This window comes from Kitasatospora sp. NPDC058046 (genome assembly GCF_042885595.1).
Lineage (GTDB): Bacteria > Actinomycetota > Actinomycetes > Streptomycetales > Streptomycetaceae > Kitasatospora.
This window is the reverse complement of sequence record NZ_JBHVRS010000004.1, coordinates 278,669-335,269: the sequence shown is the minus strand read 5'-3', so window position 1 is coordinate 335,269 and position 56,601 is coordinate 278,669. Positions and strand designations below refer to the sequence as shown.

At 73.9% G+C, this 56,601-nt stretch carries 47 protein-coding genes and 1 pseudogene (1 of these 48 running past the window's edge); 18 read left to right on the top strand and 30 right to left on the bottom strand.

The window, feature by feature from the left end:
• Positions 1-189 precede the first annotated feature (189 nt).
• A complete protein-coding gene (locus ACFVU7_RS11335) occupies positions 190-366 on the top strand; it encodes a hypothetical protein (RefSeq protein WP_158077680.1) in 177 nt (58 codons plus the stop codon).
• Between the two features lie 96 nt (positions 367-462).
• On the opposite strand, the gene ACFVU7_RS11330 is transcribed toward ACFVU7_RS11335, so the two are convergent.
• From ACFVU7_RS11330 to ACFVU7_RS11305, 6 genes are all read right to left on the bottom strand, one after another.
• On the bottom strand, positions 463-1,671 hold the full coding sequence (locus ACFVU7_RS11330; RefSeq protein WP_380781437.1) for a sensor histidine kinase: 1,209 nt from the start codon (positions 1,669-1,671) through the stop codon (positions 463-465).
• Complete coding sequence (locus ACFVU7_RS11325) at positions 1,668-2,459, bottom strand: response regulator (RefSeq protein WP_380781435.1); 792 nt, start codon at positions 2,457-2,459, stop codon at positions 1,668-1,670. Before ACFVU7_RS11325 ends, ACFVU7_RS11330 begins: the two co-directional genes overlap by 4 nt.
• The gene (locus ACFVU7_RS11320) at positions 2,456-3,340 is read right to left on the bottom strand and encodes a hypothetical protein (protein ID WP_380781433.1); all 885 of its coding nucleotides are present in this window, start codon (positions 3,338-3,340) and stop codon (positions 2,456-2,458) included. The genes ACFVU7_RS11325 and ACFVU7_RS11320 overlap by 4 nt, the downstream gene beginning before the upstream one ends.
• Before the next feature lie 156 nt (positions 3,341-3,496).
• On the bottom strand, positions 3,497-4,225 hold the full coding sequence (locus ACFVU7_RS11315; RefSeq protein WP_388044923.1) for a class F sortase: 729 nt from the start codon (positions 4,223-4,225) through the stop codon (positions 3,497-3,499).
• An 82-nt stretch (positions 4,226-4,307) separates the two neighbouring features.
• A complete protein-coding gene (locus ACFVU7_RS11310; RefSeq protein ID WP_388044922.1) occupies positions 4,308-4,754 on the bottom strand; it encodes a sortase-dependent protein in 447 nt (148 codons plus the stop codon).
• Between the two features lie 316 nt (positions 4,755-5,070).
• Positions 5,071-5,880 (bottom strand): hypothetical protein, encoded by an 810-nt coding sequence (locus ACFVU7_RS11305; protein WP_388044921.1) that lies wholly within the window; start codon positions 5,878-5,880, stop codon positions 5,071-5,073.
• A 214-nt stretch (positions 5,881-6,094) separates the two neighbouring features.
• Between ACFVU7_RS11305 and ACFVU7_RS11300 the strand changes: the two genes are divergently transcribed.
• From ACFVU7_RS11300 to ACFVU7_RS11290, 3 genes are all read left to right on the top strand, one after another.
• Positions 6,095-7,381 carry an MFS transporter gene (locus tag ACFVU7_RS11300; RefSeq protein ID WP_388044920.1) on the top strand — a complete coding sequence of 429 codons (1,287 nt, stop codon included), beginning with the start codon at positions 6,095-6,097 and terminating at the stop codon, positions 7,379-7,381.
• Positions 7,382-7,549: 168 nt separating this feature from the next.
• The gene (locus ACFVU7_RS11295; protein ID WP_049661653.1) at positions 7,550-7,783 is read left to right on the top strand and encodes a hypothetical protein; all 234 of its coding nucleotides are present in this window, start codon (positions 7,550-7,552) and stop codon (positions 7,781-7,783) included.
• Between the two features lie 218 nt (positions 7,784-8,001).
• Positions 8,002-8,550: a methylated-DNA--[protein]-cysteine S-methyltransferase gene (locus ACFVU7_RS11290; RefSeq protein WP_388044919.1), complete on the top strand. Its 549-nt coding sequence runs from the start codon at positions 8,002-8,004 to the stop codon at positions 8,548-8,550.
• A 12-nt stretch (positions 8,551-8,562) separates the two neighbouring features.
• Here the strand turns inward: ACFVU7_RS11290 and ACFVU7_RS11285 are convergent, their stop codons facing one another.
• Complete coding sequence (locus ACFVU7_RS11285) at positions 8,563-9,636, bottom strand: ATP-grasp domain-containing protein (protein ID WP_049657134.1); 1,074 nt, start codon at positions 9,634-9,636, stop codon at positions 8,563-8,565.
• A gap of 329 nt (positions 9,637-9,965) precedes the next feature.
• Between ACFVU7_RS11285 and ACFVU7_RS11280 the strand changes: the two genes are divergently transcribed.
• A complete protein-coding gene (locus ACFVU7_RS11280; RefSeq protein ID WP_074001715.1) occupies positions 9,966-11,384 on the top strand; it encodes a family 2B encapsulin nanocompartment shell protein in 1,419 nt (472 codons plus the stop codon).
• 211 nt (positions 11,385-11,595) lie between these two features.
• Entirely contained in the window at positions 11,596-12,645 is a 1,050-nt protein-coding gene (locus tag ACFVU7_RS11275) for a family 2 encapsulin nanocompartment cargo protein polyprenyl transferase (protein ID WP_049657139.1), read from the top strand.
• 119 nt (positions 12,646-12,764) lie between these two features.
• Here the strand turns inward: ACFVU7_RS11275 and ACFVU7_RS11270 are convergent, their stop codons facing one another.
• Positions 12,765-13,805: an NAD-dependent epimerase/dehydratase family protein gene (locus tag ACFVU7_RS11270; RefSeq protein WP_388044918.1), complete on the bottom strand. Its 1,041-nt coding sequence runs from the start codon at positions 13,803-13,805 to the stop codon at positions 12,765-12,767.
• A 293-nt stretch (positions 13,806-14,098) separates the two neighbouring features.
• Here ACFVU7_RS11270 and ACFVU7_RS11265 point away from each other — a divergent pair, with 293 nt between their 5' ends.
• Positions 14,099-15,433 (top strand): DUF1254 domain-containing protein, encoded by a 1,335-nt coding sequence (locus ACFVU7_RS11265; protein ID WP_117488356.1) that lies wholly within the window; start codon positions 14,099-14,101, stop codon positions 15,431-15,433.
• A gap of 543 nt (positions 15,434-15,976) precedes the next feature.
• On the opposite strand, the gene ACFVU7_RS11260 is transcribed toward ACFVU7_RS11265, so the two are convergent.
• Entirely contained in the window at positions 15,977-17,821 is a 1,845-nt protein-coding gene (locus tag ACFVU7_RS11260; protein WP_388044917.1) for a sigma-70 family RNA polymerase sigma factor, read from the bottom strand.
• A gap of 298 nt (positions 17,822-18,119) precedes the next feature.
• On the opposite strand from ACFVU7_RS11260, the gene radA reads away from it, so the two are divergent.
• Both radA and disA read left to right on the top strand, forming a co-directional pair.
• The gene (gene radA, locus ACFVU7_RS11255; RefSeq protein ID WP_387967216.1) at positions 18,120-19,643 is read left to right on the top strand and encodes a DNA repair protein RadA; all 1,524 of its coding nucleotides are present in this window, start codon (positions 18,120-18,122) and stop codon (positions 19,641-19,643) included.
• A 200-nt stretch (positions 19,644-19,843) separates the two neighbouring features.
• Positions 19,844-20,902 (top strand): DNA integrity scanning diadenylate cyclase DisA, encoded by a 1,059-nt coding sequence (gene disA / locus ACFVU7_RS11250; protein ID WP_049659060.1) that lies wholly within the window; start codon positions 19,844-19,846, stop codon positions 20,900-20,902.
• Positions 20,903-21,104: 202 nt separating this feature from the next.
• On the opposite strand, the gene ACFVU7_RS11245 is transcribed toward disA, so the two are convergent.
• Complete coding sequence (locus tag ACFVU7_RS11245) at positions 21,105-21,968, bottom strand: hypothetical protein (RefSeq protein WP_074001711.1); 864 nt, start codon at positions 21,966-21,968, stop codon at positions 21,105-21,107.
• A gap of 181 nt (positions 21,969-22,149) precedes the next feature.
• On the opposite strand from ACFVU7_RS11245, the gene ACFVU7_RS11240 reads away from it, so the two are divergent.
• The gene (locus ACFVU7_RS11240; protein WP_049652529.1) at positions 22,150-23,076 is read left to right on the top strand and encodes an A/G-specific adenine glycosylase; all 927 of its coding nucleotides are present in this window, start codon (positions 22,150-22,152) and stop codon (positions 23,074-23,076) included.
• 65 nt (positions 23,077-23,141) lie between these two features.
• Here the strand turns inward: ACFVU7_RS11240 and ACFVU7_RS11235 are convergent, their stop codons facing one another.
• Positions 23,142-24,734 (bottom strand): MDR family MFS transporter, encoded by a 1,593-nt coding sequence (locus ACFVU7_RS11235; RefSeq protein WP_074001710.1) that lies wholly within the window; start codon positions 24,732-24,734, stop codon positions 23,142-23,144.
• Positions 24,735-24,956: 222 nt separating this feature from the next.
• On the opposite strand from ACFVU7_RS11235, the gene ACFVU7_RS11230 reads away from it, so the two are divergent.
• Positions 24,957-25,589 (top strand): TetR/AcrR family transcriptional regulator, encoded by a 633-nt coding sequence (locus ACFVU7_RS11230; RefSeq protein WP_053112112.1) that lies wholly within the window; start codon positions 24,957-24,959, stop codon positions 25,587-25,589.
• Positions 25,590-25,626: 37 nt separating this feature from the next.
• Here ACFVU7_RS11230 and ACFVU7_RS11225 read toward each other — a convergent pair whose 3' ends face one another.
• Entirely contained in the window at positions 25,627-26,559 is a 933-nt protein-coding gene (locus tag ACFVU7_RS11225) for a M23 family metallopeptidase (RefSeq protein WP_074001709.1), read from the bottom strand.
• Between the two features lie 354 nt (positions 26,560-26,913).
• On the opposite strand from ACFVU7_RS11225, the gene ACFVU7_RS11220 reads away from it, so the two are divergent.
• Positions 26,914-28,155: a threonine aldolase family protein gene (locus ACFVU7_RS11220; protein WP_388044916.1), complete on the top strand. Its 1,242-nt coding sequence runs from the start codon at positions 26,914-26,916 to the stop codon at positions 28,153-28,155.
• Positions 28,156-28,255: 100 nt separating this feature from the next.
• On the opposite strand, the gene ACFVU7_RS11215 is transcribed toward ACFVU7_RS11220, so the two are convergent.
• The 7 genes from ACFVU7_RS11215 to ACFVU7_RS11185 form a co-directional block, all read right to left on the bottom strand.
• Positions 28,256-30,604 carry an immune inhibitor A domain-containing protein gene (locus ACFVU7_RS11215; RefSeq protein ID WP_388045001.1) on the bottom strand — a complete coding sequence of 783 codons (2,349 nt, stop codon included), beginning with the start codon at positions 30,602-30,604 and terminating at the stop codon, positions 28,256-28,258.
• Positions 30,605-30,948: 344 nt separating this feature from the next.
• On the bottom strand, positions 30,949-33,468 hold the full coding sequence (locus ACFVU7_RS11210) for an ATP-dependent Clp protease ATP-binding subunit (protein WP_049652522.1): 2,520 nt from the start codon (positions 33,466-33,468) through the stop codon (positions 30,949-30,951).
• A 653-nt stretch (positions 33,469-34,121) separates the two neighbouring features.
• A complete protein-coding gene (locus ACFVU7_RS11205) occupies positions 34,122-34,475 on the bottom strand; it encodes an Lsr2 family protein (protein WP_049652521.1) in 354 nt (117 codons plus the stop codon).
• A 91-nt stretch (positions 34,476-34,566) separates the two neighbouring features.
• Positions 34,567-35,103: an amino-acid N-acetyltransferase gene (locus ACFVU7_RS11200; RefSeq protein ID WP_049652520.1), complete on the bottom strand. Its 537-nt coding sequence runs from the start codon at positions 35,101-35,103 to the stop codon at positions 34,567-34,569.
• Between the two features lie 10 nt (positions 35,104-35,113).
• The gene (locus ACFVU7_RS11195) at positions 35,114-35,551 is read right to left on the bottom strand and encodes a BlaI/MecI/CopY family transcriptional regulator (RefSeq protein ID WP_074001706.1); all 438 of its coding nucleotides are present in this window, start codon (positions 35,549-35,551) and stop codon (positions 35,114-35,116) included.
• Positions 35,552-35,794: 243 nt separating this feature from the next.
• A complete protein-coding gene (gene lysX, locus ACFVU7_RS11190; RefSeq protein ID WP_074001705.1) occupies positions 35,795-37,351 on the bottom strand; it encodes a bifunctional lysylphosphatidylglycerol synthetase/lysine--tRNA ligase LysX in 1,557 nt (518 codons plus the stop codon).
• A 95-nt stretch (positions 37,352-37,446) separates the two neighbouring features.
• Positions 37,447-38,187 (bottom strand): hypothetical protein, encoded by a 741-nt coding sequence (locus ACFVU7_RS11185; RefSeq protein ID WP_074001704.1) that lies wholly within the window; start codon positions 38,185-38,187, stop codon positions 37,447-37,449.
• Between the two features lie 162 nt (positions 38,188-38,349).
• On the opposite strand from ACFVU7_RS11185, the gene ACFVU7_RS11180 reads away from it, so the two are divergent.
• Positions 38,350-38,904, top strand: a complete 555-nt coding sequence (locus ACFVU7_RS11180; protein WP_388044915.1) for a SigE family RNA polymerase sigma factor — start codon at positions 38,350-38,352, stop codon at positions 38,902-38,904.
• 50 nt (positions 38,905-38,954) lie between these two features.
• A complete protein-coding gene (locus ACFVU7_RS11175) occupies positions 38,955-39,878 on the top strand; it encodes a hypothetical protein (protein WP_388044914.1) in 924 nt (307 codons plus the stop codon).
• A gap of 7 nt (positions 39,879-39,885) precedes the next feature.
• Here the strand turns inward: ACFVU7_RS11175 and ACFVU7_RS11170 are convergent, their stop codons facing one another.
• From ACFVU7_RS11170 to ACFVU7_RS11135, 8 genes are all read right to left on the bottom strand, one after another.
• The gene (locus ACFVU7_RS11170) at positions 39,886-40,674 is read right to left on the bottom strand and encodes a type III pantothenate kinase (protein WP_074001702.1); all 789 of its coding nucleotides are present in this window, start codon (positions 40,672-40,674) and stop codon (positions 39,886-39,888) included.
• 47 nt (positions 40,675-40,721) lie between these two features.
• Complete coding sequence (gene nadC, locus ACFVU7_RS11165) at positions 40,722-41,690, bottom strand: carboxylating nicotinate-nucleotide diphosphorylase (protein WP_049660205.1); 969 nt, start codon at positions 41,688-41,690, stop codon at positions 40,722-40,724.
• 4 nt (positions 41,691-41,694) lie between these two features.
• Complete coding sequence (locus tag ACFVU7_RS11160) at positions 41,695-43,365, bottom strand: L-aspartate oxidase (RefSeq protein ID WP_074001701.1); 1,671 nt, start codon at positions 43,363-43,365, stop codon at positions 41,695-41,697.
• Between the two features lie 15 nt (positions 43,366-43,380).
• Positions 43,381-43,830, bottom strand: a complete 450-nt coding sequence (panD, locus tag ACFVU7_RS11155) for an aspartate 1-decarboxylase (protein ID WP_049659849.1) — start codon at positions 43,828-43,830, stop codon at positions 43,381-43,383.
• 53 nt (positions 43,831-43,883) lie between these two features.
• On the bottom strand, positions 43,884-44,789 hold the full coding sequence (gene panC / locus ACFVU7_RS11150; protein ID WP_074001699.1) for a pantoate--beta-alanine ligase: 906 nt from the start codon (positions 44,787-44,789) through the stop codon (positions 43,884-43,886).
• Positions 44,776-45,720 carry a Rossmann-like and DUF2520 domain-containing protein gene (locus ACFVU7_RS11145; RefSeq protein ID WP_074002121.1) on the bottom strand — a complete coding sequence of 315 codons (945 nt, stop codon included), beginning with the start codon at positions 45,718-45,720 and terminating at the stop codon, positions 44,776-44,778. The genes panC and ACFVU7_RS11145 overlap by 14 nt, the downstream gene beginning before the upstream one ends.
• 103 nt (positions 45,721-45,823) lie before the next feature.
• Positions 45,824-46,513, bottom strand: a complete 690-nt coding sequence (locus ACFVU7_RS11140; protein ID WP_074001698.1) for a response regulator transcription factor — start codon at positions 46,511-46,513, stop codon at positions 45,824-45,826.
• A gap of 38 nt (positions 46,514-46,551) precedes the next feature.
• Positions 46,552-47,784: a sensor histidine kinase gene (locus tag ACFVU7_RS11135; RefSeq protein ID WP_375877317.1), complete on the bottom strand. Its 1,233-nt coding sequence runs from the start codon at positions 47,782-47,784 to the stop codon at positions 46,552-46,554.
• A gap of 129 nt (positions 47,785-47,913) precedes the next feature.
• Between ACFVU7_RS11135 and ACFVU7_RS11130 the strand changes: the two genes are divergently transcribed.
• Together ACFVU7_RS11130 and ACFVU7_RS11125 are read left to right on the top strand one after the other, a co-directional pair.
• Positions 47,914-48,930, top strand: a complete 1,017-nt coding sequence (locus ACFVU7_RS11130) for an SAM-dependent methyltransferase (RefSeq protein WP_074001696.1) — start codon at positions 47,914-47,916, stop codon at positions 48,928-48,930.
• Complete coding sequence (locus ACFVU7_RS11125; protein ID WP_049660332.1) at positions 48,927-50,096, top strand: NADH-quinone oxidoreductase subunit D; 1,170 nt, start codon at positions 48,927-48,929, stop codon at positions 50,094-50,096. Before ACFVU7_RS11130 ends, ACFVU7_RS11125 begins: the two co-directional genes overlap by 4 nt.
• A 65-nt stretch (positions 50,097-50,161) precedes the next feature.
• On the opposite strand, the gene ACFVU7_RS11120 is transcribed toward ACFVU7_RS11125, so the two are convergent.
• Entirely contained in the window at positions 50,162-51,058 is an 897-nt protein-coding gene (locus tag ACFVU7_RS11120; protein ID WP_074001694.1) for a hypothetical protein, read from the bottom strand.
• Positions 51,059-51,310: 252 nt separating this feature from the next.
• Between ACFVU7_RS11120 and ACFVU7_RS11115 the strand changes: the two genes are divergently transcribed.
• Positions 51,311-51,766 carry a hypothetical protein gene (locus ACFVU7_RS11115; protein ID WP_049660809.1) on the top strand — a complete coding sequence of 152 codons (456 nt, stop codon included), beginning with the start codon at positions 51,311-51,313 and terminating at the stop codon, positions 51,764-51,766.
• 38 nt (positions 51,767-51,804) lie between these two features.
• Positions 51,805-54,621, top strand: coding sequence for a toxin glutamine deamidase domain-containing protein (locus ACFVU7_RS11110; RefSeq protein WP_388044913.1), 2,817 nt, complete (start codon positions 51,805-51,807; stop codon positions 54,619-54,621).
• Between the two features lie 174 nt (positions 54,622-54,795).
• Here ACFVU7_RS11110 and ACFVU7_RS11105 read toward each other — a convergent pair whose 3' ends face one another.
• Positions 54,796-56,058: an IS256 family transposase gene (locus ACFVU7_RS11105; RefSeq protein ID WP_388045000.1), complete on the bottom strand. Its 1,263-nt coding sequence runs from the start codon at positions 56,056-56,058 to the stop codon at positions 54,796-54,798.
• Positions 56,059-56,289: 231 nt separating this feature from the next.
• Positions 56,290-56,601: pseudogene (locus tag ACFVU7_RS11100) on the bottom strand (IS1182 family transposase); its annotated part runs 1,185 nt beyond the window's last position; the annotation flags it as partial.

Genomic DNA, 56,601 nt, shown 5'->3' with positions numbered 1-56,601 from the left:
CCTGGAGAACCCGGGTGCGGCGAAGCTGCCCGATCGAGGAGGGAACCACCCGCTCAGCCCGAAGTGTGCCGGCGGCGCTCGGCACTGTCGACCTTGGCCCGGCCGGGACATCCGCCGAAACAGCGCCGCCGCCCGGTGTACAGCCGTAGGCTTCGCACAAACTTCGTGATCATCCTCAGGGGGGCCTGCATGAGTGACTACGTTGACCACGCCAACGCTGCCCGCGCGTACCTGGACCGGCTGCCAAAGCATGTGTCGCCCGATGCTCTCGTCGGAGCCGCGAAGATCGAGGCGTACCTCGCGTTCGCCGCCATCCTCGCGCGCCATCTTGAAGCCCCGGCCGACAGGTCCCGTCCGGCCCAGTAGCGGGGGTCGTCGGTTCGAACCCGGCAGGGGGCTCCGCGCAGAACGGGAAGGGCCGGTCCGACGGGTGTCGGGCCGGCCCTTCCGTCGTGTCCGGGGTCAGTTCGGGGGGAGGGTGAGGGTGGCGAGGGCGCCGCCGGCGGGGTGGTTGGCGAAGGTCAGGGTGGCGCCGATGACGCGGGCGTGGCCGGTGGCGATGGTGAGGCCGAGGCCGTGGCCGCGGCCGCGTTCGGGGGCGTTGGTGCGGAAGCGCTGCGGGCCGTGGCGGAGGAGGTCCTCGGGGTAGCCGGGGCCGTGGTCGCGGACGGTGATCCGCGGGCCGTCGACGTGCAGGTGGACCGGGCCGGTGCCGTGGCGGTGGGCGTTGAGGATGAGGTTGCCGAGGATGCGGTCCAGTCGGCGCAGGTCGGTGCGGACCTGCCGGTCGGCGGTGATCTCGACGGTGACGTCCAGGCCGGTGAGGGTGACGGTGCGGCGGGCCGCGCGTTCGAGGGGGACGGCGGAGAGGTCGGGGGACTCGGCGTCGGCGTCCAGGCGGGAAACCTCCAGCAGGTCCTCGACCAGGCCGCGCAGTGCCTGGACCCGGTTCTGCACGAGTTGGGTGGGGCGGCCGGGCGGCAGGAGTTCGGCGGCGGTGACGAGGCCGGTGAGCGGGGTGCGCAGTTCGTGGGCGACGTCCGCGGTGAAGCGCTGCTCGTCCTCCAGCCGGCGGTGCAGGGTGCGGGACATCAGGTCGACGGCGGCGGCGAGGTCGGCGACCTCGTCCTTGCCGTCGACGAGTTCGCCGATCCGGGTGTCCGTCCCGCCGGCCGCGATGCCGCGGGCGGCGGTGGCCGCGGTGCGCAGCCGGCGGCTGATCCGGTCGGCGACGAGCACGCCGGCCAGCACGGTGGTGAAGACCGCGGCGACGACGGTGAGCAGGATGATCCGGTCCAGGTCGGCGATGGCCTGGCGGTCCTGGGTGAAGTCCACCCGGACGGACACCACCCCGTCCGGCACCGGGCCGGCCGCCCACATCGACTCGCCGGTGCCGTCGGCGACGAGCAGCGAGCCGTGCCGGTCGTCGGCGGTGAGGGCGCGCAGCCGCTCGGGCAGCGCCGGGTCGTTCAGGACGGCGCCCCGGCCGATCGCCTTCCCGCCGCCGCGCTCGTAGTCGTTCAAGGCGGAGTCGAGGGTGGCGAGCGAGGAGGAGCGGGCCTGGTCGACGTGCTGGCGGATCATCGCCTGGTGGACCAGCAGGCCGACGGCCACCGCGACCAGGACGGCGATGGCGGCGACGGCGGCGGCGATCTGGCGGCGCAGGGTCATGCCGGGCGCCGCAGCTTGTAGCCGAAGCCGCGGACGGTCTCGATCCGGCCGGAGCCGATCTTGGCGCGCAGCCGCTGCACGTGGACGTCCACGACCCGGGTGTCGGCGCCCCACTCGTAGTCCCAGACGCGTTCGAGCAGGGTGGAGCGCTCCAGCACGATCCCGGGCGCGGCGCTGAACTCCAGCAGCAGCCGCAGTTCGGTGGGAGTGAGCGGGACGAGGCGGTCGTCCACCCGGACCTCCATGCTGTCGGTGTCCACCCGGAGGCCGTCGAAGCTGCGGACGGACGGAAGGGTGGGCGGGGACGGCGGAGCGGGCGACGGGGCGGGCGGGGACGGCGAGGACTGCGGGGGCGGAGCGAACGGGGCCGGCGGGGCGTCGGCCGCCGGGGCGACCGGGACGCGGCGCAGCACCGTACGGATCCGGGCGACCAGGACGGCGCTCTCGAAGGGCTTGACCACGTAGTCGTCCGCCCCGGCCTCCAGCCCGGAGACCACGTCCACCGGGTCGGTCCGGGCGGACATCATCAGGATCGGCAGCTGGCTCTCCTCCCGGATCCGGCGGCAGAGGCCGACCCCGTCGAGCAGCGGCAGCATGACGTCCAGCAGGAGCAGGTCGGGCCGGACGGCGTGGAAGGCCTCCAGGCCCTCCAGGCCGTCGGCGGCGGTGGTGACCGGGAAGCCGTAGCGCTCCAGGGCCATCCGGGTGGCCTCGCGGATCACCTCGTCGTCCTCGACCAGGAGGATGTGCGGGTGGGCGGGGGCGGCGGCGGGGGCTGCGGGGGTCATCGCTTCGCTTCCGGGAGCACGGCGGGGACGGAGGGCGCGACGGGCGCGCCGGGCACGGAGGGGGCGGAGGGCACGGAGGACGGCCGGGCGCCGCGTGGCGACGGGACGGCGGCCTCGGGGGCCGCCTGCTTCGGCGCGTACGGGGCGGGGCGGGGCGCCGGTCCGGGGTCGGGGACGGCGGTGGCCGGCCGGCCGACGTCCGGGCCGGTGGACGGGAGCGGTATGACGCCCTCGTCCCTGCGTTCGTTCAGGGTGAGCCTCTTGCCGTCCCACGCGTAGTGGCTGGTGGTCCGGGCGTCGACGCTGGTCGGCTCGATCAGCCACAGGTCGGTGCCGATGGTCGAGGCGTTGAACGCCGGCTGGACCCGCACCCGGAGGACGGGCAGCAGCCGGTCCTCGGCGAGGGCGTAGACGTGCAGCACGGCCCGCCCGGGGGTGGTGACGACGGTGATCAGCTCGGGCTGCCCGTCGCCGGTGAGGTCGCGGAACTCCGGGGCGCGGACCTCGCAGCCGGCGCAGGAGCCGAGTGCCTGGCGCTCCTCCTGGTCGACGTCCGGGTCCTTGGCGAGGACGGTGCGGACGTCGACCGCGGTGATGTCGCGCCCGGGGACGGTCACGTCCGGTACGGGCTGCGGCGGTTCCTGGGTGGTGTCGGTCGCGGACGCGGCCGGCGGCGGGGAGGTGGGCAGGTCCGGCCAGAGCGGCTGGGACACCGCCGGCGGCCTGACGGCCCGGGCCGGGCCCTGGTCGCGCAGCTCGCCGGGGGTGGCCCGGCCGAAGGCCAGGGCGGCGAGGGCGAGGACGACGACCAGGCCGGCCAGGGCGGCCACCGGGACGGCGCCGGGACGGCGGCGGGGTGGTGGGGGTGCTGTTGCTGCCACGGTCGGTGCTCGTCCTCCTGCCGGGCCCGCGCTGTCCGCGCTGCCTGCTCTGCCTGCGTCCACGGCGACGGTCCGGCTCGTCGCCTCCCGTCGCCGCCCCGGTGGTAGGTCGTGCGGGCGGTGGCCGGCGGTTCCCCGACGGCGGTTCGTGCACCGTCAGGCCAGGTCCGCCAGCACGATGATGTTGTCCGTCCAGTGGCCGTCCGAGCCGATCCGGCCACCGCAGGTGATCAGCCGGAGCGCGGGCGCGGGCGTGTCGCCGTACACCTGCTCGGTCGGGAAGCGGTCCTTGGCGGCCTGGAGCAGCTCGCGGACCTTGAAGTCCACGGTGCCGCCGTCCGCGCGCCGGATCCGGATGAGGTCGCCGGGGCGCAGTTTCGGCAGCTGCTTGAAGACCGCCGGGCCGTGCACGGTGTCGTAGTGCCCGATGAGCACGGCGGGGCCGGCTTCGCCGGGGGTGGGGCCGTTGCGGTACCAGCCGACCTCCTCGCCCCGGTCGGCCGGCGGCACCTCGACCGTGCCGTCGGGGTTGAGGCCGAGGTCGGTCACCGGTGCGTCCACTCCGACGGAGGGCACCAGCAGGCGGGTCGGCGGCGAGGAGGCGTACGGCTTCGGGGCGGCGGGTGCGGTGCCGGTCGTGGCCGGGGCGCCCGGGGTGCCCGGGGCCGCCGCCGGGGTGTCGGCGCCGGTGCCGTGCCCGGAGGTCTCGACCCGCACCACCGGGGTCTCCCGGCCGGACAGCGCGAGCGAGGTGCCGAGCACCAGGCAGAGCAGGCCCGCGGTGCCGAAGGCGGTACGGCGCAGCGGGCCGGGGCCGGGCCGGGCGGCGCGTCGGCGCCCCCGCCGGTGGCCCGGGGCGCGTCGGTGGCTGTCGGTCCCCGCCACCGGGGCGGCCCCGGCGCCGCTTCCCCGACTGGCCGGGTACGGGGAAGCGGCGCCGGGGTGCCCGGCGGACTCGGGACCGGTGTCAGCCGCGCGCACCGGAGCGGCGGCGCAGGAGGGCGAAGCCCAGGCCCGCGGCGCCGACGGCCGCGACGGTGCCGCCACCGGCGAGCATCAGGCCGGAACCGTCGGAGGCGGTGGAGCCGTCACCGGCCTGCGCGGCGCCCTTGGGCACCTCGCGGACCTGCGGCTGGGTGCCGCCGGGGGCAGCCGGGGCCGGGGCGGCGCCCTTCGGGGCGGCCACGGCCGGCGAGGCCTCGGGCTTCGGGGCGGCGGAGGGCGCGGCGGGTGCGGGCGGGGCGGTCCGCACCGCGGCGTCGCCGGCCGGGGCGGCGGAGGGCGCGGCCGGCTTCGGCGCGCCGTCGGCCCAGGCCTGCCCGCCGGTGACGGTGGCCAGCAGCGCGGCGCCGGTCAGGGCGCAGGCGGCCAGGACGCGGCGGGTGGGGGAGTGGTGGGTACGGCTCCTGCTCATACGGGGTGTCTCCATCGTGCGTCGGTCGGTGGGTGGTGGCCGCCGGTCCGCGGTGCGGTCCGCGGTGCGGTTCGCGGGCCCCGGCGGGCCGGTGTCGCGGGACGTCCGTCGTCGGCGCCGGACGCGTACGTCCTCGTCGCGGACGCCCTCCGGCCGCTTCACCCGGTTCGACGGGTTCGGCCGGTGGCGTCGGGGATGACGCTAGGAGGGCCGTGTCGCGGTCCTCGGCCGGTCGTGTCACGGCCGCCCATCGGCTGCGTAACGGCGCGGACGGGGCCTCCGGAAAGCCCGACGCTGCCGCCACCCCCGCCCTGCCCTACCGCCCCGATCGCAGGCGGCGGAGCGTCCAGCCCGGGCCGAGCGGCCGGGTGTGGGCGGTGAAGAGTTCGGCGGCGCGGCGGTAGGAGAGACGGGCGTGGCCGGTGTACGGGCAGCGGTCGCGGTCGGGGGTGCCGGCGGGGGCGCGGCGGTCGGTGAGGAAGAGCGGGCCGGTGGCGCGGCCGGCGACCAGGAGGGGGAGCAGCCGGGCGGTGCCGGACTGCCAGTACACCGGGGTGCCGGGCGGGCGGGTGCGTCGGCGGGGCGGGTCGAGGTGGTCGGTGTCCAGGGCGAGGACGGTCTCGATCGCGGCGCCGGACTCGTGCAGCAGGTGCCAGAGCGCCTGCTCGCGCAGCGGCGCGCGGAGGGCGAACAGGGCGCGCAGTTCCTCGGGGCTCAACGGGCCGGTGGCCGTGGCGGGTTCGGGCAGTGGGCGGGGGAGCAGGCCGGTGGTCGGGTCGCCGTCGAGCCAGCCGCGGGCCCGCCACCAGGCCACGGCCGCGCGCAGGGTGGAGAGCTCCCGGTTGAGGGTGCGCGGGTCGGTGTCGGCGCCGCGCCGGGCGGCCGCGGCGCGGAGCCGCTCGGCGGCGTCGGGGTGGTCGAGCAGGGCGAGCGGCAGGACGGGCGGCCGGGCCCGTCGCCGTTCGGGGCCGGTGGGGGCGGGCCGGTCGGCGAGTGCCCAGGCCCAGGTGTCCAGTGCGATCCGGTAGATCCGCCGGGAGCCGTCGGCGAGCCCGGAGGCGGCCAGGTAGCGCTCGACGGCGACGGCGTATTCGACCGGTGGGAGTGCTGTCGCGGTTCCTGTCACGATCGCCTTCTTCCGAAATCCAAGTGCCGCAGTAAATCACTGTTCCGGGACATCTGAACCATAGTCGCTGGGCGCAGTAAACGGCAGGTAGAGAGCCATAGAGTGTGAATTTACTGCGGTAGATCGAATCCTCGTCGAATTGATTCCCAAAGGCTCAATTTTTTTCCCGCAATCCCTTGAATCCGCCCTCCGTCGACGCGCAGACTTTCTGCACATGGCAGTGCAGACCGAACGGATCCCGGCCCGCCGAAGGCGCCTGGGAGACCGGCTCGCCGTGTTCGGCGAGCGCGAGTTCACGTGGTTCTTCCTGGGGTACACGACCTCCCTGATCGGCTCCTCGATGGCGCCGGTCGCGGTCGCCTTCGCGGTGCTCGACGGCGGTGGTGGTGGAAACGGCAACGGCGGGGGCGGCACCGCCCTGGGGTGGGTGATGGCGGCCCGGATCCTCCCCGTGGTGCTGGTGCTGCTGGCCGGCGGGGCGATCGCGGACCGGCTCGGCAGCCGCCGGGTGATGCTGGGCTCGGACCTGTTGCGCGGCGTGGTCCAGGCGCTGTTCGCCGGGCTGCTGGCGACCGGGCACGCCCCGGTCTGGGCGATGGTCGCGCTGGTGGCGGTCTGGGGGGTCGGCGAGGGGCTCTTCATGCCGGCCTTCGGCGCGATCGTGCCCGACCTGGTGCGCCGTACGGGACTGGTGGCGGACGCCAACGCCCTGCTGGGGCTGGCCCGTTCGGTGTCCACCGTGGTCGGTCCCGCCACCGCCGGCCTGGTCACCGCAGCCTGGGGCCCGGCGACGGTGCTGCTGGCCGACGCGGTGACGTACGGTGTCGGCGCCTTCGCGCTGGCCAGGCTGCGGCTGCCGGTGCGGGCGGCGGCCGGCGAGGGGTCGATGGTCCGGGACCTGCGGGCCGGCTGGTCGGAGTTCGCCTCCCGCCCGTGGCTGTGGATCACCACCGTGCAGATGGGCCTGTTCAACCTGCTGGTCTGGGCCCCCTTCCTGGTGCTCGGCCCGCTGCTCGCGCAGCGGGACCTCGGCGGCGCCCGCGCCTGGGGCCTGGTGATGGGCGTCTACGGCGTCGGCGCGGTGCTGGGCGGCCTGCTGGTGCTCGGCCGGTCGCCGGCCCGCCCGCTCGCGGTGGCGTCCCTGGCGGCGCTGGCCTGGGCGCTGCCCTCCGCGGCGCTCGCGGCCGGGGCGGGGCTGCCCTGGGTGGCCGCCGGCGCGCTCGTGGCCGGGGTCGGCTCGGCGGTCTGCGGGACGCTCTACGGCACCACCACCCAGAAGTGGGTTCCGGTGGAACTGCTCGGCCGGGTGACGGCCTTCGGCGTGCTGGGCTCCTTCGCCCTCGGCCCGCTCGGGCTGGCGGCGGCCGGTCCGCTGGCGGGCCGGTTCGGCGCGGACACCGTGCTGCTGATCGGAGCGGTCTGGCAACTGGCGGCCGGGGCCGTAGTGTTGGCCGTACCGGCGGTACGTGACCGTCGCTGGGAGGAGGGCCCGGACAGCTGACCAACCCCTCGGACGGCTCCGGGGCGCACCCCCGGCCCACCGCGCACCGCGCCCGGCCGGCCCCGGAGCGCAACCGGCTGCCCCACCCGCGCACGTACGCCTCCGCGGCGGGCGGGGCGGCCGACCCGGTCGTACGGTGGAGGACGGGGGTGACGGAGGAGGTCGATCATGCCCGGCTCGCTCACCATCAGCCATCACGGGTCCGCGGTCACCCTGGACCACGCGGACGCGGAGCGGCTCGCCACCGTACTGGCGGACCTGGCGTACCTGCTGGAGATCCCGGGGCCGAACCGGATCAACGACGAACAGCTCGCCGTGCTGTGCGAGGGCCGCGCCCCGGACCGCGCCGAGCTGGTGCACTGGTGCGCGTCGAACGCGCGCGGGCTGAAGGGGCAGTTCTGACCGGAGCCGCCCGGGCCCGGGCCGCGGACCGTCCGCACCCGGGCCGGCCGCCGGAGCCCGTTGTCCGCCCGCCGGAGCCCGCTGCCGGCCCGCCCGAGCCCGTGGATCGCGCGCCGTGGCCTGTCGGCCGCCCGCCGTACGATGGCGCGCGGGGCGGGGACGCCCCCCGGACGCCGGGGTGGCCGGCGGCCGGTCCGGCGGAGGGTGGGGGCCCGAACGTGCCGCAGTCCTGGTCGATGTCCTGGCTGACCGTGCCCACGCCGCTGCCCAGCGGGCCGATGCACATCGCGGTGACCCCGCTCGGTGTGGTGTCGGCCGGCTACCGGGGGCCGCGCGAGGGCGAGGCGCCGCCGTGCAGCGACGAGTCGAAGATCGCCGCCGTCACCGAGCGGATCAGCGCCTACCTGGCGGGCCGCACCCGCGACTTGGGCCTGCCGATTGACTGGAGCCTGAGCTCCGGCCCGCACCGCGCGGTGCTGCAGGCGCTCTGGCGCGAGGTGCCGTACGGCCGGACCATCACCTACGGCGAACTGGCCGCCCGCAGCGGGGTGTTCGAGGACGTGGCGGAGCCCGGCCTGGCCGCCCGCACGGTCGGGCAGATGATGGCCGCCAACCCCGTCCCCCTGCTGGTGCCCTGCCACCGGGTGGTGGCGGCGGACGGGATCGGCGGCTTCGGCGGCGGCCGGGTCGGGATCGAGGTGAAGCGCTGGCTGCTCACCCTGGAGGGCGTGCTGGAGCCGACCCTCGACTGGAACGGCCCGCTCTAGGGGCGCGGTCGTTCACCGGTGCAGCGCCCGGACCAGTGACACCCGTCCCGGCGCCCGGCGTTGAAGCACCGGCCGGATGCCGGACACCAGCGTGTACTCGATGCCGCGCACGTCCGGTTCCGCCCCCGGGTACTCCGGCCGCTCCCCGAGTGCCAGCCGCACCGCGTCCCACGGCAGGTTGAGGCCGCACAGCCGCAGCTGGTGGAGCCCGGCGGCGGGGCGGGTGTTGACGTCGATGACCACCGGCCGGCCGTCGAAGCGGCGGAACTGCACGTTGGACAGGTACGCCATGCCGGTCGCCCGGACCAGCCGCCGGACCGGGTCCAGGTAGCACTCCTCGGTGGTGAAGCCGCGGCGGCGGCCCTCCTTGGTGCGCCCGACCGCGGTGAGCGGGCCGCCGTCCCGGTCTGCGAGGCAGTCCACCGAGACCTCCGGTCCGTCCAGGTACGGCATCACCAGCAGGTCCACCGGCTCGCCGTCCGGACCGCCCTCGGCCAGTGCCGCGGCCACCTGATCGACCTGCACCCGGTGGTCCCAGCCGGTCAGCCGCCGCGCTCCGTACGGTTCCCGGGTGAGCACCCGGAAGCCGGCGCCGCCCGCACCGGCGGTGGGCTTGAGGCAGGCGGTGTGCCCGGCGCCCTCGATCCGCTCGACGGCGTCCCACAGCTCGCCGGGGGTGCGCACCCGCCACCAGGGCGGGGTGGGCAGGCCGGCCCCGGCGATCACCGCGTAGCCGTCGGCCTTGCTGGTGAAGGCCGCTATCGCGGTGGCCGGCGGGCAGAGCAGCGCGGTGCCGATCGCCTCGAACTCCGGCCGGGCGAGGGCGATGGCGAGCTGGTGCAGCTGCGGGACGAAGACGTCGACGGCGTGCCGGGCGCAGTAGTCCAGCGCGTAGCCGACGTAGCCGTCCGCCGGCAGGTCGGCCGGCTCGGCGCTGCCGTGGTCGGCGGCGGCGAGCACGGGGGAGTCCGGGTCGCCGTGGGTCGCGTGGACCACCACCGGGCGCGGGGCGGCGCGCAGTTGTTCGATGAAGAAGACGTTCTCGGCGTAGGTGCGGTTCAGCCAGACACGTACGGGTGCACTCATGTGACCCTCTCGGGAAGAGAGTTGACGAAGGGTCAGGGCACCCTAGCGGCCTGTTCGAACGGTCCGGACGGCGGGGGCGCCGCCTGTGGATCGTGGCGCGGGGTGGCGCGGTTCGGGGCGCGGATGGGGGAGGATGGGGCGCCGCGCTCCGAGCTGTTCGAATGGACGGTCGAACAGATATCGATCGGGTGATCTATTCGTACTATTTGTTTAGGCATTCCGAACCACTCGAACGAGTGATTGCGGGGCACCCTCGGCAGGGCCCACCATGAAGCTGCAACACGCATGTGCAAGGCGACACTTCATCGGGATATGCGAAGGGCTCCCCCATGTCGACCGAAACCAATGCCGGAATTCCCGCGCCCAGTGCGCAGTCGGAGATCCGGCAGCAGCAGAGTCTGAGCACGGCCGGCGCGCGGAACCTCGCGACGACCACCAAGTCCGCGCCCCAGATGCAGGGCATCAGCCCGCGCTGGCTGCTCAGGAAGCTGCCCTGGGTGCAGGTGTCCGGCGGCACCTACCGGGTGAACCGCCGCCTGCGCCACTCGGTCGGCCGCGGCCGGGTGGGTTTCGTCAAGACCGGTGCCGAGGTGCGGATCGTCGCGCCCACGCTGGCCGAGGTGCCGGTGCTGCGCGGGTTCCAGGACGAGGCCGTGCTGGAGGAGCTGGCCTCGCGCTTCGTGCAGCGGGAGTTCGCCCCGGGCGACGTGCTGGTCCAGGCCGGCGCCCCGATCACCGAGGTGTTCCTGATCGCGCACGGCAAGCTCGACCGGCTGGGCACTGGCAAGTACGGCGAGGAGACGGTCGTCGGCACCCTCGCCGACGGCGACCACCTCGGCGACGAGGCGGTCCGGCAGGACGGCGGTGCCTGGCCGTACACCGTCCGCGCCGCGACGGCCGGCACCGTGATGACGCTGTCCTGGCCCGCCTTCCAGGAGCTGCACGACCGCTCCGAGGCGCTCCAGCTCCAGATCATCGAATACCTGAACGGCTTCCAGCAGGCGCAGAACAAGCACGGCGAGGCCGCGATCGACCTCTCCGCCGGCCACCAGGGCGAGTACGAGCTGCCCGGCGCCTTCGTGGACTACGAGCTCAAGCCGCGCGAGTACGAGCTCAGCGTCGCGCAGACCATCCTCAAGGTGCACAGCCGGGTCGCCGACCTCTACAACCAGCCGATGAACCAGACCGAGCACCAGCTGCGGCTGACCATCGAGGCCCTGCGCGAGCGCCAGGAGCACGAGCTCGTCAACAACCCCGACTTCGGGCTGCTCGGCAACGCCGCGTACGACCAGCGCTTCCAGACCCACTCCGGCCCGCCCACCCCGGACGACATGGACGAGCTGCTCAGCCGCCGCCGCGGCACCAAGCTGTTCCTGGCCCACCCCAGGGCCATCGCCGCCTTCGGCCGGGAGCTCAACAAGCGCGGCCTCTACCCGGACACGGTCGAGGTCGACGGCAAGCAGATCCAGTCCTGGCGCGGCGTCCCGGTCTTCCCGTGCAACAAGATCCCGATCGTCGGGAGCACCAGCTCGATCCTCGCGATGCGAATCGGCGAGGACAACCAGGGCGTCATCGGCCTCCACCAGACCGGAATTCCGGACGAATACCAGCCGAGCCTTTCGGTGCGGTTCATGGGAATCGACGACAAGGCCATCATTTCCTACCTGGTGAGCGCCTACTACTCCGCCGCGATCCTGGTGCCGGACGCGGTCGGCGTCCTGGAGAACGTGGACATCGCGCAGTACTGACGGTTCGCACGGCCGGTCGCGGCGCCGCGCCGTCGTGCCGTCCGCCGGGGCCGCCCATCCGGCCCCGACGGACGGCGGCCCCGGCGCGTACCGACCCCGCCGGCACGGGCCCGGCCGGGGCGAGGCGCGACCGCGCCCGGCACCGCAGCGCAACTCCGGTCCGCCGTCGGCGGGCCGTCCCACGACAGGCGCCCGACAGGGGGAGAGACCCATGACGAGTCCCACGCTGGAGCGGGACCACAAAGAGGGGCACGAGGCGGCGGACATCCTCGCCCGGACCCGCGCCCTGGTCGACCCGGTCCTGCGGGCCGCCGTCGACTCGCTGCCCGGCACCATGCGCAAGGTGTCCGGCTACCACTTCGGCTGGTGGGAGGCGGACGGCACCCCCGCCGAGGCCCCCGCCGGCAAGGCGATCCGGCCGGCCATGGTCCTCGCCGCCACCCAGGCCCTGGGCGGCAGGCCCAACGAGGCCGTCGCCGCGGCCGCCGCGGTGGAGCTGGTGCACAACTTCACCCTGCTCCACGACGACGTCATCGACCGGGACGACACCCGGCGCCACCGGCCCACCGCCTGGCGGGTGTTCGGCACCACCGAGGCCATCCTGGCCGGGGACGCCATGCACTCCCTCGCGCTGCGCCTGCTCGCCGAGGACACCCACCCGGCCGCCCAGGGCTCGATCCGCCGGCTCGCCGACTGCGTGGTCGAGCTCTGCGAGGGCCAGCAGATCGACTGCGCCTTCGAGCGGCGCGACGACGTCTCGCTGCCCGAGTGCCTGGCGATGGCGGAGGCCAAGACCGGCGCGCTGCTCGGCGCGGCCTGCTCGATGGGCGCCCTGTACGGGGGCGCCTCCGAGGAGGCGGCGCAGGCGCTGGACGGCTTCGGCCGGGAGATCGGCCTGGCCTTCCAGCTGATCGACGACCTGATCGGCATCTGGGGGGATCCGGCGGTCACCGGCAAGCCGGTCGGCGCGGACCTGGTCGCCCGGAAGAAGTCGCTGCCGGTGGTCGCGGCGCTGGGGTCCGGCACCGTGGACGGCAAGCGGCTGGCCGAGCTGTACGCGATCGAACGCCCGCTGAGCCCCGAGGAGTTGGCGCAGTGCGCGGCGGCCGTCGAGGCGGCCGGCGGGCGTGGCTGGGCGCAGGGCGAGTCCTGCGAGCGGATGGCCACGGCGATGGCGCAGCTGGCCGCCGCGGTCCCGGAGCCGGCCGCGGCCGACGAGCTGCTGGCGCTCGCCGAGCTGGTCACCCGCCGCACGCACTGAGCGGGCCGCCCGGGCCGGACGCGTCCCCGGGCCTTTCCCCGGTGTCTCCCCGGGGGTGGGAGGCCGGCCCGGCCGGCTTCCCACCCCCGGCCGCTTCCACGGCCCGGCCGACCTCGCCGTCAGCCGAAGGCGGCCAACAGCCGCCGCTCCTTGGCGGGTTCGATGCCGTGCCGCACCGCCGCCCCCGGCCGCCCCTTGCGCCCCTCGGCGTCGGTGTCCTCGGCCGGCCCGCGCGTCCGCAGCCACTCCCAGGTGTCCCGCGCCGTCTCGGCGAACGGCCGGCAGCGCAGCCCGGCCGCCTCCGCCCGGCCGGTGTCGGCCAGCCAGACGCCCGCCAGCTCGGGCAGGTCCGGTGCCCAGAGCGGGAGTTCGGTCCACCAGTCGACCCGGTCCGGCCCCTCGGCGAGCAGCGGCCCGTCCGGGACCGGGACCAGCTCGGTGTCCGCGGCGCCCGCCACCTCCCGGCAGGTCTCCAGCCACTCGCCGAAGCGGAGCCGCCCCGGCGGCGCCGTGGTGACGAACCGCCCCGCCGTCCCGGCCGTCAGCAGGTCCAGCCCGAAGCCGGCGAAGTCCCGGACGTCGATCACCTGCATGGTCCGCCGCGGATCCCCCGGGGCGAGCACCCGCCCGCCGCGCGCCATCCGCTCCAGCCACCAGGGCAGCCGGCCGCCGAACTCGTACGGCCCGACGAGCAGCCCGCTGTTCAGCACCAGCGTGCGCCCGGCGCCGAACCCGGCCAGTACGGCGCGCTCGCAGCCGGCCTTCAGGGCGTTGCCGGGCGGCTGGTCGGGCGGGGTGTCGGCGGGGCAGGGGTGCGGCGCGGAGCCCTCGTCGACCACGTGGGCGGGCCAGTCGGCGAAGGCGTGCACGGAGGAGACGAAGGTGTAGTGCCCGGCCCGCCCGCGCAGCAGCCGGGCGCTGAGCGCGGCCTGGGCGGGCTGCTGGGCGGAGGTGTCGACGACGGCGTCCCAGCCGCGGCCGTCGACCAGCCGGGCGAGGTCCCCGGCGCTGTCGCGGTCGCCCCGGACGGCCTCGACACCGGGCAGGTCGGCGGCGCTGCGGCCGCGGTTGAAGGTGGTCACCCGGTGGCCCCTGGCGAGGGCCTCGGCAGCATAGGCCCGTCCGAGGAAGGACGAGCCCCCAAGCAGGAGGATCTTCATACCGACGACCCTCTCCCGGCCGCCCCGCCGGTACGCCCGGATCAGCGCACAGCAGATCCCGGCGGGCGGAAGCCGCGCGGCGTCCGGTCCGACGTGCCGCCCCACCCGGCCCCGCTTAGCATCCGAGGTGTACCGCGGTCGGCGACCGCACCCCGGCCCGGTGCGCGCCCCGCACGGCGGACCCGCCCGCCGCGCCGGCACCGACGGCCCGCCGGCGTCGAGCGTCCCACCGGTGCCGCGCCGACGGCGCCGCCCCCGCCGACCGGCTGCCCGCCCCGGACGAAGGACCCGTGATGAACCAGCCCGAGCTGGAGGCCCTGGCCGCCGACGCGTACGTCTACGGCTACCCGCTGGTCGCCGGCCTCACCATGGTCGAACGCTTCGACCGTGGTGGCCTGGGCACCCTGCCGGCGGCGCCGTTCAACCACCTCAGCCACGCCACCCGGCTGGCCGGTCCGGCCGACCGCTTCGTCTCGGTCAACAACGACACGGTCTACTCGATCGCCCAGCTCGACCTCTCCGAGGGCCCGCAGGTGCTGCGCGTCCCGGACACCGCCGGCGCCTACTACGTGCTGCAGATCATCGACGCCTGGACGGACAACGTCGCCTACCTCGGCCGCCGGGCCACCGGCACCGGCGCGCAGACCTGGCTGATCGTCCCGCCCGGCTGGCACGGCACCCCCTCGGACCCCGACCGGGTGATCGAACTGCCGACCACCGTCGGCACCCTCGTCGGCCGCTTCGCCTGCGCCGGCCCGGACGACTTCCCCCGGGTCCGGGCCCTCCAGGCCGCCCTCGAACTGGAACCGCTGGAACCCGGAGGCCTGGTCGCCGGACTCCCCGAACCGGACGCGGACGTCCCCGAGCGGCTGGCCTTCTTCGAGCGGCTGCGGGTCTGGATGCAGGCCTTCCCGCCCGCCACCGCCGACATCGAGTACCAGCGCCGCTTCGCCCCGCTCGGCCTGCTCGACGACGGCGCCTCGCCGTACCGCGCGGCCGCCGCCGAATGGACACTGGCGCTGGCCAAGGGCCTGGCCGCCGGCCGCGAACGGGTCGAGGACGCCACCCGCCCGCCCGAGGACCACCCGCCCGGCGAGTGGCGCAGCGCCCTCCACCTCTTCGACTACAACACCGACCACCTGGGCCCCGGCACCCTCGACGACCCCGAGTGGCGCATCCCCGACCGCCGCGCCGCCTACCTCAGCCGGGCCGCCGCCGCCCGGGCCGGCCTCTGGGGCAACCACGCCTACGAGGCCTCGTACGCGATGACCTACGACGACTCCGACGGCCGGCCCCTCACCGGCCTCCACGACTACACCCTGCGCTTCGACCAGCCGCCCCCGGCCGGGGCGTTCTGGTCCGTCACGATGTACTCCGTCCCGGACTACTACCTGGTGGAGAACCCGATCGACCGCTACTCGATCGGCGACCGCACCCCAGGACTGGTCCACGGCGAGGACGGCTCCCTCACCCTGACCCTCCGGCACGACCAGCCCGAGGACCCGACCGCCGCCGCCAACTGGCTCCCCACCCCACCCGGCGAGTTCCGCCCCATCCTCCGCATCTACCAACCCGAACCCGCCGTCCTGGACGGCACCTACCAAGTCCCCCCGATCCACCGCCTCTGACCCCCCCCGGGCCCACCCCGCCCCGCCGCCCCGGACAACCCGCTGGCACCCCGGCCCCTACCGCGCCCGCTGCGCCGCCGCCCCAGCTCCCACCCCGCAAGCCGCGCTGCCCCGTGACCCCGCCGCGCACACCCCGCCACCCGAGCTCCCACCCCCGCACGCCCCGCCACCCCCAGACCCCAACCCGCCAGCACCCCGGCCCCTACCGCGCACGCCCCACCGTCACCCCGGACCTACCACGCACGCTCCGCCGCGATCCCGGCTCCCACCCCGGGTCCCTGCTGCGCCCGCCCCGCCGCCACCCACCTCGGGCCCCACTCCGCACGCCCCGCCAGCACCTCGGATCCCGCCGCGCACGAGAAGTCGGGTGGGCCGACTTCTCGTGCGTTCCCGGTTTTGCGGGCGGAATTATGGCGGTCGGTCTACGTATTCGGCCCCTGGCCCGCCCTCGCCGCGCGCGAGAAGTCGGCCAGGTCGACTTCTCGCGCGCCCGTGCCCTCCGGGTGCTGACCGGGAGGGAGGGCTGCCGCGTTGCGCGGGCCGTTAGTGCGGCGACGGGGAGGCCGTTGCCGTGCCTGTCGGATGTGGCGAGGAGCTCGTCGCTGTGCCCGAGGGGGACGGGGTGCTCGTCGGTGGGCCGGAGGGCGACGGGGACGCGGTGGGTGCCGCCGTGGGCGAGGTGGTGGTGGAACCGCTGGGCACCGGTGTCGCCGGCGTCGAGGACGGCGTCGACGACGGTGACGGATCGGCCGGGGAGGAGGCGGAGCCGCCTCGGTTGTGCGGCCCGCCCTCCAGGGTGACCACCGCCTGGGAGGGCGGCAGAGCGATCCGGGCGGTCCAGTGGGTCGTCGGCGCCTGGTCCTCGTCCACGGTGACGATCACGGTGATCCGCTGGCCGGGCGCCAGGGTGCCGGCGTCACGGCTGAGCCGGAGCCAGCCGGCGTCCGTCGCCGCGTGCCAACGGATCTCCGTGGCACCGGAGTTGGTGATGGTGAGGATGGTCCGGCTGCCGTACTCGCCGGCCTCGACGGTGAGCAGCCCGGCCGGGGCCGGCTCGCCGGTGCCCGTCGTGGAGGCCTGGTCGGCAGCCGGGGCCGGTGCGGCGACCAGGGTCGGGCTGCTGAGCGGGGTGGCGCCGTGGGCCGGGACCGGGATGGCCGCGCCCTGGAAGGTGAGCCGCGGAAATCCGGGAGGCAACGTTTCTGCATCGCTTCCGCGGGCACCGCCCGCGACCATCCCGGGCCCGGCCCCCGCCAGTTCCATCCCGGGCATGCCGGGCGCACCCGCCCCAGCCGGGCCGTCCACCGCGGGCCGGGGCCGCTGCCCGGTCGGCTGCCCGGCCGCGTCCACCCGTACCGCCGACACCGAGGCCGCCGACCCCGACCCGACACCGCCCCGGTGCCCGGCCCAGAGCGCGATCACCGGCGCCGCCAGCACGGCCGCCAGCACGCCGGTGGTCACCACCCGCCGACGCACCGCCAACCCGCGCCCCGCGTCCGGCGCCCGGTGCCGGGGGAAGCCGCTCTGGTCGAACCGCAGCCCCGGCTCCGCGCCCCGAGCACCCGCTACCCGAAGACCCACAGCCCGAGCAGCCGCCGCCGGAGCAGCCGCCCCGCCGGTGACCGCGGCAGCCCCGCCGGTGACCGCGACGGCCCCGAGGAGGTCCGCCGGAGCCCGCAGCAGCGCCAACCCGGACAGCCCCGCCGCCCCCGCCGTACCCTCCGCCGCCTCGCCCGCGGCCACCCGCCCCGCCGTCCCCCGGCAGGTCGGGCAGTCCACCACGTGCTGCACCAGCTCCCGGCGCAGCGCCGGACCGAGTACCCAGTCCCGCCAGGACTCCGCCCCGGCCCCGCCGAGCCGGTCCAGTTCCGGGCAGCTGCCCACGCCGAGCACCAGCAGCGCCGCCCTGGTCCGGGCGACCTCGGCCTCGGCCCCGGCCAGCAGCGCGCGGGTCCGTTCGAACGGCTGGCCCAGTACGGCCGCCACCTCCAGCGGGGTCAGCCGGTGCCGGACGGAGAGTTCCAGCGCCTCGCGCTGTTCCGGGTCGGTGCCGGCGGCCTCGGGCCAGGCGAGCGAGGAGAGCTCGCGCCGCCGTCGGGCCGCCTCGGCCTCGCCGGGCTCGGCCGGGGCGGTCCGCCCGGCCTCGGCACCGGTCGGACCCGGGGCGTCGCCGGCGAGCCGGCGCAGACAGCAGTACCGGGCGAGGGAGAACAGCCAGGCGCGCAGCAGCCCGGGCTCGGCCAGCCGGGCGCCGTGCCGTCGTGCCAGCTCGCGGACCTCGCGCAGGGCGTCGGCGGCCGCGTCGTGCTCGCAGAGCACCGAGAGGCAGTAGGTGAACAGGCCGTCCACCTGCCGGTCGTACGCCGCGAGCACGGCGGCGGCCCGCACCCCGGCCGACCCGCCGGACCCGCCCGACCCGGCAGGTCGACCCGACCTGCCCGGCCTGACCGATCGGGTCGACCGGGCAGGCCCGTCCGGCCCCACAGTTCTCGTCGTCACCCGTCCGACGGTAGAGAACGCGGACGGCTGACCCCGGCCATTCGCCGCGTATGTACTTCTTTCGGGTAACAACATCGCCCATCTGTGTGGACGCGCGGTCGGCCCGCCCGCGGACCCTGGTCGCCGGCCCCGACCCGGCCCCGCCTGCGGACCGCCGTTGTCGGACCCGGACGCTACGGTGGGCGGCATGCCTCCGCGTTCCAAGACCATCGCCAAGCCCCGCCCGGCGTACCGCTGCACCGAGTGCGGCAACCAGCTGCCCAAGTGGGTCGGCCGCTGCCCGGAGTGCAACGCCTGGGGCACGGTCGAGGAGTACGGCGCGGTGCCGATCCGCACCACGGCCGCCGGCCCGGTCAGCGCGCCCGCCCGCCCGATCGCCCAGGTGGACGGCCAGGTCGCGACGGCCCGTTCGACGGGCGTGCCGGAGCTGGACCGGGTGCTCGGCGGCGGCCTGGTGCCCGGCGCGGTGGTGCTGCTGGCCGGCGAGCCCGGCGTCGGCAAGTCCACCCTGCTGCTGGACGTCGCCGCCAAGGCGGCCACCGCGCAGCACCGCACGCTCTACGTCACCGGCGAGGAGTCGGCCGGCCAGGTCCGGCTGCGCGCGGACCGGATCAACGCCCTCTCCGAGCACCTCTACCTCGCCGCCGAGCAGGATCTCGGCGCGGTGCTCGGGCACATCGAGGCGGTCAACCCCGGCCTGCTGATCCTGGACTCGGTGCAGACCATCGCCTCCGCCGAGCTGGACGGCGCCCCCGGCGGCCCGGCCCAGGTCCGCGAGGTGGCGGGCGCGCTGATCCGGGCGTCGAAGGAGCGCGGCATGGCCACCCTGCTGGTCGGCCACGTCACCAAGGACGGCCAGATCGCCGGTCCGCGCCTGCTGGAGCACCTGGTGGACGTGGTGCTGAGCTTCGAGGGCGACCGGCACGCCCGGCTGCGGCTGATCCGCGGGGTCAAGAACCGCTACGGCGCCACCGACGAGGTCGGCTGCTTCGAGCTGCACGACGAGGGCATCGTCGGCCTGGCCGACCCGTCCGGTCTCTTCCTGACCAGGCGTGACAAGCCCGTCCCGGGCACCTGCCTCACCGTCACCCTGGAGGGCAAGCGCCCGCTGGTGGCCGAGGTGCAGGCACTGATGGTGGATTCGCAGATCCCCTCCCCGCGGCGCACCACCTCGGGCCTGGAGTCCCCCCGGATCGCGATGATCCTGGCCGTGGTCGAGCGGCACGGCGGGGTGAAGCTCGGCAAGCAGGACATCTACACCGCGACGGTCGGCGGGGTGAAGCTGACCGAGCCCTCCGCGGACCTCGCGGTGGCGCTCGCGGTGGCCAGCTCCTCCACCGACACCCCGCTGCCCAGCAACCTGGTGGCGATCGGCGAGGTCGGCCTGGCGGGCGAGGTACGGCGGGTGACGGGTGTGCAGCGGCGGCTCGCCGAGGCGCACCGGCTGGGCTTCACCCACGCCCTGGTCCCGCCGGACCCGGGCAAGGTGCCGCCGGGCATGAAGGTGGTCGAGGTGGCCGACATCGGCGAGGCGCTGCGGGCCATCCCGGGCCGCCGCCGTTCGGCCGCCAAGCCGCGCACCGAGCCGCGCGGTGAGGCACCGTCGGCGCCGCCGTCCCCGCGTTCCGCCCGGTCCGCGGACCGCCCGGCGGCGTACCCCGAGGAGCTGATGGACGGCTGGGAGCCGCTCGACTCCGACGAACTGCGCTGACCCAAGCCCTGCCGAGGCCACACACAGTTAGACTTTCCCCAGTCTCATTGGCCAGAAGGCAGTACCGAGCGGTACTGAGCGACAGAGCAACAGACCGCGGACCGGCGCACGGCGTGAGGCGCGCGGCACGGGTCGACCGGAGGAGTCACGTGGCAGCCAGCGACCGGGGGGCGGACAAGGCCTCCCGCGAGGAGGCCCTGCTGCGGGCCTCCCTCACCGCCATCGCGCCCGGTACCGCGCTTCGTGACGGCCTGGAGCGGGTCCTGCGGGCCAACACCGGCGGTCTGATCGTGCTGGGCTTCGACCGGACCGTCGAGTCCCTGTGCACCGGCGGCTTCGTCCTGGACGTCGAGTTCAGCGCCACCCGGCTGCGCGAGCTGTGCAAGCTGGACGGCGCGGTGGTGCTCGACAAGGACATCACCAAGATCGTCCGGGCCGGCGTGCACCTGATGCCGGACTCGACCATCCCGACCGACGAGACCGGCACCCGCCACCGCACCGCCGAGCGGGTCAACCGGCAGACGGGCTACCCGGTGGTCGCGGTCTCGCACTCGATGCGGCTGATCGCGATGTACGTCAACGGCACCCGCCGGGTGCTGGAGGACTCCACCACCGTCCTGTCCCGCGCCAACCAGGCGCTGGCCACCCTGGAGCGCTACAAGCTGCGCCTGGACGAGGTGGCCGGAACGCTCTCCGCGCTGGAGATCGAGGACCTGGTGACGGTCCGGGACGTCACCGCCGTGGCCCAGCGCCTGGAGATGGTCCGGCTGATCGCCACCGAGATCGCCGGCTACGTGCTGGAGCTCGGCATCGACGGCCGACTGCTCTCGCTGCAGCTGGACGAGCTGATCGCGGGCGTGGAGCCGGAGCGCGAGCTGGTCGCCCGGGACTACTTCCCGGAGCGGGCCGCCAAGAAGGGCCGGACGGTCACCGAGGTGCTGGCCGACCTGGAGGCGCTCACCCACGCCGAGCTGCTGGACCTCCAGACCGTCGCCAAGGCGCTCGGCTACTCGGGCTCGCCGGAGTCGCTGGACTCGGCCGTCTCGCCGCGCGGCTACCGCCTGCTGGCGAAGATCCCGCGCCTGCCCAACACGGTCATAGAGCGCCTGGTCGAGCACTTCGGCGGCCTCCAGAAGCTGCTCGCCGCGAGCATCGACGACCTGCAGACCGTCGAGGGCGTCGGCGAGACCCGTGCCCGCTCGGTCCGCGAGGGCCTGTCCCGCCTTGCCGAATCGTCCATCCTGGAGCGCTACGTCTGACCGGACGCGCCACCGTACGGACACCCGAACACCGCGACGGCCCCCGGGGAACCTCCCCGGGGGCCGTCGCGCGTCCGTACCGCACCCCGGCCCGCCCCGCGCACCCCGCCCGCGTCCGCCGTCCGCCCCGCCCGGCACCCCGGACACGGCGGAGCCCCCGGCCGAGCGACGGCCGGGGGCTCCGAGGGAAGGTGACCGGTTCTCAGCCGTCCAGCCGGATCGAGGCCCGCGCCGAGACCTTGTCCCCGGAGAGCCCGGTGAGCTCCGCGAGCACCACGTAGGTGCCGCTCGGCGGCGGCGTCTGGTCGGCGGTCGCGCACTGCGGCTTGCTGCGGCTGCGGTCCCAGGTGAAGGTCTCGGTCTGGTTGCCGTTCGCGCCGAGCTGCACCCAGATGCTGCCCTTGTCGGTCGGGCAGTCGCCGGAGGACCAGACCCGGTCGTTGTTGCTGCCGCTCACCGTGATCACGGAGGCGGTGCGGCCCAGGTCCACCCGGCAGTTGGTGCCGGAGGAGTTCTTGACCGTCAGCGCCAGCCGGGGCTTGTCCTTGGGCTGGTACGAGTTCTGGGTGCCGGCCAGCTCCAGCGCCACCTGCGAGGAGGCGCAGACCGGCAGCGCCATGACCTCGGGGGTGTTGACCGGCGGAGCGCCGCCGCCCGTACCGCCGGAGCCGCCCGTGCCGCCACCGGTGCCGCCGCCGGTCGCCGGCGCGGCGCCGCCCCCGGGGGCCGGGTTGGCCCCGCCGGCGCCGGTGCCGCCGCTGAGGTTGACCTCGGTGCCGCCACCGCCCGCCACCGGTCCGCCCCCGGAGCCGCCGCCCGGGCGCGCCGCGGGGCCGCTCGGTGAGGCGCCGGGCGTGATCGCCTGAGCCGGTGTCTGGTTCTGGGACTGGGAGGGAACGGCCTGTGCGGCGTTGCCCGGTGAGCCGCCGTCACCGCCCCCGCCCTGATCGATCATCAGCCAGGCGATCAGGGCGACGACCGCCGCGACGGCGACGAGCACGATGACGCGCCGACGCCAGTAGATCGAGGCCGGCAGTGGTCCGACGGGTTGACGCAGAGAAGGCACGACCAAACTCTACGAGACTGTGTGTGGCGATTGACTCACCAACACCGCACAGTCGCCCCTTCCTTCACATGATCCGCCATTTGATCCGTTCGAGCGAGCCCCAATCGGACGATTTCCGGTCGGTCCGGAGCAGACTGATCCACTTCGGCCCGGTCGGCGGGCATGGGAGGATCGAAGGGCCATGACTGCCATCACCGCCCCTGCCACCGCCGCCGACGCCGCCCGGCCGCCGATGCCCCTGCCGCTGTTCCACTCGACCGTCCTGGACTGGTACGAGGCGAGCAAGCGGGACCTGCCCTGGCGGACCCCCGACGCCACGCCCTGGGCGGTCATGGTGAGCGAGTTCATGCTCCAGCAGACCCCGGTCAAGCGCGTGCTGCCCGCCTGGGAGGCCTGGCTCACCCGCTGGCCGACCCCGGCCGACCTCGCCGCCGACGCGCCCGGCGAGGCGGTCCGGATGTGGGGCCGGCTGGGCTACCCGCGCCGGGCGCTGCGCTTGCACGCGGCCGCGGTGGCGATCACCGAGCAGCACGACGGCGAGGTCCCGGACGACCACGCCACCCTGCTCTCGCTGCCCGGGGTGGGGGAGTACACCGCCGCCGCCGTCGCCTCCTTCGCCTTCCGCCAGCGGCACGTGGTGCTGGACACCAACGTCCGCCGGGTCTTCGCCCGCGCGGTGACCGGCGTCGAGTACCCGGCCCAGGCCACCACCGCCGCCGAGCGCCGCACCGCCACCGCGCTGCTGCCGGACGACGCCGAGACGGCCGCCACCTGGGCGGTCGGCGTGATGGAGCTGGGCGCGCTGGTCTGCACCGCCCGCGGCCCGGAGTGCGGGGACTGCCCGCTGTTCACCACCTGCGCCTGGCAGCGGGCCGGCCGCCCGCCGTACGAGGGCCCGGCCCGGCGCGGCCAGTCCTACGAGGGGACGGACCGCCAGGTGCGCGGCAAGCTGCTCGCGGTGCTGCGCGAGGCGCACGGGACGGTGCCGCAGGCCCGGCTGGACGCGGTCTGGCCGGACTCGGTGCAGCGGGCCCGGGCGCTGGACGGCCTGGTGGCGGACGGCCTGGTCGAGCCGGTCGAGCAGGGCGTCTACCGGCTGCCCCAGTAGGCGGCGGAACACGAGGGCGCCCCCGGGAGGTCCTCTCCCGGGGGCGCCTTCGTGCGCGGGGACCGTCAGACGGCCGCCGCCTCCAGCGAGGACTCGGCCGGAGCCTCGCCCTTGCCGGTGCCGCGCAGCGGCACCTCGCGGAGGAACACCGCCGCGGCGATCGCGATCACGGCCACCCCGGCGCCCCACAGGAAGACGGTGTGCATGCCGTTGGACACCGCGTGGTGGTAGGCGTCCTGGACGGGAGCGGGCAGTGCGCGCATCGCGGCCGGGCTCATCTGGCCCGGGTCCTTCGCGCCGCCCGCCGAGGCCTGCTCGCCGAGCCGCTCCTTCATGGTGTCGGCCACCCGGTTGTTGAACAGCGCGCCGAACAGCGCGACACCGAAGGAGCCGCCGATGGTGCGGAACAGGGTGGCGGTGGAGCTGGCCACGCCCATGTCCTTGAGCTCGACGCTGTTCTGCGCGACCAGCATGGTGATCTGCATCAGGAAGCCCATGCCGGCGCCGAGCACGACCATCCAGCAGGCCGAGGTGAAGCTGCTGGTCCCGACGCCCATGGTGGAGAGCAGGATCATGCCGCCGGTCATCACGATGGTGCCGATGATCGGGTAGATCCGGTACTTCCCGGTCTTGGTGACGGCCTGGCCGACCACCAGCGAGATCACCAGCATGCCGAACATCATCGGCATCAGCAGCAGGCCGGAGTTGGTCGCCGAGGCGCCCTGGACGATCTGCTGGTAGAGCGGCAGGAAGACGGTCGAGCCGAACATCACGAAGCCGACGATGAAGCCGATGATCGAGACCAGGGTGAAGTTCAGGTTGCGGAACAGGCTCAGCGGGAGCATCGGCTCCTCGACCCGCTGCTCCACGTAGCAGAAGGCGATCAGCGAGGCGGCGGAGAGCGCGGCCAGGCCGAGGATCTCCTTGGAGCCCCAGGCGTACTGCTGGCCGCCCCAGGTGGTGATCAGCACCAGCGAGGTGATGCCGACGGTGAGCAGGATGGCGCCCAGGTAGTCGATCTTGGCGGTGCTGCGGACCTTCGGCAGCTTCAGGGTGACGACGACAACGGCGAGTGCGACGACGCCGAGCGGCAGGTTGATGTAGAAGGTCCAGTGCCAGCTCAGGTGGTCGGTGATGAAGCCGCCGACCAGCGGGCCGCCGATGGTGGCGAGGGCCATCACCGCGGCGAACATGCCCTGGTACTTGCCGCGGTCGCGCGGCGGGACGAGCGCGCCCATGATCGACATGACGCCGACCATCAGTCCGCCGGCGCCCAGGCCCTGCACGGCGCGGAAGCCGATCAACTCGTTCATGTTCTGCGACAGGCCGGACAGTGCCGAGCCCACCAGGAAGATCACGATCGAGGTGAGGAAGGTGCCCTTGCGGCCGTACATGTCGCCGAGCTTGCCCCAGATCGGGGTGGAGGCGGCGGTCGCCAGGGTGTACGCGGTGACCACCCAGGACAGGTGCTCGGCACCGCCGAGGTCGCCGACGATGGTCGGCATCGCGGTGCCGACGATCAGGTTGTCGAGCATGGCCAGCAGCATGGTGACGACCAGGCCGACCATCACGAGGCGGATCTCGCGGGGCGACCGCGGCTGCTCCTCCTCGGTCGTCTTGTCCTCCGGCACCGGGCCGGCGGTCTTGGACTGTGACATGAGGTGGGGTCTCCCGGAGGGTGGTTCGGACGGAGCGTCGTGCCGTGCGGCGGCTCACTTACTTGTCGCCCGGCTAGTTTATCGACCGTCGGCACGGTAGGTTGTTTCCTAGCCGGTCGTCAAGCCAGTTTCCCGACCGGCCTTCTGGGCAGGGAGAATGGGCCCGGGGCGGACACCGCTCCGGGGTCCGCAGTAGTCACCGACGCAGTCATGAGGCAGGCCATGGGCACTCCGCACAGCCCCCGCAGCGACACCCGGGCTCGCATCATCGAGGTGTCACTGGAGCTCTTCGCCGAGCAGGGCTACGAGCAGACCTCACTGCGCGAGATCGCCGACCGCCTGGGCGTCACCAAGGCCGCGCTCTACTACCACTTCAAGACCAAGGACGACATCGTCCTCGGCATCGTCGAGCGGATGGCCGCGCCGATCGACGAGTCCATCGCGTGGGGCCGCAAGCAGGCCTGGAGCCCGGAGATGCGCGACGAGCTGATCCGCCGCTTCGCGGACGGGATGGCCGAGCGGGCCCCGCTGCTGCGCTTCTTCCACGAGAACCAGCCCGCGCTGCGCGAATCCCCGGCCGGGCTGGCCTTCCGGGACCGCATGATCACCATGATGCAGCTGGTGCACGGGCCGGGGGCGGACTTCCACGACCGGCTGCGGGCCGCGATGGCGCTGTTCACCGTCCACTCGTCGCTGTTCCTGCTCAAGCAGGACAAGGCGGACTGCGGCCACACCCCGAACGTGTGGGGCGAGCAGCCGCCCCCCGCCGGCCTGGACGAGGCGATCGGGGCGGCCCGGGACATCGCGCTGGAGATCGGCGCCGGGATCAGCCACCCCGCCCGCACCACCGGCTGAGGGCGCCGGTCCCGCAGGGCCCGGCGCCCGGGGCGGCTCAGAAGTCCGTGACGCCGTGCCCCGCCAGGTACGCGATCGGGTTGACCACCGCGCCGTAGCGGTTGCTGGTGCGGATCTCGAAGTGCAGGTGCGGGCCGGTCGAGTTGCCGGTGCTCCCGGACAGCCCGATCCGCTCGCCCGCGGACACCCGCTGGCCCGCCGAGACGGTGACCGAGGACATGTGGGCGTACTGCGCGAAGTGCCCGTCCGCCAGCCGCAGCACGACCTCCTTGCCGTACGCGCCGTCCCAGCCGGCCGACACCACGCTCGCGTCGCCGACCGCCAGCAGCGGCGTGCCCGGGGAGACCGCGAAGTCCACCCCGGTGTGGTACCCGGCGGCGTAGCTGCGGTTGGCCTTCCCGTACGGGTTGCTGGTCGGCGCGTTCGGCACCGGTGCCGACCACCCGGGAGTCGGCGCGGGCCCGGACTCCGGCGCGGGTCCGGCCTCCGGGGCCGGCTCGTCGGCGGGCTCCGGCTCCGGCTCCGGTGCCGGCGGTTCGAACGGCAGCAGGTTGGGCGCCACCGTCACGAACTCCTGTGCCGAGTCGCCGTCGTCGGGCAGCTTGTACGGGCTGGGGCCGGCCACCTGGACCAGCCCCGCGCTCGGCACCTCCGCCCGCGGCACGGTGAAGGCCGAGCTGCCCGGCGTGGTGGGCCGTACGGTCTGCGCCGAGGCGGTGCCCGGGGTGGCCACCAGCAGCACGCCGGCGAGCAGCGTGGCGACCGCTCCGGCCGAGGCCAGCGCGTGGTCGTGCTCGGCCCGCTGACGGCTGCCGGGCAGGGTGGTGTGCCGGGGCGCCCCGAGGGCGCGCAGCGGCGCGGCCTGGGTGCGGACGGCGTGGCCGATCCGGGGCTGCCAGACGGCGGCCCGGGCCGCCGCCTGGGCGGCGAGCCGGCGCAGGGCCGGCCCCACGGGTGGGACGGTGGACATCTGCCGTACCTCACGGATCGTACGAGGGCAGCACGAAGCGCCCGTTCGGGCGCGTGCTGAGCGGGGGACCACTCAGGTGTAACGGTCACCGGGCGGAGTCCCAAACGCGGTGATGTACTACGGCGTGTAGTCATCGTGGCGCCGGAGATTCAAACCGACGGAGCAATGATCATGAGATCGGATCGCGCATGACCGCTCCGGGCCGTCCGCCACTTCCCCGGCCCCGCTACTACCGCCGGTCGTACCGTGCCGGAGGCCTGTGACCAGCACCACGCGCGGCCGGGGTTTCGCGGGCTCGAACCGCTTTCCGTCCGCACCGCTGACCGGTCCGGCCCGCTGCGGGACCATCGAGCCATGTATGGCAACAGGAGCGAAGACACCGACGCCGGTGACCGCCCGAGCCTGCCGGACCGCCGCTTCGCCGCCCTGCGCGGCTGCGAACGGCTGCTGTCCGGGGCCCGGCCGCAGAGCATCCGCGAACGCCTCGCCGACCTGGCCGGCCCGCCGCCGGGCGCCGCCCCCGACCCGGACGCCGCCGGTCCGGACGGAGCACCCGACCCGGACGCCGCCCCTGAGCCGCATGGCGCCCCCGACCTGGACGGCCGCCCGGACCAGTACGGCGACGGCGTGGTCCGCACCCTGGAGCACCGGGTCGCCGAGCTGCTCGGCACCGAGGACGCGGCCTTCTTCCCGACCGGCACGATGGCCCAGCAGATCGCCCTGCGGATCCACGCCGAGGCCGCCGGGTGCCGCACCGTGGTCACCCACCCGCTGGCCCACACCGACCGGCACGAGCGGCACGCGCTCGGCGTGCTGTCCGGGCTGCGCAGCCTCTGGCCGACCGCCGAGCCGCGCCAGCCCACCGCCGAGGAGCTGCGCGCCCTGGACGAGCCCTACGCCGCACTGAGCCTGGAGCTGCCGCTGCGCGACGCCGGGTTCGTGCTGCCCGGCTGGCCGGAGCTGGTGGAGCTGGCCGCGGTGGTGCGGGAGGAGCACGGCGCGGCGCTGCACCTGGACGGCGCCCGGATCTGGGAGTCCGCGGTCGCCCTCGGTCGGCCGCTGCCGGAGCTCGCCGGCCTGGCCGACTCGGTCTACGTCTCCTTCTACAAGACGCTCGGCGGGATCAGCGGCGCCGCGCTGGCCGGCCCGGGCGGCTTCGTCCGCACCGCCCGGGCCTGGCGGCACCGCTACGGCGGCCAGCTCTACCAGCAGTGGCCGTTCGCGCTCGCCGCGCTGGCCGGGCTGGAGCGCGAACTGCCGCGGCTGGCCGGGTACGTGGCGCACGCCCGGACGGTCGCCGGGGCGCTGGCCCGGGCGTTCGCCGCCGTCCCCGGCGCCCGGGTGCATCCGGCCCCGCCGCACACCCACCAGTTCCAGCTCTGGCTGCCGTACCCGGTCGGGGAGTTGGAGGAGGCCGGGCTGGGGCTGGCCGAGGACACCGGGATCGGGCTGTTCGGCGCCTGGCGCGCGGGCGGGCCGCCGGGGCTGTCGGTGACCGAGGTCACGGTCGCCGCGTCCGCCCTCGACTGGACCGCCGTCGACGTCGCGGTGGCTTCCGCCGCCTTCCTGGACCGGCTGCCGGCCGTCCGGGCCTGACAAAGCGTCCGGCCCGCCCCCGCGCGCTGCGGGGACGGGCCGGACGTGGAGTTGTCAGAGCTGCCTGGTCACAGGCCGATCGCTACCCGGGGGGTGACGATCAGTAGTTGTCGACCGGGCGGACCCGGATCCAGGTCTCCAGGTAGTTCGAGGACTCGTTCTCGACCTCGATGCTGGTCCCGGTCTTCGGGACGTTGACACCGCTGTACTGGTCGTCCTTGCTCCACCACGACTTCAGGTCGTTGAACTCGTCGACGCCCTTGGCCTTCGGGATGACGGTCTCGACACCGGCCTTGTGCAGGGTCAGACCGGAGGTGCGGCGCGAGCCGAAGGTGGAGTCGTAGCCCTGCATGCGCGGACGCATCAGGGTGCCGTCGGTCCACTTCATCGGAGTCGGGTGCGAGTCGACCGGCAGGATCAGGCCCTGGCCCGGGTGGGCGCTGACGTTGTTGTCGGTCTGCGACTCGTCCCAGTACCAGATCAGCAGGCCGGGCTGGTACGAGTAGTGCTCGACCCAGTTCGGCTTGTCGGCGAAGCCGAAGTTGTACGGGCCGGTCTTCAGGGTCTGGTCGAAGGACACGTACTGCCGGTTCTCCGAGATGTAGTACTGCGCGTAGTCCTTGGTGTACGAGCCGCCGAAGCGGGAGAACCCGTCGGCCACCCAGCCGTTGTCACCGTTCTCGACGTCGTCGCTGAACACGGTGGCGCCGTCGGCGACGACCGCGATGTTGTCCAGCGTCAGGCCGCGGAAGTGCAGGCCGCCGTCGGTGGTGTTGTGGTAGCGGAACTTGACCTTCTGGCCCGCGTAGGCGTCCAGGTTGAAGGACAGGTCGCCCCAGGCGGCCACCTGGCCGCTGATGGCCGGACGGCCGTTCTCGCGCGGCAGCGCGGTCCCGTTCCAGGTGCCGTCGACGACGGTCCAGGTCTTGCCGCCGTCGGTGGAGACCTCGCCGAACGCGTAGTCGAAGTCCTGCTCCAGCTCGTACCAGGCCTTGGCGTTGATGCTGGCCTTGGTCTTGCCGGTCAGGTCGATGTCACGGGTGAGCGTGACGTTCAGGTTGTCGGCGCTGCCGCTCCACCACTCACCGGTGCCGCCGAACGGCTTGTTGATCTCGGTGGTGATGCTCTTCTTCGGCAGGTCGACGATCAGACCCTGCGGCAGGTTGCTGTTGTACTCCGCCGGGCCGATGTGGTGGGTCGACTCGGTGCCCGCCTTGGCGTGGTCGGCCTTCAGCCAGCCCAGCTTGTACTTGCTCCAGGCGTCGAGGTCGTTCGGCATGTCGCCGATGCTGTCCTTGCCCTCGCCGAGCCAGGAACCGGAGGACATCAGCGACCAGAAGCCGACCGAGTTGTCGATGCCCTTGCCGGCGGTGTCGTAGAGGTCCGGCAGACCGAGGTCGTGGCCGTACTCGTGGGCGAAGACGCCGAGGCCGCCGTTCTCCGGCTGCATCGTGTAGTCGCCGATCCACAGGCCGCTGTTGCCGACCTGGACGCCGCCGAGCTTGTTGCCCTCGGGACCGGCCGTGCCCTGCAGGTTGCCGTAGACGTACGAGCGGTGCGCCCACAGGGCCTTGCTGCCCTGCTTGCCGCCACCGGCCGACTTGTCCTCGCCGGCGTGCACGATCTGGAAGTGGTCGATGTACCCGTCGGGCTGGTTGAAGTTCCCGTCGTGGTGCGAACCGTAGCGGTCCCACTGGTCGTACTGGGCCAGCGTGGCCTTGATCTGGGCCTCGGTCTGGCCCTTGGCCTGCTGGTCCTTGTACCAGATGTCCACGGCGTCGCGGATCAGGTCCTGGGCGCTGGCGCAGACGTTGGAGCCGCAGTAGTCGGAGCCGTACCGGGCCTCGTTCCACGGCACCCGGACCCAGTCCGAGACCACGCCGTCGACCGAGTAGCGGCCCGAGGACTGCTTCTCGTAGTAGGTCTTCAGCGAGGGCTTGTCCTTGGCGAAGTACAGGTCCTGGTAGTGCTGCTGGTTGTAGTCGGCCTGCCACTCGGTCGAGTTGTTGGTGGCCGGGTCCGGCTTCTCGATCTCGTTGTGCTTGGGGCCGGCCTCGCCGCCGTACTTGACCTTGCCGTCCGGCGTCTTGGTGGTGTTGTCCACCTGGTCACCGAAGTCGACCAGGATGGTGAAGATCTTGTCCGTGCGCTCGCGAGCGAGCTCGACGTACTTGTCCTTGCCGAGCTTCACGCTGGTGCTGCCGTTGTGCTGCTCGACCTCGGCGGTGCCGTTGAGGAGCTTCTCGGTGGCGGCCTTCTGCTCCGCCTCCACCTTCGCGGTCAGCGGGCCCGGAAGGTTGTGCTCGGTGTTCTGGACGGCGTCGGCCGGGTCCCGCGGGACCGGGGCCGAGCCGACGGCGACGGCGGAGGCCGGGAACAGGCCCGTGCCGAGCGCGACTATGACCGCTGCGGCCGTGGCAGCCGCAGCGGTTCTCCTGGTGTTCTTCAACGTTGTGACGTCCTCCCCGACCAGGGCCCAGCTCTTGGCCAAAGCCCGGCAAACCAAAATGAAAGACAGGTGGACGTCATTTGATCCAAGCGTGCACGGAAAAGATAGACCTTGACCATGACATGGTCACGGCGCTATCCTCCGCGACTTCCCATCATCTGACCGCCTGTCAACCGTATGTTCGTGAAAGGTCGGTGAGAAACCGAGCGCACCCGCACCAGCCAGCGCGGGGGCCAGCCGACCCGGCCCGCACCGGTTCGGTTGGCGGCGGGAGCGAACGCACCGAGCCCCCGGCGTCAACGCCGGGGGCTCGGTGGCTGTGAAGTTGTCTGTTAAAAGTTGGGTTACTTCGTCAGGTCCGGACCGGACGAGGCGACCGCGGCCGGGGTGTCCGCGACGGCCGACTTCTCCTCGCCGCGGAAGGTGAACTTGGCTTCCTTGCCCTCGCCCTCGACGTCGACGACGACGATGTGGCCGGCCCGCAGCTCGCCGAAGAGGATCTTCTCGGAGAGGTGGTCCTCGATCTCGCGCTGGATGGTGCGGCGCAGCGGACGGGCACCCAGGATCGGGTCGTAGCCGCGCTTGGCCAGCAGCTTCTTGGCCTCGACGCTGAGCTCCAGGCCCATGTCCTTGTCCTTGAGCCGCTCGTCCACCTTGTCGATCATGAGGTCGACGATCTGGATGATGTCTTCCTCGGACAGCTGGTGGAACACCACGATGTCGTCGACACGGTTCAGGAACTCGGGGCGGAAGTGCTGCTTGAGCTCCTCGCCGACCTTCGCCTTCATCCGCTCGTACCCGGTCTGGGTGTCACCCGCGGCCGCGAAGCCGAGGTTGAAGCCCTTCGAGATGTCCCGGGTGCCGAGGTTGGTCGTCATGATGATGACGGTGTTCTTGAAGTCGACCACGCGGCCCTGGGAGTCGGTCAGGCGACCGTCCTCCAGGATCTGCAGCAGCGAGTTGAAGATGTCCGGGTGGGCCTTCTCGACCTCGTCGAAGAGGACGACCGAGAACGGCTTGCGGCGGACCTTCTCGGTCAGCTGGCCGCCCTCCTCGTAGCCCACGTAGCCGGGCGGGGAGCCGAACAGCCGGGAGACGGTGTGCTTCTCGGAGAACTCGGACATGTCGAGCGCGATCAGCGCGTCCTCGTCGCCGAACAGGAACTCCGCCAGCGTCTTGGACAGCTCGGTCTTACCGACACCGGACGGGCCGGCGAAGATGAACGAACCGCCGGGGCGCTTCGGGTCCTTGAGGCCCGCACGGGTGCGCCGGATGGCCTGGGAGAGCGCCTTGATGGCGTCCTTCTGGCCGATGACGCGCTTGTGCAGCTCGTCCTCCATGCGCAGCAGGCGGGACGTCTCCTCCTCGGTCAGCTTGAAGACCGGGATGCCGGTGGCGGTGGCCAGGACCTCGGCGATGAGCTCCTCGTTGACCTCCGCGACGACGTCCATGTCGCCGGCCTTCCACTCCTTCTCGCGCTTGGCCTTGGCCTGCAGGAGCTGCTTCTCGTCGTCGCGCAGGGACGCGGCCTTCTCGAAGTCCTGCGCGTCGATCGCGCTCTCCTTCTCGCGGCGCACGTCGGCGATCTTCTCGTCGAACTCGCGCAGGTCCGGCGGCGCGGTCATCCGGCGGATGCGCATTCGGGAGCCGGCCTCGTCGATCAGGTCGATCGCCTTGTCCGGCAGGAAGCGGTCCGAGATGTACCGGTCGGCCAGGGTGGCGGCGGCGACCAGGGCGGAGTCCGTGATGGAGACCCGGTGGTGGGCCTCGTAGCGGTCGCGCAGACCCTTGAGGATCTCGATGGTGTGGGGCAGCGAGGGCTCGGCGACCTGGATCGGCTGGAAGCGGCGCTCCAGCGCGGCGTCCTTCTCCAGGTGCTTGCGGTACTCGTCCAGGGTGGTGGCACCGATGGTCTGCAGCTCGCCACGGGCCAGCATCGGCTTGAGGATGCTGGCGGCGTCGATGGCGCCCTCGGCGGCGCCCGCGCCGACCAGGGTGTGCAGCTCGTCGATGAACAGGATGATGTCGCCGCGGGTGCGGATCTCCTTGAGCACCTTCTTCAGGCGCTCCTCGAAGTCACCGCGGTAGCGCGAGCCGGCCACCAGGGCGCCCAGGTCCAGCGTGTAGAGCTGCTTGTCCTTGAGCGTCTCCGGGACCTCGCCCTTGACGATCGCCTGGGCCAGGCCCTCGACCACGGCGGTCTTGCCGACGCCGGGCTCACCGATCAGCACCGGGTTGTTCTTGGTGCGGCGGGACAGCACCTGCATGACCCGCTCGATCTCCTTCTCGCGCCCGATGACCGGGTCGAGCTTGGCCTCGCGGGCGGCCTGGGTGAGGTTGCGGCCGAACTGGTCCAGGACCAGCGAGGTCGACGGGGTGCCCTCGGCGGGCCCGCCGGCCGTGGCCGACTCCTTGCCGCCGCCGGTCTGGTAGCCGGAGAGCAGCTGGATGACCTGCTGGCGCACCCGGTTGAGGTCGGCGCCCAGCTTCACCAGGACCTGGGCGGCGACGCCCTCGCCCTCGCGGATCAGGCCGAGCAGGATGTGCTCGGTGCCGATGTAGTTGTGGCCGAGCTGAAGGGCCTCGCGGAGCGAGAGCTCCAGGACCTTCTTCGCCCGGGGGGTGAAGGGAATGTGACCGGACGGGGCCTGCTGGCCCTGGCCGATGATCTCCTCGACCTGCTGGCGAACGGCCTCAAGAGAAATCCCGAGGCTCTCCAGGGCCTTGGCGGCGACGCCCTCGCCCTCGTGGATCAGACCCAGGAGGATGTGCTCGGTGCCGATGTAGTTGTGGTTGAGCATCCGGGCTTCTTCCTGAGCCAGGACGACAACCCGCCGCGCGCGGTCGGTGAACCTCTCGAACATCGTTTATCGCTCCTCAGAGCGGTCGGGCAGTTCGGGGTCCGTCCCCGCCCTGTCCTTCCGCATGCTAGTCCCGCTCAGCGGCGCGGCCCACGGATTCACTCCCCGGTAGAGGAGCGAGATGCTGCGCGACCAGCCGACACCAATCCCAACCTGGTGTTGGGAAACGGTGTTCCCACAGGTGGGCCGGATGCACCGGATTCCGCTACGCCATCGGCGAACACGTGCCGCCGACGCCGCCGCCGGAACCCCTCCGGCCGGTCGCACATACTGCCCCTGGACGGGCCGAAGAACCCGTCCACCTGCATTCATACCCGGTATCGGGGCGGTTCTCGCGCAGTTTCCGCGGTGGCGGTGTTCGCCTGGCGAGAAGTCGGGCCGCGGTGACGGCGGTTCGACGGCGGACGGGGTGCCGGGCACGTCGCCCCGGTGCCGTCCGCGTTGCCGCTTCGCCCCTACAGCGTCGCACGGCCCGTGATTGTTCCGCCGCCCGAGCCGCTGCCCGGGACGGCCCCCGGGGCCGGCCGCGGCGGGTTCCTCCGGGTACGCGCCGCGGGGCGCGGAGGAGACTCCTCCGCGCCCCGTGCGTGTGATGGTGGCGGCCGTCCCCGGCCGCCGGGCCCCGCACCCGCTCCGGCGGGCCCGCGGCGCCGGGATCAGGACGCGTTGGCCTTCTCGTAGGCCTCGCGGACGTTGCTCGGAACGCGGCCGCGGTCGTTGACCTCCAGGCCCTGCTCCTTGGCCCACGCGCGGATCTTGGCGGTGTCCGGGGCGCCGCCGCCGGCCGGACGCGCCGCGGTGCCGCGGCCCGGACGACGGGCGCCGGCGAGCCGGCCGCTCTGCTTGCGGCCCTTCTCCACGTACGGCGCCAGCAGGCCGCGGAGCTTGTCCGCGTTGGCGCTCTTCAGGTCGATCTCGTAGGCAACGCCGTCGAGGGCGAACGTCACCGTCTCGTCCGCCGAACCGCCGTCGAGATCGTCTTCAAGAATGACCTGCACCCTCTGTGCCACGGGCTTCCCTTTCCGCTAAACGACCCATTGCCTAAGGAAAGGAAAGCGCCTTTCTCCGGAAAACACAAACCCTTGACCCGGTTGGAGCGGCTCAGAGGTGCAGCAGCATGCGCGAGTTGCCCAGTGTGTTGGGCTTCACCCGCTCCAGGTCGAGGAACTCGGCGACGCCTTCATCGTACGAGCGGAGGAGTTCTTCATAGACATCCGTAGCGATCGCCGCCGGGTCTGTCGTACCATCATCGGTTTCCTGGACCTCGCCGATCTCGACGAAACCGTGTTTCGCGAAGAACGCGACCTCGAACGTCAAGCAGAAAATCCGACGGACGCCCAGCCAGCGCGCGGTCTGCACCAGCTTCTCCAGCAGCAGGTGCCCGATCCCGGTGCCCCGGGCGACCGGATCCACCGCGAGCGTGCGGACCTCGGCGAGGTCCTCCCACATCACGTGCAGTGCGCCGCAGGCCACCACCACGCCGTTGTCGTCCCGTTCCGCGACCCAGAACTCCTGGACGGATTCGAACAGTGTGACTGTGGGCTTGTCCAGCAGAATGCCGTCGCGTGAGTAGGTGTCGATGAGCCTGCGCACTGCCCGCACGTCCGTGGTCCGCGCCCGGCGGATGGTGACCTCCATGGTCGGGACGTTATCGCGCCGCTCCCGGTTCCGTCCCACCGGTATCCGGTCCGCCGTCCGCGGAATCCGCGCCGGCCGGATCGGGCGGGAACAGAGCGGCCACCCGCAAGGCGTCCCGGAGCGCTTCGCGTTGCTCGGGCGACATCAGGCCGAAGAAGTGCACCAGGGCCGCCGCCGGATTGTCACCGGTGGCCCAGGCGTCGTTCATCAGGGCCGCCGTGTACGCCTCACGCGAGGAGACCGGTTCATAACGATAGGCCCGGCCGACCCGCTCGCGGCGCAGCCAGCCCTTTCTGTGGAGCTTGTCCAGGACGGTCATCACCGTGGTGTACGCGATTTCGCGTTCCGACCGCAGATCCAGGAGAACCTCGCGAACCGTGACCGGTCGGTTCCACTGCCACACCCGGGTCATGATGGCGTTCTCAAGTTCGCCGAGTTGCCGGACCATAGTGCGGCCAGGATAGGGAGTGAATGGGGCAAATCTTGTGAAGTGCGCCAAACCGGCGCGCCGCCACCCCCGGGAATCGGGAATGGCGGCGCGCCGGTCGTTCGGGGCGGCTGACGGGGTCAGTCGAGGTCTTCCTTGGCCCGCTGGGCCCCGCCCTGGCTGCGGACGATGGCCCGCACCAGGAATCCGAAGCCGATCGCCATGACCAGCGGCGGCACGATCGCGCTGACGTAGTCCATCAGGTCACTCCTCCTCGGTCTTCTCCGCCGTCGCGGCGGAAGCCTTCGGCTCCGGCTTCACCAGCGGGAAGAGCACCGTCTCCCGGATGTTCTTGCCGGTCAGCAGCATGATCAGGCGGTCCACGCCGAGGCCGAGGCCACCGGTCGGGGGCATCGCGTACTCCAGGGCGCGCAGGAAGTCCTCGTCCACCTGCATCGCCTCGACGTCGCCGCCGGCCGCCAGCAGCGACTGGGCGGTGAGGCGGGCGCGCTGCTCGACCGGGTCGACCAGCTCGGAGTAGGCGGTGCCGATCTCGGTCCCGAAGATCACCAGGTCCCACTTCTCGGCCACGCCGGGCCGCGAGCGGTGCTGGCGGGTCAGCGGGGAGACCTCGGTCGGGTAGTCCTTGATGAAGGTCGGCCGGACGGCGTTCTCCTCCAGCAGGCGCTCGACCATCTCCAGCACGATCTGACCGTGGCCCCAGTCCTTCTCGAACGGGATGCCGTGCTCGGCGGCCAGCTTGCGCAGCTCCTCGACGCCGGTCTCCGGGGTGACCTCGACGCCCAGGCGGGCCGAGATGCCCGGGTAGACGCCGATCTCCTCCCACGGCTCGGCCAGGTCGATCTCGTGCTCGACGCCGTGCGCGTCCACGCCCCTGATCACCGTGGTGCCCAGCGCGTCCCGGGCCGCGTTGACGATCGTCTCGCGGATCAGCTCGGCCTGGGTGTCGTAGTCGCCGTACGCCTCGTACGACTCCAGCGAGGTGAACTCCGGGTTGTGGGTGGAGTCCGCGCCCTCGTTGCGGAAGTTGCGGTTGATCTCGAAGACCTTCTCGGCGCCGCCGACCACCAGCCGCTTGAGGTACAGCTCGGGGGCGATGCGCATGTAGAGGTCGATGTCGTACGCGTTGATGTGGGTCTTGAACGGACGCGCGTTGGCGCCGCCGTGCACCGGCTGGAGCATCGGGGTCTCGACCTCGATGTAGCCGCGGTCCTCGTAGGTGCGGCGGATCGAGCGGACGACCTTGCTGCGCAGGTGCAGGATCTCGCGGGCCTCGGGGTTGACGATGAGGTCCACGTAGCGCTGGCGGACCCGGGCCTCCGGGTCGGTCAGGCCCTTGTGCTTGTCCGGCAGCGGACGCAGGCACTTGGCGGTGAGCTCCCAGCGGTCCACCATCACGGACAGCTCGCCGCGCTTGGAGGTGATCACCTCGCCCTCGACGCCGACCTGGTCGCCGAGGTCGATGTCGGCCTTCCAGGCCGCCAGCCGCTCCGGGCCCAGCTTGTCGAGGGAGAACATCACCTGGAGGTCGCCGGTGCCGTCGCGCAGGGTGGCGAAGCAGAGCTTGCCGCCGGTGCGGGAGAGGATCACGCGGCCGGTGACGCCGGCCCGCTCGCCGGTCGCGGTGTCCGGCTCCAGGTCGGGGTGCTTGGCACGCAGGTCCGCGATGGTGGTGGTGCGGGGGAAACCGACCGGGTACGGGTCGACACCGGCCGCCCGGAGCCGGTCGAGCTTCTCGCGCCGGACGCGCATCTGCTCGGGAAGGTCGTCGGTCGCGGGAACAAGGCTCTGATCGCTCACCCCACAAGGGTAGCCAGCCACACACGGTGCTCCGCGCCGGGATTGCCGCGGGGGAGGCCGCGACGGCGGCCTCCCCCGGATCGGACGCGGACGGCTCAGCCGGTGCCGGTGGCGAGTTCGACGTCCTCGGGGGCGTCGTCGGCGGGCGGGGCGGGGTGGGCGGGGGGCTTGGGGCGGCGGCCGAACAGCTCGGCGGGGGTGGGCATCCGGTGCGGACGGGGCGGGGTCTTCGCGGCGGCGGGCTGCTCCGGGCGGGAGTCGGTGCTGCTCATGGGGGTCCGTCCTCCTACAGGGGTGGGGTGACTGTGCGGCGGTGCGGCGGGACTCGGTACGGCCACCAGGTGGCGGGGCGGTCCGCTGTGGAGGGCGAGCCGCTCGCGGACGGCGGCCTCGGCCAGCGCGTGGCAGCGCCCGGCCAGCCGGGAGCGGCGGGCCCGCTCGCCCTGGCCGCAGGGCTGGCGGCTCAGTCCGCGCAGTGCGGTGAGGTCCTCCGGCCCGGGCAGGTACCCGTCGGACACCGCCTCCTCCAGCCGTTCCAGGTAGCCGGGGGCGCTGCCGGGCAGGGCGGAGCGGTAGCGTCCGAGGTCGGCGAGCAGGAAGGCGCGCAGCCGGCCGCCCTCCTGGACGGCCTCGTCGATCGCCTCGGTGAGGCGCAGGGCGTCCTGGACGTCCTCCGCCCAGAGTTCGGCGCCCGGCCCGGCGAGGGCGGGCCGGACGGGCCCCTGGAGGTGGACGGGCACGGCGGGGTGGAGGGCTTGGGCGAGGGCGCGGCGCAGCACGCGGACTTCGTCGGCGCTGAAGGCCATGCCGCCGCGCGATCCGTGTGGCGTAGGCATGGGCTGACACTACGTGACGAATATCCGATTTGTCGGTAACGTCGCGCCGAACCACCCACGGTCGGCCCGGCGAAGAAGCCTTTCGCCGCCACCTGTAACGCCACCCGGGGCGCACCTGGTCATCCAGGTGTCAGGGGAGAACGAGCGAGGGGGCCCGGCAGGATGCGACCGGACGGTCAGGGGAAGGCGGCCCGGGGCGGGCGGCGGGACGAGGACTTCCAGGCCTTCGCGGCCGCCCGCGCCAGACCGCTCTACCGGTCGGCCTGCCTGCTCACCGGCGGGGACACCCACCTCGCCGAGGACCTGGTGCAGGAGGCCCTCGGGCGGATCTACGCCCAGTGGCACCGCACCTCCTGGTTCGGGGCCAAGCGCCGGATCGACAACCCGGCCGGGTACGCGCACACCGTGCTGGTGCGGGCCTTCCTCTCGCACCGCGTCCGCCGCTCCAGCGGCGAGCGGCCGGTCGAGGCGGTGCCGGACGGCGCGGCCCCGCAGGGCGACCCGGAACTGCGGCTCGCCCTGGTGGACGCGCTCGGCCGGCTCGCCCCGCGCGACCGGGCGGTGCTGGTGCTCCGCTACTGGGAGGACCGCAGCGTCGAGGAGACCGCCGCGGTCCTGCACAGCACCCCGGGCGCCGTCCGGACCCAGGCCTTCCGCGCGCTCGGCCGGATCCGCACGGTGCTCGGCAGCGGCCTCGACGACCTCGCCGAGCGCTGAGCCGGCGCGTCACGTCACGTCAACCCACTTGGTAGAGAGGTTGGTTCAGCATGTCCGCAGAGCACGACGGGCCCGAGGAGCGGTTCGAGCGGGCCTTCACCGAGGCCCTCGGCCGGGCCGGCGAGGCCTACGACACCGAACCCGGCCCGCTGGTCGACACCGGCTGGTCGCACGGCCGCCGGCTGCGCCGCAGGCGGCGGATCGGCACCGCGGCGGGCGCCGCCGCGCTGGCCCTGGTCGGGGTGGGCGGGGTCGCGCTCGGCGGCCTGCTGCCCGGGCGGGGTACGGCGGTGGCCGGTCCGGCGGCGGCCCCGTCCGCCGGTCCGGTCTCCGGCGCGGAGTTCCAGCGGATGCTCACCGAACTCCTGCCGTCGCCGACGGTGCAGGTCGGCGAGGCCCGGGGCACCGAGAGCGACACCCCGCAGTTGCGGCTGGTGGTGGACGACGGCCACGGCCCGGCGCAGTACCTGCTCTGGATCACCCGCTTCCCGGGTGGCGAGGACACCGACTGCCCGGCCGTGCCGACCGGCGACGACACCTGCACCCAGACCACCCTCCCGGGCGGCGGCCACCTGCGCCTCTACCAGGCCGGCACCCGGGACGGAGAGCCGGCCGGATCGAAGACCTGGTCGGCCAAGCTGACCGTGGACGGGTACCAGCTGATGCTCCAGGAATGGAACCGCAAGCCGCTGGAGCAGGGCACGCCGATCACCAGGACCGACCCGCCGCTGACCATGGACAAGCTCGCCGAGGTAGTCACGGACCCGCGCTGGAAGCAGGTCATGGCGGCCATTCCGCAGGCCTCGGCGGTGGGTTCGCTCCCGAGCCCCCGGTTCGGGGTCTCGGTGCCGCTGCCGACCCCGCTGACGGGGCCGACGCAGTTCACCGTCGACGTGCCCCCGTGGTCCGGCCTGACCCCGCCGCCGCAGGGCGGCCCGATCACCCTGCCGGCCACCCCGAGGCCCGGCAGCTGAGCGCCGCTCAGCTCGCGGGGCGGTTGCGCTCGTACACCAGGCGCAGGCCGATCAGGGTCAGCCAGGGCTCGTGCACGTCGATGGTGCCGGCCTCGCCGAGGACGAGCGGGGCCAGGCCGCCGGTGGCGATCACCTGGACGTCGTCCGGGTCCTTGGCGAGTTCCCGGGCCATCCGCTCCACCAGGCCGTCGACCTGGCCGGCGAAGCCGTAGAGGATGCCGGACTGCATGCCCTCGACGGTGTTCTTGCCGATCACGTTGCGGGGGCGGGCCAGCTCGATCTTGCGCAGCTGGGCGCCGCGGACGCCGAGCGCCTCGACCGAGATCTCGATGCCGGGGGCGATCGCGCCGCCGACGTAGTCGCCGCGCGCGTTGACGGCGTCGAAGGTGGTCGCGGTGCCGAAGTCGACCACGATGCACGGGCCGCCGTACAGGTGGTTGGCGGCCAGCGCGTTGACGATCCGGTCGGCGCCGACCTCCTTGGGGTTGTCCATCAGGACGTGCACCCCGGTCTTCACGCCGGGCTCCACGATCACCGCGGGGACGTCGCCGTAGTAGCGGCGGGTCACCTCGCGGAGCTCGTGGAGCACGGCGGGGACGGACGAGCAGATCGCCAGGCCCTCCACCGCGGCCTCCTTCACCGCGGTGTGGCTGCCCATCAGCCCTTGCAGCAGCACCGCCAGTTCATCGGCCGTGCGGCGCGGATCGGTGGAGATCCGCCAGTGTTCCACCACGTCCTCGCCGTCGAACAGGCCGAGCGTGGTCTGGGTGTTGCCGACGTCGATGGTGAGGAGCACGGGGACGCTTTCTGCGAGTCGGGACGGGACTGCGGCCGACCTGACGGTCAGGCGCGCAGGTCCAGGCCGATGTCCAGGATCGGCGAGGAGTGGGTGAGCGCGCCCACGGCCAGGTAGTCGACACCAGTCTGGGCGACCTCGCGCGCGCTGGCCAGGGTCAGACCGCCGGAGGCCTCCAGCTTCGCCCGGCCGGCCACCAGCGCGACGGCCTCCTTCAGCTGACCGACGGTGAAGTTGTCCAGCAGGATCAGGTCCGCCCCGGCCTCCAGCACCGGCGTGATCTGCTCCAGGGTGTCCACCTCGACCTCGACCGGCAGCTCCGGGTACGCGGCCCGGACGGCCCGGAAGGCCTCGGCCACGCCGCCGGCCGCGACCACGTGGTTGTCCTTCACCAGCGCGGCGTCAGAGAGCGCCATCCGGTGGTTGGCGCCGCCGCCGCAGCGCACCGCGAACTTCTCCAGCGCGCGCAGGCCCGGGGTGGTCTTGCGGGTGTCCCGGACGACGGCGCCGGTGCCCTCCAGGGCGTCCGCCCAGGCGCGGGTGGCGGTGGCGATGCCGGACAGGTGGCAGAGCAGGTTGAGCGCGCTGCGCTCGGCGGTCAGCAGGTCGCGGGTGCGGGAGCGGACCGAGAGCAGCACCTGGCCGGCCTCGACCCGGTCGCCGTCCTCGACGTGCCGCTCGACCTCGAACTCCTCCTCGCAGACCAGCGAGACGACGGCCTCGGCGACCCGCAGGCCGGCCACCACGCCGGCCTGGCGGGCGGTGAAGTCGGCGGTGGCGACGGCCTCGGCGGGCACGGTCGCCACCGAGGTGACGTCCTCGCCGCCGGCCAGGTCCTCGGCGAGCGCCAGGGTGGCGATGTCCTCGACCTCGACCGGGTCCAGCCCGGCCTGCTCCAGCAGCTCGGCCAGCTGCGGGTCCAGACCGGTCTCGTAGCCCTCGCCGTCCCCGCAGGCGCAGCCGTCGCCGCAGCCGCCCTGGTCGGCCAGGGGGAGTTCCTCGTGGGAGTGGGTCATGGTTCTACTGCTCCTCAGGGGTGCTGACGGGACCGCCGGTGGCGGCGAGGGTGGTGATCAGGTGGCGCCGCCAGTGGGCGTCGTCGCGCTCGGGGAAGTCCTCGCGCCAGTGGCAGCCGCGGGTCTCCTCGCGCTGCGCGGCGGCCGTGACCAGGGCGGTCGCGACCAGCAGCAGGTTGGCGGCCTCCCAGGTCTCCACCCGGGGGTCGGCCGGCTTCTCCTCGGCCACGTGGGAGCGGGCCTGCTCGGCGAGCAGGGCCAGTCCGGCCGCGGTGTCGGCCATCGACGCGGCGGAGCGCAGGATGCCCGCGCCGCGCGACATCAGCCGCTGGATCTCGGCGCGCGCCTCCGACGGGGGCAGCGGGACGGGCTGCGCGGCGCGGGCGGCGGCGACGTCCACCGCGCGCTCGGGCAGGTCGCCGGCCGCGTCCAGCCCCGCCAGGTCGGCGGCGATCCGCTCGGCGAAGACCAGGCCCTCCAGCAGCGAGTTGGACGCCAGCCGGTTGGCGCCGTGCACCCCGGTGCAGGCGACCTCGCCGCAGGCGTACAGGCCGGGGACGCTGGTGCGGCCGTGCCGGTCGGTGCGGACGCCGCCGGAGGCGAAGTGCGCGGCCGGGGCGATCGGGATCGGCTCGGTGACCGGGTCGATGCCGTTGGCGCGGCAGAAGGCGAGGATGGTCGGGAAGCGGTGCTCCCACATCTCGGCGCCGAAGTGCCGCCCGTCCAGGAACATGTGCTCGGCGCCCTGCTCCTGCATGCGCCGGGTGATCGCCTTGGCGACGATGTCGCGCGGGGCGAGTTCGGCCAGCTCGTGCTGGCCGACCATGAAGCGGACGCCGTCCGCGTCCACCAGGTGGGCGCCCTCGCCGCGGACCGCCTCGGAGACCAGCGGCTGCTGGCCCTCGGCCTCCGGACCGAGCCAGAGCACGGTGGGGTGGAACTGGACGAACTCCAGGTCGGTGACGGCGGCGCCGGCCCGCAGGGCCAGGGCCACGCCGTCGCCGGTGGAGACCGCCGGGTTGGTGGTGGCGGAGAAGACCTGGCCCATGCCGCCGGTGGCGAGCACCACCGCGCGGGCCCGGACGGCGCCGACGCCGTCGCGCTGGCCCTCGCCCATCACGTGCAGGGTGAGCCCGGCGGCGTGGCCCGCCGCGTCGGTCAGCAGGTCGAGGACGAGCGCGTGCTCGATCAGCTCGATGCCCGGGTCGGTGCGGACGGCGGCGACCAGGGCGCGCGATATCTCGGCGCCGGTCGCGTCCCCGCCCGCGTGGACGATCCGGCGGCGGTGGTGGCCGCCCTCGCGGGTCAGCAGGACCTCGCCGTCCTCGCCCCGGTCGAACAGGGCGCCGGTGGCGATCAGCCGGCGGACGGCGTCCGGGCCCTCGGTGACCAGGGTGCGGACGGCCTCCTCGTCACAGACGCCGGCGCCGGCCACCAGGGTGTCGTCCAGGTGCTGTTCGGGGGTGTCCCCCTCGCCCAGGGCGGCGGCGACGCCGCCCTGGGCCCAGCGGGTGGAGCCTTCGTCCAGCACGGCCTTGGTGACCACCATGGCCCGCAGGCCGGCCTTGCGGACGTTGAGCGCGACGGTGAGGCCGGCGACCCCGGAGCCGACCACGACCACGTCGGTGGCGGCGGTCCAGCCGGGGGCCGGTGCGGTGAGGCGGTGCGTGGACATGGGTGGCTGGCTCCTTCAGCGCGAGACGGCGTCGGCCGCGCCGTTGCCGTCACCGTACGCCCTGTCACCCCGGAGCAGTCCGCTGCCCTCCGGGGCCTCCGCCGGGTCCCCGCCCAGGCCGGTGATCCGGTTCCGCCCGTCCACGAAGACGATCTTCGGCTCGTAGCCCTTGGCCTCGGCCGTGTCCATCTGCCCGTAGGCGATGAGTATGACGAGGTCGCCCGGGTGGACGAGGCGGGCGGCGGCGCCGTTGATGCCGATCACGCCGGAGCCGCGCGGGCCGGCGATGGTGTACGTCTCCAGCCGGGCGCCGTTGTCGATGTCGACGATGTGGACCAGCTCGCCGGGGAGCAGGTCGGCGGCGTCGAGCAGGTCCTCGTCCACCGTGACGGATCCCACGTAGTGCAGGTCGGCCTGGGTCACGGTGGCCCGGTGGATCTTGGACTTGAGCATGGTGCGGAGCATTGCGGGTCACGCCTCCTGTGAGTGCATGCCTGAAGGGGGTTCTTACTGCGGTACTACCGAACGATGATGCGGACGTTGTCGATCAGGCGGGTCGGGCCCACCTTCGCGGCGACGGCCAGCACCGCCTCGCCCTGGAAGTCGTCCGCCGCCTCGGAGAAGTCGTGCGGGTCGATCAGGGCGAGGTAGTCCAGGGTGACGCCCTCGGCGCCGTCCAGGGCGGCCGAGGCGGCCTCGCGGACGGCCTTCGGGCCCTGCGCGGCGGCGTCCCGGCCGGCGAACAGGGCCTTGGACAGGGCGAGCGCGTGCTCGCGGTCCTCCGCCGAGAGGTAGCGGTTGCGCGAGGACAGCGCCAGGCCGTCCTCCTCGCGGACGGTCGGCACGCCGACGATCTCGACGTCGAAGTCCAGGTCGGCGACCATCCGCTGGATGATCGCCAGCTGCTGGGCGTCCTTCTCGCCGAAGAAGGCGAAGTCCGGGTCGGTGATGTGCAGCAGCTTGGCGACCACGGTCAGCACGCCGTCGAAGTGGCCGGGCCGGGTGGCGCCCTCGAAGCGCTCGCCCATCGGGCCGGCCGCCATCCGCACCTGCGGCTCGCCGTTCGGGTAGACCTCCTCGGCGGACGGCGCGAAGACCACGTCGGCGCCGTGCTCCTCGGCCAGCCGCACGTCGTCGTCGAGGGTGCGCGGGTAGCGCTCCAGGTCCTCGCCCGGGCCGAACTGGAGCGGGTTGACGAAGACCGTCACCGCGACCCGGCCCTCGCGGCCGACCTGCTTGCGGGCGGCCCGGATCAGCGCGGCGTGGCCCTCGTGCAGCGCGCCCATGGTCATCACGACGGCGTTGTCGACCGGCTGCTCGTCCGGCCAGAACGCGGCCTCGAAGTCGTCCACGGTGCGGGTGACGACGGCCCGGTGGACCTTCGGCGTCCGCTGGGGCTTGTTCGGCTGCTTACCGCGTGCCATCAGTGCTCTCCTCGTTCAGTACGTCCAGCAGTGCCGCCGCCGACGTTTCGTCGATGGTTCCGTTGGCGAGCGCCCGCTGCGCGGTGGCGCGGGCCATCGCCCGGTAGGCCGCCGGGATGTCCGGGGACACCGTACTGAGCTGCGCCAGGTGGCGCCGCACGGTGCCCGCGTCGCCCCGGGCGACCGGGCCGGTGAGGGCCGCGTCACCGGAGCGCAGGCTGTTGTCCAGGGCGGCGCCCAGCAGCGGGCCGAGCAGCCGCCCGGGCTCGGCGACGCCGGCCGAGCGCAGCAGCTCCATCGCCTGCGCGACCAGGGTGACCAGGTGGTTCGAGCCGTGCGCGAGGGCGGTGTGGTAGAGCGGGCGGACCTCCTCGGGCACCCACTCCGGCTCGCCGCCCATCTCCACCACCAGCGCCTCGGCGACCGGCCGCAGCTCCTCGGGGGCGGTCACGCCGAACGGGCAGCCGGCCAGCCGGGCCAGGTCCACCGAGGTGCCGGTGAAGGTCATCGCCGGGTGCAGGGCCAGCGGCAGCGCCCCGGCCCGGGTGGCGGGCTCCAGGACGGCGACGCCGTGGGCGCCGGAGGTGTGCACGACCAGCTGGCCGGGGCGGACCGCGCCGGTGGCGGCCAGCCCGGCCACCAGGTCGGCCAGCGCGTCGTCCGGGACGGTCAGCAGCACCAGGTCGGCGGCGGCCAGCACCTGCGGCGGGGTGACGATCCGCACGCCCGGCAGCAGCGCCTCGGCGCGGCGGCGGGAGACGGCGGAGACCCCGGAGGCGGCGACCACGGTGTGCCCGGCGAGCTGGAGCGCCGCGCCCAGCGCGGGGCCGACCCGGCCGGTGCCGACCACGCCGACGGCCAGCCGGGCGGGGCGGTTGCCGGGGTCGCCTGGGTCGCCGAAAGCCTGGTCGGCGAAGTCGGACGGATTCACGTCCACCCTTGTCCTGCCTTGTCCTGAATGACCGTTCCAGTCCGCTCCACGGGTACCGGACGTACCGCCCCAGTCTACGGGGGCGCCCGGACGCCGAAGCGGCTCAGTCGCCAGCCCCGGCCCGGATCAGCCCGGCCTCGTACGCCAGCACCACGGCCTGGACCCGGTCGCGCAGCCCCAGCTTGGCCAGGATCCGGCCGACGTGGGTCTTCACGGTGGCCTCGGAGAGCACCAGCCGGGCCGCGATCTCGCCGTTCGACAGGCCCTGGGCGACCAGCAGGAACACCTCCCGCTCGCGCTCGGTCAGCGGGCCGAGGACGTCCGAGCCGGGCGCGCTCTGCGGGGTGGGCAGCACCTCGGCGAAGCGGTCGATCATCCGGCGGGTGGTGGTCGGGGCGACCACCGCGTCCCCGCCGTGCACCGCGCGGATCGCGGCCACCAGCTCGGTCGGCGGGACGTCCTTGAGCAGGAAGCCGCTGGCGCCGGCCTTGAGCGCGGCGAAGGCGTACTCGTCCAGGTCGAAGGTGGTGAGGATGAGCACGTGGGGGGCGTTCGGCAGCGGGCTGCCGTCCTCGGCGAGGCAGATCCGGCGGGTCGCCTGCACGCCGTCCAGCCGCGGCATCCGGACGTCCATCAGGATCACGTCCACCTCGGTGCGCCGCAGCTGCTCCAGGGCCTGCGCGCCGTCGCCCGCCTCGGCGGTGATCTCGATGTCGCCCTGCGACTGGAGGATCATCCGGAACCCGGTGCGCAGCAGTTCCTGGTCGTCGACGAGCATCACGCGGATGGTCAAGGTGGGACTCCTTGGAGGGGGGTGGACGGCGGACGGGGCTAGTGGGCCGCCTTGAGCGGCAGGACGGCGCGGATCCGGAAGCCGCCGCCGGGGCGGGGGCCCACGTCGAGGCTGCCGCTGACCATGCCGACCCGCTCGCGCATGCCGATCAGGCCGTGGCCGAGGCCGTCCGCGCCGCCGGCGGCCAGGTGCTCGTCGGTGCTGCCGCGCCCGTCGTCCTCCACCAGGACGGCCAGCTCGCGCTCACCGAAGTCGACCGCGACCCGGGCGTGTGCGTCGGGGCCGCCGTGCTTGCGGACGTTGGTGAGCGCCTCCTGGACGATCCGGTAGACGGTCAGCTCGACGCCGCGCGGCAGCTCGCGCGGGTGCCCGGAGGTGGCGTAGTCCACGTCGAGCCCGGCGGTGCGGACCTGCTCCAGCAGCTCCGGCAGCTCCTCGACGCCCGGCTGCGGCACGTACTCCTCGGCCTTGGTGTCGGCGGTGCGCAGCACGCCCAGCAGGCGGCGCATCTCGACCAGCGCCTGGCGGCCGGTGGAGGCGATCGTGCCGAGCGCCTCCTTGGCCTGCTGCGGGGAGTTGTCCAGCACGTACGCGGCGCCGTCGGCCTGGACGATCATCACCGAGACGTTGTGCGCGACCACGTCGTGCAGCTCGCGGGCGATCCGGGCGCGCTCGGCGGCGACCGCCACCTTGGACTGGGCGTCCCGCTCGCGCTCCAGCCGGGCGGCGCGGTCCTCCAGCTCGGTCAGGTAGGCGCGGCGCACCCTGGTCAGCCGGCCCCAGGCCCAGCAGAGGATGAACGGCGTGCTCATCAGCAGCGTGATCAGCGCCGCCTCGCCGAAGGTGTACGGGCGGGTGTGGGCGTCGCCGGCCCGGTCGAAGACCGTCTTCACCGGCATCATCTGCCAGAACACCAGCGGCCCGGAGGCCAGGCCGGCCGTCAGGGCCAGCCGGGAGATCCACTTCTGGCCGAAGGCGGCGCCGGTGTAGGCGAAGACCAGGTAGGCGATCGAGGAGCCGGCCGGCGAGATGTCCACGAGTACCTGGCCGACGCCGATGGCGGCGGCGGCGGACACCGTGAGGTCCGGGTAGCGCCGCCGGACGACCATCAGCAGCGGCAGCACCACCGCGATCGCGAGCGAGAGGTCGAAGCGCCAGCCCTCGTCGATCGAGGCGTCGTTCGGCACCAGGCCGGCGAAGAGCACCATCGCCGCCCAGGCGGCGTCGACCACCATGGGGTGACGGCGGAGCCAGGCGTTGAGTCGATGCACGTGTCCAGCGTAGGCAGTCGCTCCGTGTGCCCAGGTCCGCCGGTAGGGCGATCCGCCCTACTCCGTAGGTCGGAGAAGCACCCGATCCGATGGGGAGGGTCGACCGGGCGCCGGGTAGCGTCCAGCCCCATGACTTGGATGCGGTGGGCGCCCGCCATGGAACGGGCCCTGTACGACCCCGGGCAGGGCTTCTACCGCAGGCCGGAGGGCCCCGCCGGCCACTTCCGCACCTCCGTGCACGCCTCGCCGAGGTTCGCCCGTGCGGTGGCCCGGCTGCTGCTGGAGGTTGACGAGGCCCTCGGTCGTCCGGAGGAGCTGGCCCTGGTCGACATGGGGGCCGGGCGGGGCGAACTGCTCACCGGGGTCCTGGCCGAACTGCCCGCGGAGGTGCTGGCGCGGCTGCGCCCGTACGGCGTGGAGGTCGCCGACCGCCCGGCCGGCCTGCCGTCCACAGCCCTGTGGACGGACCGGCCGCCGCGCGGGGTGACCGGGCTGCTGTTCGCCAACGAGTGGCTGGACAACGTCCCGCTGGACGCCGGGGAGGTCGACGAGGACGGGGTGCTGCGCTACGTCGAGGTGGACACCGCGACCGGCGGGACCCGCCTCGGCGAGCCGGTCTCGGCGGCCGACGCGGCCTGGGCCGGCCGCTGGTGGCCGGTCGCGGAGCCCGGCGACGCCGTGGAGTTCGGCGGCCCCCGGGACGCCGCCTGGGCGCGGGCGGTGGCCGGGCTGGAGCGCGGCCTGGCCGTCGCCGTCGACTACGGGCACACCGCCGGGCGGCGGCCGCCGTTCGGCACGTACGCCGGATTCCGGGACGGCCGGGAGGTGGCGCCGGTGCCGGACGGCTCCTGCGACGTCACCGCGCACGTCGCGCTGGACTCCGTCGCCGTGCCCGGTCTCCACAGCCTGTGGACAACGCAGCGGGAGGCGCTGCGGGCGCTCGGCGTGAGCGGCGGGCGCCCGGCGCTCGCGCTGGCCACCAGCGACCCCGTCGGCTACCTGCGGGCGCTCAGCGGGGCGGGGGAGGGGGCCGAGCTGACCGACCCGGGCGGGCTGGGCGCCTTCGGGTGGCTGGTGCAGGCCGTCCGCATGACGGAACCGGTGAGCCTGGCGGGCCTGCCGGGATGGCAGACTCTGGGGGCATGAGGGAGACCACGGTCGGCATCGGGGCGGGAGCCGAGAACTTCACCGGCGCGGCGGGCACCACCGACATGGTGCTCAACATCGGCCCGCAGCACCCGGCCACCCACGGCGTGCTGCGCCTGAAGCTGGTGCTGGACGGCGAGCGCATCGTCAGCGCCGAGCCGGTGATCGGCTACATGCACCGGGGCGCGGAGAAGCTGTTCGAGGCCCGTGACTACCGGCAGATCATCATGCTGGCCAACCGGCACGACTGGCTCTCCGCCTTCTCCAACGAACTCGGCGTCGTCATGGCCGTCGAGCGGATGCTCGGCATGGAGGTCCCGGAGCGGGCGGTCTGGATCCGCACCCTGCTCGCCGAACTCAACCGGGTGCTCAACCACCTGATGTTCCTCGGCTCGTACCCCCTGGAGCTCGGCGGGATCACCCCGGTCTTCCACGCCTTCAACGGCCGCGAGGACCTCCAGCACGTGCTGGAGGAGGCCTCCGGCGGCCGGATGCACTACATGTTCAACCGGGTCGGCGGCCTCAAGGAGGACCTGCCGGCCGGCTGGCTCGGCCGGGTCCGCACCGCCGTCGCCACCGTGCGCTCGCAGCTGCCCGTCTTCGAGGACCTCGTCCTCGGCAACGAGATCTTCCGCGCCCGCACCGCCGGGGTCGGCGTCCTCACCCGGGCGCAGGCCGAGGCGTACGGCGTCAGCGGCCCCATCGCCCGGGCCAGCGGCCTCGACCTCGACCTGCGCCGCGACGAGCCGTACCTGGCGTACGGCTCCGAGGAGCTGCGGCAGGTGCTCACCGTGGTCACCCGCGAGGAGGGCGACTGCCTGGCCCGCTTCGAGTGCCTGCTGGAACAGACCCTCAACGCGCTCGACCTCGCCGACGCCTGCCTCGACAAGCTCGCCACGCTGCCGCCCGGCCCGGTCAACCAGCGGCTGCCCAAGGTGCTCAAGGCACCCGAGGGCAGCACCTACGCGTGGACCGAGAACCCGCTCGGGATCAACGGCTACTACCTGGTCTCGCGCGGCGACAAGACGCCGTGGCGGCTCAAGCTGCGGTCGGCGTCCTTCAACAACATCCAGGCGCTCACCGAGCTGCTGCCGGGGACGCTGGTCGCGGACATGGTGGCGATCCTGGGGTCGATGTTCTTCGTGGTCGGGGACATCGACAAGTAGGCCGGCGCCGGGGGCCGGTGCCGCCGCGTAGGGCGGGCGCCGGGGGCGGGCACCAGGGGGGCGGGTCAGTCCTTCTTGGACTTCCTGACCGGGTCCGCCGGGTGCGGGGCCACCTTGCGGTCGCCCTTGGTGGCGATCCGCTCCTCGCACAGCCGGGCCAGCACCTCGTACCCCTTCCGGCCCATCAGCTCGGTGAGCTCGGGGCGGTAGCTGACGTACACCGCGTCCGCGCCCTGGTGGGCCGCCGGTGCGCCGGTGCACCACCAGTGCAGGTCGTGGCCGCCCGGGCCCCAGCCGCGGCGGTCGTACTCGCCGATCGTGACCTGGAGGTAGCGGGTGTCGTCGGGGCGGTCGATCCAGTCGTAGGTGCGGCGGATCGGCAGCTGCCAGCAGACGTCCGGCTTGGTCTCCAGCGGCTCGCGGCCCTCCTTGAGGGCGAGCGCGTGCAGGGCGCAGCCGGCGCCGCCCGCGAAGTCCGGGCTGTTCACGAAGATGCACGCGCCGCCGACCCGGCGGGTCTGGCGGTCGCCGTCCTCGTCCAGCATGGTGATGCCGCCGTCGGAGACGATCCGGCCCTTGGCGTCGGTGCCCTCGGCGAAGTTCTCCCACAGCTCGGGGGTCAGCCGGGTCGCGTGCCCCAGGACGCGCTTCTCGTCGTCCTCGTCCGAGTAGTGCGCGCCCAGCGTGCAGCAGCCGTCCGACTCGCCGCGGCCCTCGCGGATGCCGTGGCAGCCCTGGCCGAAGACGCAGGACCAGCGGGAGGTCAGCCAGGTGAGGTCGCAGCGGAAGACCTGCTCCTCGTCGGCGGGGTCGGCGAACTCGACCCAGGCGCGGGCGAAGTCCAGCGGGACCTCGTCGCGCGGGATCTCGCGGCGCAGGCTCGGCATCGCGAGGTCGACGGGGGCGGGGGAGGCCTTGGGCTTCGCCTTGGACTTCTTCTTGGACGTTTCTGCTGGTGCCACCCGGCAAGGGTAGAGCTTTCGGGGGCGGGAGCGCGGTGGCGGGACCGGTGGCGGGGTCGGGGGTGGGGTCGGGGCGGGTTTTGCGGCGGGGCCCGGCGGAGCACGGGGCGGGGTCGGTGGTGGCGGGGTCGGCCGGGGTGAAGGCGGGGTGAAGAGGTCCGTCGGGCGCTGCGGGCGGGCCCGGGGGCGCGCCTAGGATGGCGGCCGGTCCGCGGCGGGGTCCGCGACGGGACCGCTACGGGGAGGTACGGGATGGCAGGCGGCAGCACCGGGGCGTCCGGCGGCGCGGGCGGGGAGTTCGTCCTCAAGCCGTGGGAACTGCACGGCGAGGGCCGGGAGTTCGAGAAGCTCGGCGGCGAACTGACGAAGGCCGTCGCCGCCCTGGAGCAGGGCCTCGCCGCGCTCGGCGCCCCCTGGGGCGCGGACCAGCCGGGCAGCGGGTTCGCCACCGTGTACGGGCAGGCGCGCGGTGAACTCGTCGGCGGGCTGCGGGGGTTGGCCGGGCGGGTGGCCGGGGTCGGGGCCGGGCTGCACACGATGGCCGCGCGGACGGCGGACGCGGACAGCGCGGCGGCGGGCGGGTTCGGGGCGACGGCGGTGCCGGGCGTTTCTGGGGCGTCGGCGGTGCCGGGGGTCGCGGGAGTTCCCGGGGTGCCGGGGGCAACCCCCGGGGTGGTGCCCGCCGTCCCCAAGGACATGTCGGTCTGACGGACCCGGCCCGAAGCCCGGCTCGAAGGGGGAAGCGCGTGTCCCGGAAACTGCCCGAGGAACTGGTCCCGGTGCTGGCCCGGACCGGCCGGCTGTGGCCGCAGGCCGACGAGGAGGGCCTGCGCAGGGCCGCCGGAGTCTGGCGCGAGTTCGGCAAGGAGGCCGACCGGCTCACCCGCCGCTGCGGCGAGTCCGTCCGGCGGGTCACCGCCGACAACTCCGGCCACGCGGTCGAGGCCTTCGGCGCGTACTGGCAGGCCTTCAGCGGCGGCGGCAAGGGCCACCTGGACGACGCGCACAGCGCGGTCGGGCTGGTCGCCGGGGCCTTCGACACGTCCGCGCGGGCCGTGGACACCTGCAAGGCCGAGATCATCGCGACCCTGCGGCAGCTCGCCGCCGAACTCCGGCAGGCCGAGGAGCAGGCGGCCAAGGCCAAGGAGGCGGCCGGCAAGGTCGCCGCGGCGGCGACCGGCGGCGACCCGGCCGGGAACGGGGTGGCCGGGAGCGAGGTGGCCGGGAACGGGGTGGCCGGGAACGGGGTGGTCGGCGGACTGCGGAAGGCCGTCGGCGGCCTCGCGGCCACGGTGGAGAACGCCGCCACCGAGCAGGTCGCGGCGGGCGTGGCGGCCGTCGCCGTCGAGACCGCCGCGCTGAAGATCGGCGGACTGCTCGCCGAACTCGGCCGCGCCATGAAGGACGCCCTGTCCGGCGTGCTCGAGGAGCCGGCCGCGGTCGCCCTGCTGAAGCTCGGCAGCACGCCGGGGACGGAGGTCACCGCCGCCTCGTACCGCAACGGCGCGTTCGACCCGCTCGCCGCCGGGCTGCCCGCCGCCCTCGGCGAACCGGGCGTGCTCGGCGCCGACGGCTCCGGGCTGGTGCTGCTCGCCGGGAAGGACGGCAAGCCGCTGGTCGGCGTGCCCGGGCTGACGGTCAAGGTGGACGAGCAGGGCCAGCCCGTCCTCGGCCCGGACGGGCAACCGGTCATCCTCCGCGCCGACGGCACGCCGGTGGCCGACGCCACCGGGCTGCTGGTCGTCCCGGGGCCGGACGGCACGCCGGTGGTCGGGGTGGCGGACCTGGCGGTCCGGCTGGACGAACACGGGCAGCCCGTGCTCACCGACGAGGAGGGCAAGGCGCTCCGCGGGGTGCCGCTCGCCGGGCTGACACCGGGGGCGGCTGGCCCGGGGGCGGACGGGCCGTCGGCGGTCGGGCCGGGTGGCGACAAGCCGCTCGCGGGTGCGGCGCCCGACGGGCCGACGGTGCCGACGGCGCCGGGCGCGGTGACGGTGGCCTCGGTCGCGGTGGCGGACCCGGGGGCGGTCGTCGGCAGGCCGGACGTGGCGAGCGCGGCGAGTGCTCCCGTGGGCGCGTCGGCGGGCGGTGCCGTGGCGGCCGGGGGCTCGCCGGGTCAGCACCGGGCGACGGGCGGTGGGGGTGAGGGCGGCGGTGACTGGGCACCGCCGGTACCGGCCGTTGCCGCGCCTGCCCGGCAGAGCGGCGGGTCGGCGGGCTGGTCGGACGGGGACTACCCGCTCCAGGCGCCCGCGGCCGCCTCGCACAGTGGCGGGAGTACGGGCGGGCCGGTGGCCGTACGGACGGACTCGGTGAGCGCTCCGGCCGCGCCCGCCATCGCGCCCGTCACCGCACCGTCCGCCGGAGGACCCGCGTACGGCCCGGCGCCGGAGACCCCCTCGGCGGTCCGGCCGGTCGGGGTGCCCGGGCAGTTCGGGACCCCGGCGTACGGCGGCGGGTACGGCACGTACCAGGCGGCCGGTCCGGTCGCCACCGTCGGGCCGGGGCCGCTGGCGGGCACCGGCGGCGGGCCCGCGAACGTGGCGGCCCCGTTCGGCAGCGGCGTCGGGGCGGGGGCGGCCGGCAGTCCAGGCGGCCCCGGCGGCGTGGTGGGCGGTGGGCCGGCCGTCGGCGGTCCGGTCGCTGGAGGGCCGCAGACCGGCGCGCCGGTGGCCCGGACCCCGGTCGGCGCGGCGCCGCACCCGGTCGTCGGACCGCCGCCGGTCCACACCGCGCCGCCTTCCCCGGTCGCACCCCCGGTCGTCGGGACCACCCCGGTGATCGGCCGCCCCGAGGCGCACCCGGTGGAGGCCCGACGGCGGGAGAACGCGGTGGTCCCCGCCGACCCGACCCTCGCCTGGGGCGCGGTCCCGGTCGCGACCGCCCACGCGATGGCCCTCCAACTCGCCCTGCGCGCCCGGCGCGGAGCCCCGCCGGAGGATCCGGCGTTCCGGCCGCGCAGCATCGCCGACAGCCGTCCGTACGGCCTGCCGGGCGGGCTCGCACCGGTCGACCCGGAGCACCAGGCCGAACTCGAACGCCGCGCCCCCCGGGACGCGGACGGCCTGCCCGCCCGCCACCCCGACCCGGCCGCCGGCGGCTGGGCGGAGGCCGTCAACGACGGCGGCCACCGCGAACCGGGCCGGGCCAACAACAGCCTGGAGATCGCCCTCTCGGCGGTCGAGTGCTACACCGGCCGCCCCACCTGCGCGGCCCCGCGCATCCCCACCGAGGGCGACGCCGGCGAACGCGGGGGCCGCGACCGCGCCGAACGCGAACTCGGCGCCCCCTTCCGGGACCTGGGCGACGGCGCCCCGGCCTTCGACCGCCTCGCCGACGACCTCCGCCGCGCCGGCCACGGCTCGCAGGCGGTGCTCCTCACCCTCGACACCTACGGCCGCCCGCACGCCTGGAACGCCGTCAACCACCAGGACGCCGTCACCTACCTCGACCACCAGCTCGCCCGTCAGGCCCCCACCCCCCTCCACCCCGCCACCCACGGCCTCTGGGCCATCGCCCTCACCCCCGAAGGCCGCCCCCTCCCCCTCACCCCCGCCGCCTGACCTGCGCCACTGACCCGCACCCCACACCCCGCGCAGGAAGTCGGCCCGCCGACTCTGCTGGCGAAGTATTCGATCTAGGTCAGGCTCAGGCCGTCGTGGGACTATCAGGATTCCGGTGTACGGCACCCGTTTGGTCTAGGTGTTGATCTTGTTGTCGGGTGTGGGCCGGTTGGCTCACACCCGTCCGGCTGACAGGCGTCCGTCGAAGGCGATGTCGAAGGCGTTCAGGGCTCCGAGCCAGCGGTTGCTCCAGCGTTGGCGGCCTCGTCCGGTGGGGTCGAGGGCGAGGGTGGCCAGGTAGAGGCGTTTCAGGGCGGCCTGCTCGTTCGGGAAGTGGCCGCAGGCGCTGGCGGCCCGGCGGTAGCGGGAGTTGAGGCTCTCGATGGCGTTGGTGGTGCAGATGATCTTCCGGATCTCGGTGTCGAAGCCGAGGAAGGGGACCATCTCGGGCCAGGCTCTCTCCCACAGTCGCACCACCGCCGGGTAGTTCGCCTCCCAAGCGGCCGTGAACTCGGCGAAGCGGTCCAGGGCCGCGGCCTCGCCTGGTGCGGTGTAGACGGGTTTGAGGTCTCGGGCCACCGCTGCCCAGTCCCGCTTGGCGGTGTAGCGGAAGGAGTTCCGCAGGAGGTGGACGATGCAGGTCTGGACCACGGTCTGCGGCCAGACCTGGGCGACGGCGTCGGGCAGTCCGGTCAGGCCGTCGCAGACCAGGATCAGGCAGTCCTTGACGCCTCTGTTCCTGATCTCGGTCAGGACGGACTGCCAGTACTTCGCGCCCTCGCCGCCGCCGGTGGTCCACAGGCCCAGGATGTCGCGGTAGCCGTCGGCGGTGACGCCCAGGACCACGTAGACGGGCCGGTTGGCGACCTGCCCGTCGCGGACCTTGATGTTCACGGCGTCGACGAACAGGACCGGGTATACCTCGTCCAACGGACGGCTTCGCCAGTCGGCCATGCCCTCCAGGGTCCGGTCGGTGATCGTGGAGACGGTCTCCTTGCTGGTGGTCATGCCGTAGACCTCGGCCAGGTGAGCGACGATCTCACCCGAGGTCAGGCCCTTCGCGGTGAGCGAGACGACCAGGTTGTCCAGACCCTCGGTGCGACGCGAATGCCTCGGCACCACCTTGGGCTCAAAAGTCCCGGCCCGGTCCCGCGGGACCTCGACGGTGACCGGGCCGGCCTCGGTCATCACCGTCTTCGAGCGGTAGCCGTTGCGGGCGTTGCCGCCCTTGCGGGAGCTACGGCCCGACCCGGCGGTGCCGGCCAGGTGCTCGTCCATCTCGGCTTCCAGCGCCTCCTGGAGCAGGTGCCGGGTCAGCTGCTGCAGCAGTCCGCCCTCGCCCAGCAGCTGCATCCCGCCGGCCCTGGCCTGCTCGGCCGCCAGCTCGGCGACCGACGCCACCACATCCGACCCGCCGGTGTTCTTCCTCGGACCCATGTCCAAGGCATCGGCCGATCCCTGCCCCGACGAAACCGATCCGTCAGGACCCGACTCGATCCGGTGATCCGACAGCGAGCTCATCAGCGACTCCCTTGAGCAGGGTGTCCACCGAAATTCTGATACTCCCGCCGTCGTTGCGATGCCGTGTTGGGTGCAGAGTGTGTGGATGCGGGTGGGGCGGCGGCTTGGTCTGGTGGTGGTGTCGAAGTGGGCGCCGAGTCGGCGGATGTTGACGGCCATGCCGATGAGGACGTTCTGGAGGTGGGTTTTGGCGAGGCCTCGGTAGCGGGATCGTCGCAGGCCGGGGCCTCGGACCGCTTGTGAGACGGTGCCCTCGATGCCGGCGCGGGCCCGGTAGGCCTCGCGCCATCGGGGGGTGTCCTGTTCGGCCTGCATCCGTGTCCGGGCGGTATGGATCGGTTCGGGATGGATCTCCAGGACCCGGCCGAGGTGAGGGGCGCCGGTGGTGCACTGGGCGCGGATCGGGCAGGGGCGGCAGTCCGCGCGGGAGAAGGCGACGCGGATCAGGCCGTCCTTCTT

What these genes read in the sequence shown, in the direction of transcription:
- ACFVU7_RS11195 (WP_074001706.1), bottom strand. Translation starts at nt 35,551, where the DNA reads ATGGTCCGGCAACTCGGCGAACTTGAGAACGCCATCATGACCCGGGTG.
- ACFVU7_RS11330 (WP_380781437.1), bottom strand. Translation starts at nt 1,671, where the DNA reads ATGACCCTGCGCCGCCAGATCGCCGCCGCCGTCGCCGCCATCGCCGTC.
- ACFVU7_RS11130 (WP_074001696.1), top strand. Translation starts at nt 47,914, where the DNA reads ATGACTTGGATGCGGTGGGCGCCCGCCATGGAACGGGCCCTGTACGAC.
- panC (WP_074001699.1), bottom strand. Translation starts at nt 44,789, where the DNA reads ATGGCACGCGGTAAGCAGCCGAACAAGCCCCAGCGGACGCCGAAGGTC.
- ACFVU7_RS11160 (WP_074001701.1), bottom strand. Translation starts at nt 43,365, where the DNA reads ATGTCCACGCACCGCCTCACCGCACCGGCCCCCGGCTGGACCGCCGCC.
- nadC (WP_049660205.1), bottom strand. Translation starts at nt 41,690, where the DNA reads ATGACCCACTCCCACGAGGAACTCCCCCTGGCCGACCAGGGCGGCTGC.
- panD (WP_049659849.1), bottom strand. Translation starts at nt 43,830, where the DNA reads ATGCTCCGCACCATGCTCAAGTCCAAGATCCACCGGGCCACCGTGACC.
- ACFVU7_RS11285 (WP_049657134.1), bottom strand. Translation starts at nt 9,636, where the DNA reads ATGAGTGCACCCGTACGTGTCTGGCTGAACCGCACCTACGCCGAGAAC.
- radA (WP_387967216.1), top strand. Translation starts at nt 18,120, where the DNA reads ATGCCTCCGCGTTCCAAGACCATCGCCAAGCCCCGCCCGGCGTACCGC.
- ACFVU7_RS11335 (WP_158077680.1), top strand. Translation starts at nt 190, where the DNA reads ATGAGTGACTACGTTGACCACGCCAACGCTGCCCGCGCGTACCTGGAC.
- ACFVU7_RS11185 (WP_074001704.1), bottom strand. Translation starts at nt 38,187, where the DNA reads ATGCCTACGCCACACGGATCGCGCGGCGGCATGGCCTTCAGCGCCGAC.
- ACFVU7_RS11180 (WP_388044915.1), top strand. Translation starts at nt 38,350, where the DNA reads ATGCGACCGGACGGTCAGGGGAAGGCGGCCCGGGGCGGGCGGCGGGAC.
- ACFVU7_RS11300 (WP_388044920.1), top strand. Translation starts at nt 6,095, where the DNA reads ATGGCAGTGCAGACCGAACGGATCCCGGCCCGCCGAAGGCGCCTGGGA.
- ACFVU7_RS11295 (WP_049661653.1), top strand. Translation starts at nt 7,550, where the DNA reads ATGCCCGGCTCGCTCACCATCAGCCATCACGGGTCCGCGGTCACCCTG.
- ACFVU7_RS11240 (WP_049652529.1), top strand. Translation starts at nt 22,150, where the DNA reads ATGACTGCCATCACCGCCCCTGCCACCGCCGCCGACGCCGCCCGGCCG.
- ACFVU7_RS11310 (WP_388044922.1), bottom strand. Translation starts at nt 4,754, where the DNA reads ATGAGCAGGAGCCGTACCCACCACTCCCCCACCCGCCGCGTCCTGGCC.
- ACFVU7_RS11225 (WP_074001709.1), bottom strand. Translation starts at nt 26,559, where the DNA reads ATGTCCACCGTCCCACCCGTGGGGCCGGCCCTGCGCCGGCTCGCCGCC.
- ACFVU7_RS11125 (WP_049660332.1), top strand. Translation starts at nt 48,927, where the DNA reads ATGAGGGAGACCACGGTCGGCATCGGGGCGGGAGCCGAGAACTTCACC.
- ACFVU7_RS11325 (WP_380781435.1), bottom strand. Translation starts at nt 2,459, where the DNA reads ATGACCCCCGCAGCCCCCGCCGCCGCCCCCGCCCACCCGCACATCCTC.
- ACFVU7_RS11200 (WP_049652520.1), bottom strand. Translation starts at nt 35,103, where the DNA reads ATGGAGGTCACCATCCGCCGGGCGCGGACCACGGACGTGCGGGCAGTG.
- ACFVU7_RS11275 (WP_049657139.1), top strand. Translation starts at nt 11,596, where the DNA reads ATGACGAGTCCCACGCTGGAGCGGGACCACAAAGAGGGGCACGAGGCG.
- ACFVU7_RS11230 (WP_053112112.1), top strand. Translation starts at nt 24,957, where the DNA reads ATGGGCACTCCGCACAGCCCCCGCAGCGACACCCGGGCTCGCATCATC.
- ACFVU7_RS11220 (WP_388044916.1), top strand. Translation starts at nt 26,914, where the DNA reads ATGTATGGCAACAGGAGCGAAGACACCGACGCCGGTGACCGCCCGAGC.
- ACFVU7_RS11115 (WP_049660809.1), top strand. Translation starts at nt 51,311, where the DNA reads ATGGCAGGCGGCAGCACCGGGGCGTCCGGCGGCGCGGGCGGGGAGTTC.
- ACFVU7_RS11270 (WP_388044918.1), bottom strand. Translation starts at nt 13,805, where the DNA reads ATGAAGATCCTCCTGCTTGGGGGCTCGTCCTTCCTCGGACGGGCCTAT.
- ACFVU7_RS11105 (WP_388045000.1), bottom strand. Translation starts at nt 56,058, where the DNA reads ATGGGTCCGAGGAAGAACACCGGCGGGTCGGATGTGGTGGCGTCGGTC.
- ACFVU7_RS11210 (WP_049652522.1), bottom strand. Translation starts at nt 33,468, where the DNA reads ATGTTCGAGAGGTTCACCGACCGCGCGCGGCGGGTTGTCGTCCTGGCT.
- ACFVU7_RS11235 (WP_074001710.1), bottom strand. Translation starts at nt 24,734, where the DNA reads ATGTCACAGTCCAAGACCGCCGGCCCGGTGCCGGAGGACAAGACGACC.
- ACFVU7_RS11175 (WP_388044914.1), top strand. Translation starts at nt 38,955, where the DNA reads ATGTCCGCAGAGCACGACGGGCCCGAGGAGCGGTTCGAGCGGGCCTTC.
- ACFVU7_RS11280 (WP_074001715.1), top strand. Translation starts at nt 9,966, where the DNA reads ATGTCGACCGAAACCAATGCCGGAATTCCCGCGCCCAGTGCGCAGTCG.
- ACFVU7_RS11265 (WP_117488356.1), top strand. Translation starts at nt 14,099, where the DNA reads ATGAACCAGCCCGAGCTGGAGGCCCTGGCCGCCGACGCGTACGTCTAC.